Origin of the sequence: Photobacterium sp. BZF1, from assembly GCF_014349205.1 — a bacterium.
GTDB lineage: Bacteria > Pseudomonadota > Gammaproteobacteria > Enterobacterales > Vibrionaceae > Photobacterium.
Genome location: NZ_JACSOF010000027.1, coordinates 1 through 53,337, shown reverse-complemented (window position 1 = coordinate 53,337; position 53,337 = coordinate 1). Strand labels below are relative to the sequence as shown.

The following is a 53,337-nucleotide window of genomic DNA, read 5'->3' as shown; positions in this document are numbered from 1 at the left end:
GGATAAAAGAAAGGACCGAACGTTTCCACGTTCAGTCCTCTATGTGCCACCCAAGTATCCGTTCAGGTATAAACGATGACGCTTATCCGAATGGCATTACAGCCAATTGGCTGGGCTTTTGTTGTTCTGTTTGAACGTCCGCGTAACGGATTAACCGATGTGAGTCACGTTGTTCATGTACTTGCGCAGTACTTCAGGGATACGGATACGACCGTCAGCTTCCTGGTTGTTCTCAAGGATAGCAACCATAGTACGGCCAACCGCCAAACCAGAACCGTTCAGGGTATGAACTAGCTCAGGCTTCTTCTCGCCCTTACGGCGGAAGCGAGCTTGCATACGGCGAGCCTGGAAGTCACCACAGTTAGAACAAGAAGAGATCTCACGGTACGTTTCCTGTGCAGGAACCCATACTTCTAGGTCGTAAGTCTTCACAGCGCCGAAGCCCATGTCACCAGTACATAGGATCACTTTGCGGTAAGGTAGCTCAAGCAGCTGTAGTACTTTCTCAGCGTGGCCTGTTAGCTCTTCCAGTGCGTCCATTGAGTCTTCAGGACGGGTGATCTGTACTAGCTCAACCTTGTCGAACTGGTGCATACGGATAAGACCACGGGTGTCACGGCCGTAAGAACCCGCTTCTGAACGGAAACAAGGTGTGTGCGCTGTCATCTTAACAGGCAGGTCTGCTTCTTCAGAAATCGTGTCACGCAGCATGTTAGTAACTGGTACTTCTGCTGTCGGGATCAAAGACAAGGTACGTGGCTCTTCGTCGTTCACTTTCTCAGTCAGTGGCTGAGTGTGGAACAGATCAGCACCGAACTTAGGCAGCTGGCCAGTACCGAATAGGCTGTCAGAGTTCACAAGGTACGGGACGTACATCTCGGTGTAGCCGTGCTCGTCTGTGTGCAGATCCAGCATGAACTGGGCAATTGCACGGTGTAGGCGAGCGAACTGGCCTTTCATCACGATGAAACGTGCGCCAGACAGCTTAACTGCGCTTGCGAAATCAAGACCGTCAGCCAGTTCACCCAGGTCAACGTGGTCTTTCACGTCGAAATCGTAAGACTGAGGCTGACCCCAGCGAGAGATTTCTACGTTCTCGTTTTCGTCTTTACCAGCAGGAACAGAATCGTCCGGCAGGTTTGGAATAGTTTGTACGATAGCGTCTAGCTCAGTCTGAAGCGCCGCAAGTGCTTTTTTCGCGTCGTCCAGCTCAGAGCCTAGGTTACCAACTTCAGCAAGGATACGCTCAGCTTCTTCGTGATCGCCCTTCGCTTTCGCTTGGCCAATGGACTTCGATCGGGAGTTACGCAATGCCTGAAGCTCTTCAGTTTTGATCTGAAGTGACTTACGTTTTTCTTCTAGGGAACGTAGTAGCTCTACATCAAGAGTGTAACCACGGCGCGCTAATTTTTCGGCTGTTGCGTCCAGCTCAGTTCGAAGTAATTTAGAATCTAGCATGCTAATCCTGTGCTCATAATGTTCTAAAGTGCACACTATTTAGCCAAATTGGTGGCTAAATAATTTATAATTCAGAAGGCGTTAGGCAACCTAACGCTGATCCCTCAACAATACCCAAAAAGCCCTATTATTGATAGCGCTTTGACGCGCTTTTTGCATCTAAAGAAGCAAGATAATCTAACTTTTCGGATATTTTAGTCTCTAAGCCCCGATTTGTCGGCTGATAGTAGCGAGTGCCCGCTAACTCAGGCGGGAAATAGCTCTCACCTGCCGCATAGGCGCCCGGCTCGTCATGGGCATAGCGATACTCCTGGCCGTAACCCATTTCCTTCATCAGTTTGGTCGGTGCATTGCGCAAGTGATGCGGAACTTCATAATCAGGATAGTTAGCCGCGTCCAACTTGGCCTGTTTAAATGCCGTGTAAACCGCGTTACTTTTCGGCGCACAGGCCAAATAGACAATCGCTTGTGCAATTGCCCGCTCACCTTCATAAGCGCCGACCCGGGTAAAACAATCCCAAGCAGACACTGCCACCTGCATCGCCCGTGGATCAGCATTACCAATATCTTCCGAGGCAATCGCCAACAAGCGGCGGGCAACGTAAAGCGGATCACAGCCGGCCTGAAGCATACGGGCATACCAATATAGGCCGCCGTCCGGACTCGAGCCACGGATTGACTTGTGAACCGCTGAAATCATGTCGTACCACAAATCACCTTTGTTATCGAAACGGGCAATCTTTTCGCCGGCGACTTCAGCCAGCAGTGCCAGGGTAATTTGCTTGTTGCCCTGCTTGTCCTCATCTGCCATGTCGATCAGCTGTTCAAGATAGTTCAGCGACATACGGGCATCACCGCCAACTAGCTCGGCCAAGCGCTCTTTGACCTCATCGACAAACACTAGGTTACCCTCAGTAACACCGCGCTCTTTGTCGTTAAGGGCCTGCTCAATGACTTCAAGGACTTCTTCAGTTTCAAGTGATTTGAGCTTGTAGACCCGGGCGCGCGACAACAATGCGTTGTTGAGTTCAAAAGAAGGGTTTTCTGTCGTTGCGCCAATGAAGGTCACGGTGCCGTCTTCGATATGGGGCAAGAAGGCATCCTGCTGGCTCTTGTTGAAGCGATGGACCTCATCGACAAACAAGATAGTGCGACGGCCGGCCATTTTGTTATCACGGGCCTTGTCGATTGCCGCTCGGATATCTTTCACCCCCGAGGTCACCGCAGACACTCGTTCAACTTCAGCATTGGCATAATGGGCTGCTACCTCGGCCAATGTCGTTTTTCCGGTGCCCGGTGGTCCCCATAGGATCATCGAATGTAGATGCCCCGCTTCAAGGGCGCGCCTCAGCGGTTTGCCTTCCGCCAGAATGTGTTTCTGGCCGATGTATTCCTGCACGGTACGTGGACGCATTCGGGCCGCCAGCGGACGGAAATCCGAAGAAAAGTCCAGGCTGAAATTACTCAAAATTACCGCTCCTCTCTACCAACCTAAACCACTGCCGATTCAGTTGGCCTAAAAACAAAATTAGGTGGTACAAGCGTACCACCTAAATCAATCAGTTCACTGCTGGCAGGCTAGATACACTGCCAACTAATTTGGTGCGCAGGCTTAGTTGCGCTGATCATCCAGCTCTACGCCTTGTGGCGGCGTGAAGGTGAACAAGCTGGCCACAGGCGTTGCCTTGTTGAATTTGGACAGCTTGAAGTTGCTGCGCTGGCCGTCTTGTTCGACTACAGAAAAGCTACGAACCTCACCTGACTTAGCGACAGTTACAATAAACTTACCCATTGAAGAGGCACCGCTTTTCGGTGTCAGGGTAAAGGTATCTGCGGTCTGCGATACATTGTAGTTGGCCCAATCAGCCGCACTGTTGCGGGTCAGCAGAACAAACGGGGTTTGATCTGTGGCATCGTTGAGCCACATTGCCGTTACCTGCTCGATGAACGGGCTGTAGTACCACAGGGTCTTGCCATCAGAGATCAAGATATTCTCATCCGGTGTTTCCGTATTCCAGCGGAACAAGTTAGGTCGTTTGATGGATACATCACCGGTACCTTCTACCAGCAGGCTCCCCTCTGGGCTTACGACGGTTTGGGTAAAGTCGGCACTGAACGCATTTACTTTACCTAAACGGGTGCTCAGTTCCTGCTGCGGGTTAGCCAGGGCCTGACCTGCCATTAGCAACGGACCGGCAACCAACATACTCAAAAGCACTTTTTTAATCATTCTGTTAAACCCTTTTTAAATGCCTGCCCTTAGATCGTAGCAGGCATGGTCATTACTGTTGTCTTGTGTTCTATCACGGTTAATCGCGAGGTGCAGGCGGTGGTGCCAATACTTCACGGTTACCATTGTGGCCCGGTGCACTAACAATACCGTGTGCCTCAAGTTGTTCAACAATACGCGCGGCACGGTTATAACCAATCTTGAAGCGGCGCTGGACGCCAGATACCGAACCACGGCGCGACTCAGCAACAAACGCTGCCACTTCGTCAAACAACTGATCCAAATCGTCATCGCCACCTGTCGGGGTCTCACCCGGCAGTAGGCCTTCAGCTCCCTGGTCCGCCTCAAGGATGCCCTCGATGTACTGTGGTTTGCCACGGGCTTTCCAGTCGTTCACCACGTTATGGACATCTTCATCCGAGGCAAAGGCACCGTGAACACGTACTGGGTGGTTGCTACCTGCTGGCAAGTAAAGCATGTCACCCATACCAAGTAGGGATTCTGCACCGCCTTGGTCTAGGATGGTGCGTGAGTCCGTTTTGGTTGAGACGGTAAACGCCATACGGCTCGGGATATTGGCCTTGATAAGGCCTGTGATCACATCCACCGACGGTCGCTGGGTTGCCAGCACCAAGTGAATCCCCGCTGCACGCGCTTTCTGTGCCAATCGGGCAATCAGCTCTTCAACCTTCTTACCAACCACCATCATCAAATCGGCGAATTCATCGACGATCACCACAATGCTTGGCATTTTCTCCAGCAGCGGTGGGTACTCGTCCATGCTGTCACCAGGCTTCCATAACGGATCATGGATTGGATGACCGGCCGCTGCGGCTTCTTCCAGTTTGGCGTTGAAGCCAGCCAGGTTACGTACCCCACATGCTGCCATGAGTTTATAGCGACGCTCCATCTCACCGACACACCAGCGCAAGGCATTGCTGGCATCTTTCATATCGGTAACCACTTCGGTCAACAAGTGCGGGATGCCTTCGTAAATCGACAACTCCAGCATTTTCGGGTCAATCATGATGAAGCGGCAATCTTCCGGCTTGCACTTGTACAGCAAGCTCAAAATCATCACGTTCACACCCACCGACTTACCGGAACCTGTCGTACCGGCAACCAGCAAGTGTGGCATCTTGCTCAAATCGGCAACCACTGCCTCACCGGCAATGTCGTAACCCAACACAATAGGCAAGGCGCTCTTTTTCTGCTGGAAGTTATCACTCGCCACTACCTCTGACATATAAACCGTTTCACGGTTCACATTCGGCAGCTCAAGGCCGATATACGGCTTGCCCGGGATCACTTCGACCACACGTACCGCCGACGCTGACAAGGCACGGGCCAAGTCTTTGGCAAGACCAGAAATACGGCTCACTTTCACACCAGGAGCAAGATCTAGCTCATAGCGGGTGATCACCGGGCCTGGGTAGACCCCAACCACCTTGGCTTTGATTTTGTAGTCAGCCAGTTTGGCTTCCACCAGCATCGCCGTTTGCTTCAGCTCTTCCTCTGTGGTCGGCTGGACGTTTTGCTTCGGCGGTGCCAGCAAATCAATCGTCGGCATCGGCGAGGTCGGCTTAGGCAAGTCCGCTTCGCGCTTCATCAAGAATGGGTTGTCCAAGCCCGCCGCTTGTGCCTGGGCCTTCTGGGCATCACGGATTTTCTTGAGGAAGGCTTCTTCATCACTCAAGCCTTCTTCATTATTATCCTCTGCCGGTGCGATTTCACGCTCAGCCCGCTCTAGCTCAGACATACCATCCTGAACACCGATTTCAATATCTTGTGCCGTTGGTGCGGCTTCAGTCTGAACCTCAGCATCAGCGCTTTGCTCTTGGTACACAGGCTCCTGGTAGGCCGCTTGTTGAGAAACAGGCTCTGTGTGCAACGGCTCTGATTCAACCACAGGTTCGAAGGTACCAGTTTGGGCAACATGAGACTCTGTTGTAGCAGGCTCGAAATGAACCTGTGATGAATGTGCTTCGGTTGACTCCGGAACAAAATCATCATTGTTAAATGACATGCCTGAAGACAGTTCCGCCTCTGGAGCAACTTGTGGTTCTGGTACAGCTTGTAGTTCAGATACCACTTGCGGGTTCATTGCTGCTGTTTCTGCTATGGCAGACACAATTGGCTCTGCAGTAGCAACTCCTGCCGCCGCAGCAATCCCCCCAACATTATCAATAGAAGTGTTGTCGATTGCTGGGTCAGCATCAGAAGTTTGGCTCTGCCCCTCATCGACATACACCGTGAAGTTCTCATCGATATCTAGTTGCCTTTCTAACTCAGCAATCGTCATGCCTTTGGCTTGCTGGGTAGATTGAACATCAACAACCTCTTCGACAATAGCCTCGTCACTCTGCGGCTGGACGCCCGCTTGAGGGGATCCCGTCGCAACTGGCTCAACCGGTGTGACTGTTTGCGCAGGCGTATCAATAACAGGCTGGCTCACAGATTGCTCTATTATCACAGCAGCAGGCTCCGCGCTTGCTTCGGCTTGTGCAGCAACAACAGTCGGTGCCGTCACAGCAGTAGCAGTTGCTATCGTTGGTGTCTGGGCTTGGGCTTGGCGATGACGCTCAGGCATCACTATCTTCGGTTCGCTAGAGTCCATCAGTGGATCAGCTTGGAGCCCTACACCATTGAGTAATGGGTCGGGTTGACCCGATTGACCAAAACTTGGTTCCTGACGGGCAAAGCGGCTTCTATCATCAGCAGGCTCTGAAGATGCCTGGCTATTTGAAGCCAACAGCACATCATCGGCATCGGGTTCAGATTCGGTTTGTTGCATCGCCAACTGACGGCCAAACTCGGTCTGGTGCTCATCTGGGATATCGGCTGCAAAAGGCGTTAATGTCTCTGATTTGTCAGAGCGAACCTTGTTGAGCAGCCAAGCAAGAGAGCCAAGCACCGTTTCACCAATGATATCGACAATGGTGAGCCAGGAAATCCCAGTAAACAGGGTAAAGCCCATCGCCCAGGCGAACATTAGAACCAGCGTGGCACCCAGCAAGTTAAACAGCGGCAATGCCATATTCGACACCACATCACCTATCACACCGCCGGAGGAGAAATACCAAATATCATCAAAGTTGAGATCGGCAAGCCCGCAACTGGCGACAAAAATGATGAGCAAACCGAGCAGGCGGGTGCCATAAATCATATAGTCCAGTTTGAGCGGTTGCTGGCGGCGGCGGAAAAGCACCCATGCAGCAAGAATAATGACGGCAGGTAACGGATAGGCCAGCGAGCCAAACGCAAAGAATAAGGTATCGGCCACCAAAGCGCCGAATGCCCCTGCTTTATTTTGTACCGGCCCTTCCCACGCGGTCTGGGACCATGAAGGATCAGCTGGGTCGAAACTCAACAGCGCAACCATGATGAAAATCGCCGACAAAATGCCGATGATTAGAAAACTCTCCAGTAAGCGCTGTCCCCCGGAAAGGCGCATTTTAGGCTGCTTCTTGCCCTTTACTTTCCTCAAAAAAACACTCCGATGTAACAAATTGCTCTAACGTCCCCCCCTTCTGCCCTGTAAGAGCTATGTTGGGGGAGATACGCTGAATCTTTTTAACTATCAGAACAAGGACATCCCTGCTCGTTGTTATTATTATGCCAATGGCTAATGGCGTGTCAGGCGCCAGTAAAACTAATGCCTATCTTATACTAAATAGCGTCATATTTTGCCATTTAGATAAGGTGGATATCGGACGGGGTGGTAATAATTTGTCAGGATGTGCTGAAAATCCCAGCACCTTGGGTTAGTAATAGCTAACTTCGCCAATCTGTTGATCGCTTGACGCTTTCGCTACCTTTACGCCAGTAAACAAAACAAGGCGCCAGAAACAAAACAAGCGGCTGACTGGCCGCTTGTTTGAACTACCCAAAGAGTTTGGATGTATCTTATTTCAGTTGTGAAGCTTAACGCGTTTTGATCACAAGGTTGTTAGTCTGCTTCACTTCTTCCATTACCACATAGGTACGGGTGTCGTTAACACCAGGAAGACGCAGCAAGGTTTCACCCAACAACTTACGGTATGCAGACATATCTGATACACGGGTTTTCAGCAAGTAGTCGAAGTCACCAGATACCAAGTGGCATTCTTGGATGTCTTCAAGTTCTTGCACTGACTTGTTGAACTGCTCAAACACATCAGGCGCACCACGGTTTAGCGTGATTTCCACGAAAACCAATAGGGAGGCATCAAGATACTGAGGGTTTAGCAACGCGGTGTAGCCACTGATGTAGCCCTGACGCTCTAGGCGTCGTACACGCTCAAGACATGGTGTTGGAGACAAGCCTACACGCTTGGATAACTCTACATTTGAAATGCGACCGTCTTTTTGAAGTTCATTCAAAATGTTACGGTCAATACGATCCAATTCCTTGGATGGTTTTTTCTTGGTATCTACCATTTTTTATTCCACCTTCTTACTTCCTTGCAAAAAAATATACTACATCTTTCTATTTTTTAGAATCAAATACTCTGTTAGTCAAACTATACTGCCATTAGATCTGCATTTACATCCTTGTCAATAGCCAATCATACTGGATGCCAAGGGAGGAGCAGCATGATTATTGGAGTCCCCAAAGAAATCAAAAATCACGAATACCGTGTTGGTCTGGTAACCAGCAGTGTCCGTGAGCTCACATCACTCGGTCATCAAGTCCTGGTCGAAACCCAAGCCGGTGTCGGGATCGGGCTGTCAGACTCAGACTATGAGAACGCTGGCGCTACAATTATTTCTAACGCTAAAGAAGTTTTTACCAGATCAGAGATGATTGTCAAAGTAAAAGAGCCTCAAGCAGTAGAAAGAGCCATGCTGAATGAAGGGCAAATTTTATTCACTTATCTCCATCTTGCACCAGATTTTCCGCAAACAAAAGACCTGATTGACAGCAAAGCTGTCTGTATTGCTTACGAAACCGTCACCGACTCAGCAGGCAGATTACCGCTTTTAGCCCCGATGTCAGAAGTTGCGGGCAGAATGTCTATCCAAGCAGGAGCCCAAACGCTAGAGAATTCTAACGGCGGACGGGGCCTATTACTCAGTGGTGTCCCCGGTGTCGAACCGGCCAATGTACTCATATTGGGTGGCGGTGTCGTCGGCTCCAATGCCGCTAGGATGGCAGTGGGCATGCGGGCCAATGTCACTTTGCTTGACCGTAACGTCGATACCTTGAGGGCGCTGGATTGCGAGTTTAGAGGGGCAGTGAATTTGGTGTACTCGACCTCTGAGATCATAGACCAGCTGGTGCCTGAAGCCGATATCATCATTGGTGCGGTGCTGATCCCCGGGGCCGCTGCGCCCAAGCTAATTACCGCCCAGCACGTCAAGCAGATGAAACCCGGTTCGGCATTGGTTGATGTCGCTATTGACCAAGGCGGATGCTTTGAAACTTCGCACCCGACAACCCATACGGAACCCACCTATATAGTCGACAATGTGGTCCATTATTGCGTTGCTAATATGCCGGGCGCGGTGGCGAGAACATCGGCCTTTGCTCTCAATAATGCCACCCTGCCCTATGTCATTAAGCTGGCAAATCTCGGTTATAAAAAAGCCCTTTTGGACGATTCCGGATTCCTTGCAGGGCTGAATGTGATACATGGTAAAGTGACATGTAAAGAGGTCGCCGATAGTTTTGACTTGCACTATACCGATCCAACAGTCGCGATTAGCATGTACTAGCACATCATTTATATATAACTTTTAGCTATCACTTATAGCAAATACATCTAAATAAATTATCATCGCTGCCGGGAATCCACCTCGGCAGCGTGACTTTACAGGGAAAAGGCTGCGCTACAATCCTCCTCTTTCCATAGCGCCTCAATTTACCTACAATCACTCTTCACAAGATCAAAAATCTCATTCAGCCTGGAGAAGTAATGAGTAACGTAAGACATTGTAAACTGCTCATCCTTGGTTCTGGTCCTGCTGGTTATACGGCAGCCGTTTATGCTGCACGTGCCAACCTAAACCCGGTAATGATTACGGGTATGCAGCAAGGTGGTCAGCTCACTACCACCACAGAAGTAGAAAACTGGCCAGGTGACGCTGAAGGCCTAACCGGTCCTGCACTTATGGATCGCATGAAAGAGCACGCTGAGCGATTCGAGACCGAAATCATTTTTGATCACATCAATGAAACTGATTTTAGCCAGCGCCCTTTCCGCCTAAAAGGCGACAGCGGTGAATACACCTGTGATGCTTTGATCATCTCGACCGGTGCATCGGCCAAATACCTTGGCCTAGAGTCAGAAGAAAACTTCAAGGGCCGCGGCGTTTCTGCTTGTGCGACCTGTGACGGTTTCTTCTACCGCAACCAGAAAGTGGCAGTTGTCGGTGGTGGTAATACTGCCGTTGAAGAAGCGCTTTACCTATCTAACATCGCTTCAGAAGTTCACCTGATCCACCGTCGTGATACCTTCCGTTCAGAGAAGATCCTGATCAAACGATTGATGGACAAAGTCGAGAACGGCAATATTATCCTGCACACCGATCGCGTGCTCGATGAAGTGCTGGGCGACGAAATGGGCGTAACTGCCGTGCGCATCAAAGATACCCAATCTGATGCAACCGAAACGCTTGATGTGATGGGTGCTTTCATCGCAATCGGCCACCAGCCAAATACTGGCATTTTTGAAGGCCAACTTGAGATGAACAACGGTTACATCAAGGTACAGTCTGGTACTGAAGGTAACGCCACCCAAACCAGCGTAGAAGGTATCTTCGCTGCAGGTGATGTCATGGACCACACTTATCGTCAGGCTATTACCTCTGCCGGTACTGGCTGCATGGCAGCACTTGATGCCGAGCGTTTCCTCGACGCGCTAGAACAACAAAAATAATACTTATGGCCACCTTTCAAGGTGGCCTTTTTAGCCTTCACCTTTAAGCCGGCTGCCCTAGCGGCTCAAGAATTTAATATGGATAAACAATTACAACGCGATTTAACCAAATGGTTGAAATCACAGAGTAAGCTGGCTAAACGCTGGCTCATGCTCAGTGTCGGCCTGGGGTTCTTGTCGGGGTTGCTACTCGTTGGCCAAGCTGCTTTGCTTGCCCATATCCTGCACCAACTCATTATTGAACACACCGATAAATATCAGCTGGTTTCCAGCTTCGTCGGCCTGTTTGTCGTCGTCGGCCTGCGAGCCGCCTGTAGCTGGGGCCGGGAAATATTCGGTTACCGCTGCGGCGAACAAATACGGCTGCATATCAGACAACTGATCCTGCAACGTTTGCAACAGTTAGGTCCGGCCTATATCAAAGGCAAGCCTGCGGGTGTCTGGGCGAGCCTGGTACTGGAGCAGGTAGAAGAGATGCAAGACTTCTTCTCCCGCTATATCCCACAAATGTCGATTGCGGTGCTGGTTCCCCTGGTGATCCTGTTTGCCGTCTTCCCGCTAAACTGGGCCGCTGGACTAATTTTCCTGATCACCGCACCGCTGGTTCCTATGTTCATGGCACTGGTCGGCCTCGGTGCTGCTGATGCCAACCGCCGTAACTTCAAAGCACTCCAGCGCCTTTCAGGTCATTTTTATGACCGTTTACAAGGTTTGTCGACCCTGCGTTTGTTCAACCGTGCTGAAGCCGAAGCAGAAAACCTCCACGCGGCTTCCCATGTGCTGCGCAAGCGTACTATGGAAGTGTTGAGGATGGCCTTCCTGTCATCGGCAGTACTGGAGTTCTTTTCGGCTATCTCAGTGGCAATCGTTGCGGTTTACTTTGGTTTCTCGTTCATTGGCGAGCTGAACTTCGGCCACTACGGCGTACCAATCAGCCTATTTACCGGCCTGTTCATTTTGGTACTGGCACCTGAGTTCTACCAGCCTCTGCGTGACCTGGGGACTTTCTACCATGCCAAAGCCCAAGCGATCGGGGCAGCCGAGTCTATTGTTGAGTTCCTCGACAGCGAAGCCGATGGCATGAGCCAAGGCCAAACCAATCTAGACTCCCCTGAGACTATCTCTATCAGTGCCGAGCAGTTGGAAGTACTGAGCCCACAAGGCCAAGCCTTGGCAGGCCCGCTTAATTTCGATATTAATGCCCATGAGCAAGTAGCCTTAGTCGGCCCAAGTGGTGCCGGTAAAACCAGCCTGCTCAATGCCCTACTAGGCTTCTTGCCTTACCGCGGCAGCTTGAAAATCAACGGCGTCGAGCTTAGCGAGCTTGACCACAGCCAGTGGCGACAGGCAATCAGCTGGGTCGGACAAAACCCACTACTGCTGCACGGTACTGTCCGAGACAACATCACATTGGGCAACCCGCTAGCGACTGACGAGCACATCATGCAAGTTTCGCAGCAAGCCTATGCCGATGAATTTATCTCGCGCCTGGAGAAAGGTTACCAGCACCAGGTGGGAGACCGTTCCGGTGGCCTTTCTGTCGGCCAGGCACAGCGTATCGCCGTTGCCCGTGCCATGCTGCAAAGCGGTGCCTTCTGGATTCTCGATGAACCGACTGCCAGCCTCGATGCCAACTCCGAGCATTTGGTACTAGATAGCCTGAAAAATGCCGTCAGTGGCCAAACGGCCCTTATGGTCAGCCACCGCCTAGACCAACTGGCCGCTATGGACCGTGTTTTGGTGATGGATAACGGCAAATTGGTCCAGAACGGTCCGTTTGAACAGATCCGCCAGCAAGGCCTACTTGCTGAGATGCTAGCCCATACCGACAAGAGGGATCTCGATGCGTGATTTAATCCCTTACCTCAAGCTATACCGTAAACACTGGTTTGGCCTAACACTGGGTATGCTACTGGGGCTTGGCACCCTATTAGCTGCCATGAGCCTGTTAACCCTATCAGGCTGGTTTATTGCCGCTTCGGCAGTGGCAGGCCTGACTATCGCCCGTGAGACCTTCAACTACATGTTGCCAGGTGCTGGCGTACGAGGTTTCTCGATAGCCCGCACGGCTGGGCGCTGGGGTGAGCGAGTGGTCAGCCACAACGCGACTTTCAAGTTGCTGGCAGATCTACGCTTGTTCTTCTTCCGCAAACTGACACCGTTGATCCCGGGCCGCCAGACCAACTTGCGCGATGCTGACCTGCTCAACCGTTTGGTGGCTGATGTCGATGCAATGGACCATGTCTATTTGCGTTTGGTTAGCCCATTGCTCATTGGCGTAATCGGCTTGCTGGCAATCACCGGCTTCCTGGCCTGGTTCGACCCAACCATCGGCCTGACTTTAGGTGCTATTTTGCTGGCCCTAATGCTGATCCTACCGGTCATCTTCTACCGTTTGGGTAAAGCCAATGGTGAAACCTTGACCATGGCCAAAGCCAACTACCGGGTGAAGATGCTTGATTGGATCCAGGGCAATGCCGAACTATTGTTGTTCAATGCCGAGGACCGCTACTACCAGGCAGCCCTTGATGAACAGCAATCTCTTCTCAATGCCCAGCGCAAGATGGCAAACCTGACCGGCCTCGCCAATGCTATCTTAATGGCAGCTACCGGCTGGACCCTGGTTTTGATCACCTGGATGGCTGCCGATGGTATTGCTGGCCAAGCACCAGACCCGTTTGTGGCAATGGTCGCCTTCGCGACTATGGCGAGTTTCGAACTGATGATGCCTGTAGCTGGCGCGTTCCAGTACCTAGGCCAAACCCTGACGTCAGCCCGCCGCCTCAATGAGATCATTGAAGCAACGCCGGATACCCCGTTTGATCCCGATGGCCACACCGCCGAGGTTCAAGGGGCGCTGGATATTCAGAACATCAGCTATACCTACTACGGTAGCGATGAGCCGGTATTGAAAGATATCTCTTTGACTATCGGGGCGGGTGAAAAGGTTGCCCTGCTTGGCCGTACCGGTTGTGGTAAATCAACCTTGCTGCAGCTGTTGACCCGTAACTGGGATCCTCAGCAAGGGCAGATCGCCCTAGACGGTGTCTCGCTGCCAAAATGGCAGGAAGCGCCACTGCGCAAAGCCATTACGGTCGTCAGCCAGCGGGTGGATGTCTTCAATGGTTCACTGCGTGAGAACCTGATTCTAGCCAAACCAACAGGCACTGACGAAGAGTTCTGTGAAGTGCTTGAAAAAGTCGGTCTTGAAGCACTGCTGGAAGGCAAAGGCTTGGATACCTGGCTTGGTGAAGGTGGCCGCCAGATTTCTGGGGGTGAACGCCGCCGTATCGGCATTGCCCGTGCCCTGCTGCACGATGCGCCAATCCTGCTGATGGATGAGCCAACTGAGGGCCTAGACCGCCGTACCGAGCAACAGATCATGAGCTTGTTGCTTGAGCACGCCAAAGACAAAACGGTGCTGTTTATCACCCACCGCTTGGTTGGCCTGGAACAGATGGATCATATCTGTTTGATGGACGAGGGCGAAATCATCGAACAAGGCAAGCACCGGGAGCTGCTCGGTCAGAATGGCCGTTACACAGAGCTTTGGCAACGTATCTAGCCCAAACCTAATTTTGTGTATGCCAAAAACCAAAACGAGAGCCCGTTGGCTCTCGTTTTTTATTTGGGCAGCATCAACAGTCGCAGCCTGATGTTAAACCGGCATCGTCCAGTCTTCATTGATACAAGCCGTCAGGATATGGTCTTCCCACTTGCCGTTGATAAGCAGGTAATCCTTAGCCTCACCCTCAATGACAAAGCCGCATTTTTTCAGCACAGCGGCACTCCTGGCGTTGCGGGGCATATAGGCTGCCATAATCCGGTGGAAACTCTGGTCTTCGAACATCCAGCGGTTCGCTGCAGCCAATGCACGGCTCATCAAACCCTGCCCTTGGCAATCCTGATCAAGCGAATAACCCACATGGCAAGCATGGAAGGGATGACGCACGAGGTTGCTGTAATTTACCACCCCACAAATTTCATCACTGCTTTTCTGCTGGATCACAAAGTAGTAGGCCATTTTATGTTTGTGCAACTGCATCAATTGCTCCAAACGCCGATGCCAACCTGTTTCGGTAAAGAAAGCCTCTTCACGCAGCGGTTCCCAAGGCTGGAGGAAGGCCCTGTTACGTTGGTAGTATGCGGTAATGGCCGCGACATCTTTGGTGGTAATAAGCCTAACAACCGCATCACCAATATCGATTGACGTTGCCCGGGTGATAATTGAATGAAACAACAGCACATTATCCTTATGCGACATACAATGTTGAAACGTTAGCACAGCCAACCAGCGATGAATACACCCGGAAGATAAACTTATTTCAGGACAAAGATTTGGCCGCATGTTTGAGCTATCATTGTGATAGCCGCGCCGCGATTGACGCTAACCAACACAGTGATGACTATGTATTACGACCACCTTGATACGGTATTGGGAAAGATATACTTATTAGCAGACGAGCAGGGATTACGACAACTTACTATCGCTAGTGGCGGATTTTCCCCAGACAGCCACTGGGAACATGACCCGGATTTCATGGCCCCGTTTATCGCCCAGCTCGCTGAATACCTCGACGGAAAACGCAAACAGTTCACCATCCCCCTCGCCCCCCACGGTACCGACTTCCAGCAACAAGTGTGGCAAGCCATTAGCGAAATCCCCTACAACAGCCACCGTTCATACCAACAAATCGCCACCCACATCGAGCATTCAACCGCCATCCTTGCCATCGGCATGGCAAAAAACGTCAACCCTATCCCAATCATTATCCCGTGCCACCGGGTCGCAACCGAAGTCGAGGCGCAGCAAAGCTGTCGCTACGGGCAGGATCTGATCTGCCAGCTCAGGGAGCTAGAGCAAGGAAAGTTGAGGTTGTTGAAGTAGAAAAGATCGGTTCTGGGTTCTGGAGGCAGAATTTGCCGAAAGCTTCGATACATCAGGATCTTGCTTCTGTTTTTCGCTTTTTCAAAGATCTCGTATCCTATCCTAATAGCCCCTGTTTCTGCTTTTGCTTCTCCCAGGAACTAGGACCCGCTTTTCCTAGGACCTCAAAAAACAAAGGAGCCCTAAGGCTCCTTTGGCATAATATCCATCACTAAATCGACAGCTTAGTGTTTTCCGATGCCATACTCCCGCAACTTGTTGGCGACGGCGGTGTGCGACACACCAAGCCTTTTCGCTAGCTTGCGGGTTGACGGGTAGCTGCGGTAGAGGCTGTTGAGAATGCCTGACTCATAGCGCTTCATGATTTCATCCAGCGAGCCATCTAAGGTTTCTTCGCTGATCACGGTTGCCGATTCATTTTCCGGCAACTGGATATCATCAACACTGATTTCCGTCCCTTCAAGCTGGGTCATCGCACGGAACAGAACGTTTCGCAGCTGGCGGATATTACCTGGCCATGCATATTGACTCAGGTACTGGGCGACCTCAGGGGAAATAGACGGTTTAGGCTGCTGCAATTCCTGGGCAAACTGGCTCAAAAACAGGTCGGCCAACGGGACAATATCAGCGGTTCTTTCACGCAGTGGCGGTACGGTCAGGGCCAAGACATTGAGTCGGTAGTACAAGTCTTCCCTGAACTGTCCCGTCGCTACCAGCTCAGGCAACTTCTTCTGGGTCGAGCAGATCACCCGGACATCCACCTTCATCTCCTTCTCTTCGCCTACACGACGGAACGTACCGTCCTGCAGGAAGCGAAGCAGTTTGATCTGCAGGTGCTCAGACATTTCGCCCACTTCGTACAGGAAGGCAATACCACCATCAGCTTGTTCGAAGATACCTTTCTTGCCTGGTTCGGTAGCGGTTGCCGCCATACCAAATAATTCGGTTTCAGCCGCGTTATCTGGCATCGACATGCAGTTAACCAACAAGAAAGGGTTATCGCGGCGCAGCGAGCGCTGGTGGCAGGCCCGAGCCAGCATTTCCTTACCTGTACCGGTCTCGCCCTGAATGAGCAATGGGGCATCCAACATCGCCAACTTTTTAGCTTGTGACACCAACTGCTTGAAGCGGGAGGACTGGCCAACTAGGTGCTCAAAGCCATTGTCACCACTGAGTTGGCGCATCGCCAACGGCATCTTGGCTTCCGATAAGGATTTAAGCAGGATAACCGCACTGGCCAAGACTTGCTCTTCAGTCTCGTCGGTGACATAAACCGGCATGATTTCCATCATGTAATCAAGACCGGATAACACCACCAGCTCACTGCGTCGGCTAGCCTTCTCTTTTTCTAACCAGTTGTGAACATTGAAACCGACAAAGGTCTGAATATGTTCACCGACAATTTCTTCACGGCTTTTGCCAAGTAATACTTCAGCTGCGTCATTGGCTAGATCGATCTTGCCTTGCAAGCTAACAGAGAAAAACGGATCAGGTAAGGCTTCCAGCAATGCTTTGAGCTCTTTGTGTTCACGCTCGCTCGGCATGAACTGGATCTTTCTAACATCTGTCACTCCGTCCAATTGGCGGATCTGCGACATCAGCTGGCTGAACTGCTCAAACTCAACTTCTGGGCAGTTTAGGTAAATAATCCCAACCCGGTCAATTTCAATGCCCCGTAAGTCAATCTGCCGGCTCGCAAGGATATCCAGCAGCTCTCGGGTCATGCCAAGTCGGTCTTCGCAAAAGACTTGTAGCCTCATATTTATTATCTTCCAAGGTGTCAGGAATTGTTGACACTAGAAGTTTGCGCCTTCCCTGTAGTTGAGTCAAGTCATTGACGTCCATACCTGAGAGGTTGCGCACTATCAATCCATCGGCAGTGAAATATCGCCGTACTGAATAAAATGAATGAGGTCAAAATCGACCCAAAGACAAAAAATAAGGCCCTCGCAGGGCCTTATTTTTCTGGGTCGTCACCTAGTCTTGACGGTCTTTGTGGGTCAGGCGCGTAAGCAGATCCTTGCGGATTTCGCTCAGCTTAGGTTGCTGCTCCGGCTGCCATGGCAAAGGCCGCATTAGGCTAATTGCTTTAAGCCCCAAGCGCCCCGTCAGCAAACCAACCCCGACACCTTGTGCGACCCGGGTGGACACCCTACCCGCCAAATCCATCGACAGCATGTCCATCCCCCCGTCGGCAATGACTTCAGTAGCGCCCGCCACAGCCATGTTAGCCAATACCAGTTTAACCAACTTGATCCGCGACCAATAGCCTAACTCAACGCCATAGACCTTGGAAATCTGGTCAATCAAGCGGAAATTGCGCCAAGCCACCAGCAGCATATCCGCCAAGGCCAACGGGCTAACCGCGACCATCACAGCAGCTTCGCTGGCATATTTCGCCACCAGTTTACGCGCTAGCTTATCTTGCTGGCCCAGCACCATACGATCATAGAGTTGCATCACTTCACGGTCATTGTGGGTCGCGGCCAGGGAGTTTAGCCATTTATCATAGCCGGCATGCTCCTCCACTGCCTTGCCCTGTTTAGCTAGCTTGGTACAAAATGCCTTGGCTTGACCAATACCATCAGCCTCAAGCAATGCCTGGGCCTGTTCACGCTCACTCTGGCGCTGCTTTAAACGGCGCAGGCTTAGAAGCTCACGGCCCAAAGCAGTAATACCTGCTCCGGCAATACCCGCGACAATCACACTCCAGCCAAGGGCTAGCCAGTCCCCGCCCTGATACGCCGTCACAACATAATCCACCGTTTGCCAACCGACCATCGCAGCACCGGCAACCAGCAACCCTTTAAGCCAACCGGAGCGGCGCTTGGGTTTGCTTCTCAGCGCCCTGTCGAGCTCAGCTTCGACATCGGCTTGGTCGATATCTGTGGTTTCTGGCAAGAACGTCTTCTCCTGCTCGGCAAACTGGAGCTGGGAGGTCAACTCCACCTCGGCGGCTGCCGGCTCAGGCTTGACTGGCTCATCAAAGACAATTTTACTTTTCAACGGCTCACTCATTGCAGTTTGTCCCCTAACAGGTACTCCATCGCCTTATCCATCCGGATATGCGGCAATGGCTCGTCGCTTTGCATTTCAAGCGGACGGAAATTAATAAAATCAAATCCGGACTGCTGCCAAAACGCATCGTTTGGCAATCGGCGAGGGACTTCGCCGGGGAACAAGGTTTTCGCCTCCTCGTCGATTTGATGCCCCCTCAGCGCAGGGACCTGGCGACCGTGGTAATCCACAAAGCCCGGCTCAGTTGCCTGTATCGATGACAGGCTGACACAATCCATCTTGATCCCTTCAAATGACGCTGTCTGCCATGCTTCATTCACCAACTGCTGAAGCAGGCTGACCAGATTAGGATGCTGCTCCGGCGTCACGTGATCGGCTTTGGTCGCCGCGAATAGCACCTTGTCTATCCGTGGAGAGAACAAGCGTTTTAGCATCGAACTGCGGCCGTAACGGAAACTTTGCATTAACTGATCCAGAGCCTGGCGCATATCATTGAAGGACTCCGGCCCAGCATTAAGTGGCTGTAGGCAGTCAACCAAGATGATCTGACGGTCAAACTTGGAGAAATGCTCTTTGTAAAACGCCTTCACCACATGCTGCTGGTAATAGCGGTAGCGGCTCTTTAGCATACCCAAGTTGGTTTCATCACTGGCATCATTCCACTGCTGCTCAGTAATTTTCTCCAGCCAAACCATAGGGAAGAACTGCAATACCGGCGCCCCGGCCAACTCGCCCGGTAAGACAAAGCGCCCAGGCTGCACCCAATGCAAGCCGCCTTCAGCTTTACACTTGTACAAGTACTCGGTAAATCGTGCTGAGATTTGCTCAATCAAGGTTTCATCGGCTGGCGCTAGAGGGTCAAACTCCTCGGCCATAGCCAACCATCCCGTTGCCAACTCGGCACGCTTGCCTTTCAATATCTGGGCTTGCTGGCGTGACCATGTCATGAAATCCAGCTCCAGCAGCGGCAGATCCAACAACCACTCACCAGGGTAGTCGACAATATCGAGGTACAAGGTAGCGGTGTCCTGCAACAGTTTCATCGGCCCCCGCTGGGGCTTATATCGCAGGGCCAAACGGGTCTGGCTGACATCCCGGGTTGGCTCGGGCCAACTTGGAGGGGCCGAAAGCAACGCCCCCATCCCCTCTTCGTAGCCAAATTTCGGCACATGCATATCAATCTGCGGCACCCGTTTGGCGCCCAATAACTGCCCGTCACGAACAGCAGTGAAGAGTGGCAACCTCGGATTGGTGCTCACATGCATAAGTTGATTGACCAGTGATGTAATAAAAGCGGTCTTACCCGCCCGGGACAAGCCCGTCACCGCCAAGCGTACGTGGCGGTCCAAACTCCGGTTCACCAGTTTGTTCAACTCATTGCTAAATCGATTCATAAACTTTCCTGAAAAAATTCACTCACAGCGCGAAACGGCTCATAGCCAAACTATACGCCGGGCGTTATTAACCCTTGATGAACCATTACGTTCACCTATCACCCGATACCAATTCTTTGTGTATATGGAGAGGAAAATGTTCCATGGCGAAAAAAGAAAAAGCAGGCGGCTGCCTGCTTTTGTGCGTACCTGCCCACTAGAGGTTACGGAATTCGCGATCCACCTTGAAGGCCGAGGAAGTCACATAGGACTCCATATCACGCAGTTCCTGTTCCATCTTGTCGAGCTCAACTTCGACATTGTGCAGGATTTGCCCCGCAGGCTTTCCTGCTTGCCAAGGCTTCTGCTTGACATGATGTTCGCGGAAGATGGTCTGTTGCTGACTCCGCTCTTCCGGCATTTTCTCCAAGATGAAACACGCAGCGATATAGGCCACAGTGACAAAAAAACCAACTCCGAGTAAAAACGCTGACACAGTGAGGATCCTCACCAACCAGATTTCCATACCAAAGTATTCGGCAACACCGGCACAAACGCCACCTAACTTACCGTTTTTCGGGTCGCGGTAGAGGGTTTTACTCATGATTTGCGCCTCCATTGCGGCACTTCCGCATCTAGAATTCGTTCTAGGGTCACAATCCGCTCTTGCATCTGCTCTGCGCGAGCCACCAGCGCCTGCAGTTTCTGCTGATCATCACCAGACAGCCCTTCACTAGCATGCTTCTTGCTTCGGTAGTGAAGGATCAACCACAGCGGGGCAACAAAGATCATGAATACGACTAACGGCCAAACAATAAACCCCATAGACATTATTTCTCTCCTTTAATTCGCGCAGATTCAATTCATTAGATTGTCACAATAGCCACAACCATCATAACAACCAATTTCTGTTAAGGTGAATTACTCTTTGTCCTTGAGGTTGGCTTTCATGCGCTCAAGCTCTTTTTCGATTTCATCTTGTGCCTGTAGATCAGCAAATTCATCATGCAGGTTCTTACCACGCCCAATGCTGTAGCTATCGGCTTCTGCTTCCATCTCATCAATACGGCGCTCGTATTGCTCGAATTTCGACAGTGCTTCGTCTACCTTGCCGGTATCCAACTGGCGGCGTACATCACGGCGGGTATCAGCAGCCTTGTGGCGCATTACCAACGCCTGCTGGCGGGCACGGGTTTCCTGAAGCTTACGCTCTAGCTCAGCCACTTCAGCCGCCAGCTTTTCGATGGTTTCTTCCACCAGCTTGTATTCTTCGTGCAAAGTCAGCGCAACATCGTTCAGCTTCTGCTTTTCAATCAAGGCTGCACGGGCAAGATCCTCGCGACCTTTCTGGATAGCCAAACTGGCTTTTTCCTGCCAATCACGGCTTTGTGATTCAATCGCCTGAATACGGCGCTGCAACTCTTTCTTGTCAGCCAAAGCACGCGCTGAAGAAGTACGAACTTCAACCAGTGTATCTTCCATTTCCTGGATGATAAGGCGGATCATTTTCTGAGGATCTTCCGCCTTATCTAGCAATGAATTGACGTTGGCATTAACGATATCGGCAAAACGTGAAAAAATACCCATAATTGTATCTCCTAAGTTGTTCGGGAAGCTCGGGGCTCGGCAAAAACATTTTCAGAGAGCTTTACGGCTTCAAGCTCTTCATGCTTTTACCTAGGGCCCTCTCTTCCAAGGGCCAATAGCCGCTTTCCTTGCTCTTTTCAACTCCCGTGCCAACTTTTTGCCTGTTTAAAATCATGCATTTAGCTTTGCGCCTTTTGTAACCGCCTGCTAAGGTGTAACTAATTACGCCAACTATTAGCGAGATTAACCATGCGTAAAACAGATAATCTGATTGGCGAGTCAGAGGCTTTTCTCACGGTACTGGACCAAACATCCCGCCTCGCCCCACTGGATCGCCCTATCTTGATCATCGGCGAACGGGGAACCGGTAAAGAGCTCATCGCCCAACGTCTGCATTACCTGTCCCGCCGCTGGGACCAACCTCTGATCTCGCTTAACTGTGCCGCCCTGAGCGAGGGCGTGATTGATTCCGAATTGTTCGGCCATGAAGCAGGGTCTTTTACCGGTGCTAAAGGCCGCCACCAAGGGCGCTTCGAGCGGGCCGAAAGCGGCACTTTATTTCTTGATGAACTGGCTACCGCGCCGATGGGCGTTCAGGAAAAATTGCTGAGGGTGATTGAATACGGCGAATACGAACGGGTTGGTGGTAGCAATACCTGCCTGGCCAATGTCCGCCTGATTTGTGCCACCAACGAAAACCTGCCGCAACTCGCTGCTGACGGTAAATTCCGCTCTGATTTACTCGATCGGTTGGCCTTTGACATTATCCACCTTCCCCCTCTTAGAGAGCGCCAAGAAGATATTTTGCCTCTGGCCGAATATTACGCGGTAAAAATGTGCCGTGAGCTCAACTTCAGTTTCTTTGCCGGATTTAGCCAGCACGCTCAGCAACAACTGCAAAACTACCCGTGGCCGGGCAATATCCGCGAGCTTAAAAATGTCGTTGAACGCTCAGTGTTCCGCCATAGCCTCGAAGACGAACCCGTCGACACCATCACCTTCGACCCGTTCAAGCCGCCTTGGGCACAAGACAAAGAGCAAGACAGCAGTGCAGTTAGTCCACAGGAAAGTGACCAACCAAAGACAGCAAGCGATACAGACTGGGCATTCCCCCTCGACTTTCGCCAATGGCAGCAAGATCAGGAGGTTGACATACTGCAACAGGCGCTTGAACAGGCCCAGTTTAATCAACGCAAAGCCGCTGAATTACTCTGCTTGAGCTACCATCAACTGAGGGGGCTTCTAAGAAAATACCAGCTAGTGGGCAGTGAATAAGCCCAATTCATACGCTGATGCCTATCTGTTTGTGTAATACCTAGCAGGGATAGAAGCACATTTTGCGCATTTTCTGGCCATAAAGAACCTAGAAATAACAGGTATTTTAGTGAGGTGGCTTGGTGACAGAGTGGGTTAATGGTAAATTTATAATCTTGTTTCCAAAAAATGTCCTTATCCTATGAGCGCCTATACTCGTCTTTTGCTTGTGTGCGTCAGCCTTGCCGGCCTGATTGGCTGTAGTGATGACCCGCAGCAGGATAGCGATATTCGCAGCCGCGGCTTCGTCTATTGCGGACAAGATAAGCCAACAACCTTTAACCCACAGTTAATCGATGGTGGATTGACGGCTGATACCTTGGCTGCGCAACTTTTCGACCGCCTTTTGCTGCTTGATCCTGTTAGCCACCAACCTCTGCCGTCCCTGGCCAGTGGATGGTCCATCAGTGATGACGGTTTGGCCTACACCTTTACCTTGCGTGAAGGTATCGAGTTTCAAACTACCGATTGGTTTACACCTACGCGCCCGTTCAATGCTCAGGATGTGGTGTTTAGCTTTAAGCGAGTCATTAAGTCTGACCACCCGTTCCATGCGGTGTCTGGTGGTCGCTACCCGTGGTTTGACAGCCAAGGGTTTGCCAACCTAATTGAAGATATCGAGGTCGTTGACCCTCTCACGGTAAAGTTTACCCTGAGCCGGCCTGACAATGCCTTTTTATCCAACCTGGCTACCACTTACGCGGTGATCCACTCGCAGGAATATGCCGAGCAGACCCTGCGTGCCGGTAAGCCAGATCAACTGGATTCTCTCCCAGTCGGTACCGGGCCGTTTTACCTCGATAACTACCAAGCCAATGATTTTGTCCGCCTCAACCGCCATGAAGGCTACTGGCTAGGCGCGGCACCGATGGAGCAAGTGGTGTTTGATATCGCCAGCCGCGGTACCGGAACACTGGCAAAATTGCTAAGCCATGAGTGTGATGTATTGTCAGCGCCGGTTGCCAGTCAGTTGCCTATCATCAGTGCCGACGAAGACTTTAACCTCAATGCCCAAACCGGCATGAACGTGGCTTTCCTGGCATTGGACAACAACCAGCCGGAGCTCAGCGATATTCGGGTACGCAAGGCGATAAACCACGCCATTAACCGTGAAAACCTACTCAATTCGGTTTATTACGGTACTGGCACCAAGGCGCGCAGCATACTGCCACCGATGTCCTGGGCCTATAACCACGGCAGTCAGGCGCTGGACTATGACCCGGTCAAAGCCCGTACTTTGCTCAAGGAAGCAGGCTTTGAAAAGAACCTTAGCTTGACCTTGTGGGTGCCGCTTGAGCCTCGCCCGTATAACCCTAGCCCGAGGAAAACCGCTGAGTTGATCCAGGCCGACCTCAATGCGGTCGGCGTCAAAGTCGACATTATCACCCAGGATACGGTTAACCGATTCAGTGCCATCGACAAGTTCAACAGCGATTTGATTCTGACCGGTTGGGTGGCTGATAATGGCGATCCCGACAACTTCCTGCGCCCGCTGCTATCTTGTGATGCCAAGCAAGCCGGATTGAACGTGGCGAACTGGTGCAACCTTAGCTTCGACAACCTGCTGGAGTTGGCCTCCCGAACCCCGAAATTGAACCAACGACTCAATTACTACCACCTTGCCCAGGATATCTTGGACACTGAGGTACCGATTGTCCCGCTGGCCCATGGCGTCCATTTCCAGGTCCATCACCGCTCCCTTGAGGGGCTACAGATGAGCCCGTTTGGCACCCGCTCCTTCTCGACAGTCTTCCGCCGGAGCGAGATCTAATATGTTTATCTATACCATCCGTAGGCTAAACCTTTTCCTCATTACCCTGCTGATCTTAACCCTGATCGGCTATAGTCTTTTACGCCTCGATAGTACCTCACTATGGAGCACTCAACCGTTTTTCTCTGGTTGGGCTGTTTACCTCGATAACCTGCTGTCTGGTCATTTGGGGCTTAACCAGCAGGGCGAGCCTATTGTCAACGAAGTCATGGCCGTCTTCCCTGCCACCCTTGAACTCAGCTTCTTTGCGTTTGTACTATCACTGTTGATCGGTATCCCTGTCGGTACCCTTGCCGGAGTAAAACGCGGTAAATACATTGATACCGCCATCTCATCGATTACCTTGGTTGGTTACTCGATCCCACTGTTCTGGCTAGCAACGCTGCTTATCCTGCTGTTCTCTCTGAAACTGGGCTGGTTACCCGTCTCTGGCCGCTACAGTCTGCTGTATGAGATTGACCACATCACCGGAGTTGCCCTTATCGATGTAATGCTGTCTGACAAGCCATACCGTGCCGAAGCCCTCATGGACACAATCAGGCACCTCGTGCTGCCGACCGTCGTATTGGCAATGGCACCGACCACCGAGGTAATACGCCTAACCCGCGCATCGGTATCGGATGTCATGGAGCAGAACTTTATCAAGGTGGCACAAACCAAAGGCTTGTCGATGTTTGAAATCATCACCCGGCATGTGCTGAGAAACGCCATTCCGCCTATTATCCCGAAACTGGGTATGCAGTTTTCAACCATGATGACCTTCGCCATGCTGACTGAGTCCATCTTCAACTGGCCGGGGATCGGGCGCTGGTTGCTCGATGCGATCTCAACCCAGGACTATGTCGCTATCCAGGCCGGTGTCATCACCGTCGGTAGCTTTATCCTGATTGCCAACATCCTGTCTGATTTGACCGGCGCTTTTGTCAATCCACTGGTTCGCAAGGAATGGTATGCTATCAAATAACATTTACCAGGAGACCAAGATCCCGACCCAGATCGAGCGAGCTTGGCAAAATTTCAGAAACAACTCCCTGGCTATGTTTGGTCTATGGTGTTTGGTTCTGCTTACCTTAATCACGCTACTTGCCCCTTGGCTGACACCGTATGATGCTTTCACCCAAGTGGGTGAACTGCTGATGCCACCGTCGTGGGATACCGCGGGCAAAGTGGAATATTTCTTCGGTACCGATGACCTTGGCCGCGACATGCTCAGCCGTTTGCTGCTTGGCTCGCGCCTGACCTTCGGCTATGCCGTATTAGTTGCACTCGCCTCGGCGGCGATTGGTATTCTGATAGGTGTATTAGCGGGTATGACCCGAGGGTTGAAATCCAGTTTCCTCAACCATGTGTTGGATACTGTGCTCTCTATCCCTTCATTGCTGCTGGCTATCATTGTCGTTGCCTACATGGGCCCAGGTGAAACCAATATCTTGCTTGCCATTTGGTTAGCGTTGATCCCACGATTTATCCGTGCGGTCTATACTGCCGTGCACAATGAAGTTGAGAAAGATTACATTATGGCCGCCCGCCTTGATGGCGCCAACGACTTCTACTTGCTGTACAACTCGATTTTACCCAATATCCTGACCGTGCTGACCAATGAGTTTACCCGGGCAATTTCTATTGCGATCCTTGATATTGCAGCGCTTGGTTTCCTTGGGCTCGGTGCACAAGCACCCATGCCAGAGTGGGGAGCCATGCTGGGTGACTCTATTGAGCTAATTTACCTAGCACCTTGGACAGTGACTTTACCGGGGCTCGCCATTACGTTTAGCGTATTGGTTGTAAACTTAGTAGGAGAAGGACTCCGCCAGGCCATTAATGCGGGGATTGACTGATGCCACTGTTAGATATACGTAACCTGACCATTGAAATCGATACGCCCCAAGGGATGGTGAAAGCGGTTGACCGCATGAGCCTGACGATTAACGAAGGCGAGATCCGTGGTCTGGTGGGTGAATCCGGTTCAGGTAAAAGCTTGGTCGCCAAAGCCATTGCCGGCGTAACCAAGAGTAACTGGCGTGTAAGTGCCGATCGCCTCCGGTTAGGAGATATTGATCTGCTGACCCTGTCACCGCGTGAACGCCGGCGCGTGGTAGGACGCGAGATCGCGATGATTTTCCAAGAGCCTTCATCCTGTCTTGACCCGTCTGAAAAAGTCGGTGAGCAGTTGGAAGAAGCCATTCCGTCATCATCATTCGATGGTTACTTCTGGCAACGCTTCCATTGGCGCCAGAAACAAGCCATCGCCCTTTTGCACAAAGTCGGTATCAAAGATCACCGCCGTGTGATGCGCAGTTACCCTTACGAGCTAACCGATGGCGAGTGCCAGAAGGTCATGATCGCCATGGCCATTGCCAACCGCCCTCGCCTACTGATCGCCGATGAACCGACCAATGACCTTGATCCAATCACCCAAGCACAGATTTTCCGCTTACTGAGCCGGATGAATCAGCTTGGCAACACCACAATACTGCTAGTCAGCCACGATTTGACGACAGTGACCCAATGGGCAGATAGGATCACTGTCATGTATTGCGGCCAATCTGTTGAATCGGCAAACCGTCAGCAACTTCTGGAGTCCCCCCATCACCCGTATACCGAAGCGCTATTGCGGGCAATGCCGGACTTCAACCTCGATAAGCTTGCCCACAAGAGTAAGCTGGAAACCTTGCCGGGCTCTATTCCGCCGCTACAGCATTTGCCAATTGGCTGCCGTCTCGGGCCACGCTGCCCACACGCCCAGCGAAAGTGCGTTGAAGTACCGAAGCGCAGAAAGATCAAGAATCACAAGTTCAGCTGCCACTTCCCGCTGAACATGGAGAGTAATACCAAATGAGTGCGTTACTTGAAGTCGAGAACCTGAAAAAAGACTACCACTACCGCTCAGGGCTATTCCGCCGCCGGACGATTGAAGCCGTAAAACCGGTTTCATTTAGTTTGGAAGCTGGCGAGACCATTGCTTTCATGGGTGAAAATGGCTCAGGTAAATCAACCTTGGCACGTATGCTTGCTGGCGTGGTAGAACCAACCGAAGGCATTATTCGGGTAAATGGCGAGCCGCTGGCGCACCGAGATTTTCAAACCCGCTGCAAACTGATCAGGATGATCTTCCAAGATCCCAACACATCACTGAACCCTCGGATCCAAATTGGCAAGATCCTTGAAGGGCCGCTAAAGCGAAATACAAACATGACGCCGCAAGCCCGTGAACGCCGGATCATGGAAACCCTCAAGCGAGTCGGTTTGCTGCCTGAGCACGCGTATTTCTACCCGCAGATGCTGGCTACTGGCCAGAAGCAGCGTGTGTCGCTCGCACGGGCACTGATCCTCCAACCCTGTATCATCGTTGCCGACGAAGCGCTGAACGGGCTAGATATGTCTATGCGCTCGCAAATCCTCAACCTACTACTCGAGCTACAGGAAGAGATGGGCCTATCGTACATTTACGTGTCACAGCATATGGGGGTGATTAAACACTTCTCAGATAAGGTCATTGTGATGCAACATGGCGAAATTGTTGAACAAGGCAAAACCGATGAGGTCTTTGGTAGTCCACAACATGCTTTGACCCAAAAGCTTCTCGACAGCCACTTTTCAGCCCCTTCCCATGACAGGAGCAACCGCCTTAGCCGGGCAACGCCAAAAATTGAGTGCTGAACTCACCATTCCCATACTGAAGACGGGCCTAATGGCCCGTTTTTATCATCGCAAAACGCACTTAAACCACAATCACAGCTAGCCCACCAAGCATTACTGCGCCGAGAACTGGCAAGGCAACATATTTGCGCATGCCTGCCTCACCAATGAACCATACCATCCCCATTTTAACCAGGCTGTTTACTGCAGCAGCGATAAAAATCCCCATCGCCGCAAGGACTAACATCTCGCCACCGGCACTTTGCCTGCCTAACGCCAAGGTAATTGCATCGACATCGGTGATCCCCGAGATCGCAGCCAATGCCAGGGTTCCGGTATCACCAAACCACTCCTGAAGGCCATTGGCCAGCAGGATAATCAGCATTAAGATCAGCCCGAACCCTAGGGCGGAGGTCAGGGCCAACGGGTTTTGCTTCATTTCCGGATTTGTCTGGCCCAACTGCTTGTTACGCTGCCATATGAACCATGCTGGAATATAAAACCCTAGCATCATCAGCAGCATAGGTAGCCACAGAGACTCAATCAGTTGCCGGTTGACCACTGAGCAGACAAAGAGGATACGGGGGAACATCGTACCGCAGCTAAGCAGGATGCCGCTTGCCAGCAGCCCATTGAGCTGGGGTTGCTGCTTCGATAGGTGGGAGAATTGCAAAGTCAGGGCTGTTGATGAACTTAAGCCAGCAAATAAGCATGTCAGCAGAATTCCCTTTTGTGCCCCACCGATCTTCATCGCGAAATAGCCAACAAAAGAGATACCAGCAATCAACACCACCATCCACCAAATCTCATAAGGATTTATGGCTCCCCAAGGCCCCATAGGTTCATTGGGCAAGAGTGGCAGCAGGACGACAGAAATCAGCAGCAGGCGCAGCGCGGCATCGAGTTCATATTCCTGTAATCGTTGCAGGGCATTGTGCAACTCTTGCTTATTGTCGAGGATAATAGCGGTGATCACTGCGGCAGAGATTGCCAAGGTGGGCTCGCCGACAATCGCCAACGCGCCGAGGAGGAAGGTAATTAAGGTGCCAACCAAGCCTGTAATACTGAGGTTAGTATGCCACTTTAAGCGCAGCGCATACGCCACAGTCAACACGACCGTCAAAGCCACAAAAGACAAGCCGAGAAAAAGCTCGGAAAAGTGGTCAGCCAACAGGCCGCAAACACCCCCGAGCAAGCCCACCAACGAATACGTTCTGATACCGGCAATACGGCTGCCAGCGGCCTCATTACGCTCAACCCAACCACGCTGGATGCCTATAATAGCCCCGAGCAGCAAGGCGATACCCAGCCGGATATAAGGGGAAGCAAACGCAAGTTCAGCGTCCATTCTAGTGACCTCAAACACCCACACTTTTTAGTTTAGGTCGTGGCGAAAAAGGTAACTGTCTGGTTTGTCACGGTTTTGATATTTCTGCTAACAGCCGTCACTGACCAGTTCAAGGGTATACCCATGACCAGCATCAACCGGGGCAACGTACTTGATATAGCAACCTTGCGATTTGTTCGAGTAATGGCGCGGCATGAAGTAAAGCCCATTGCCAGGCTTGGGGTTGTGCCACATCCATTCATAATCAGCTGGATCTTTGTATGGCACCTCACCAAAGCTTCCTTTAAGCAAGGTTTCCCAAACTCCACTAAATTGGGAAAGCGGATACCCATAGACCGTCTTGATTTGATGTCCATCGACATTGATTTCATCAAGTTTCTCTGCATCGACACCTTGAACCACTGACTTGCCATAAACTTGTGCTGCCGCCGTCTCCATAGATGCTTTCAAGCCATGGAGCACCGCACTGCGGGCGTCATTCTGGAGATTAAAAAAGCGCGGGGCAGCAACAACGGCTAGAATGGCGATCAAGACAACGACGACAACCATTTCAATGAGGGTAAATCCTCTGTAGGGATGCTTTGCAGGCATAATTAAAACGCAACACATTGAATACTTGCACCATTGTGCTCACACTATATTGCAATGTCAAATAAATGACGCATCATCGCCTAACAAATTAGACAAAACACGAACATTCTCATGCTTTTAAGGGATTAACCAGTTTAATCCGGATATAAAAAAACAGGCCCTGATGGGGCCTGCTTCATTTAATCTAAGTAAGTACGCTTAGGCTAGCGTCTTGTTGATTTCAGCCAATACTGCAGCAGGATCAGCGGCTTTAGTGATAGGACGGCCAATCACCAAGTAATCCGAACCAGCCTGCACGGCTTCTACTGGGGTCATCACACGGCGCTGATCACCTGCGGCGCTACCAGCAGGACGAATGCCCGGTGTTACCAGTTTGAACTCACTCCCCAACTCAGTCTTCAGCATGGTTGATTCGTGGGCTGAGCACACAACGCCGTCTAGGCCGCTGTTTTTGGTCAAACGTGCCAGGTTCAATACGTGGTCTTTTGGTTCTGCCGTAATGCCGATGCCCTGCAGATCTGAAGCTTCCATACTCGTTAGTACGGTCACACCGATCAGTAGCGGTCGGTCTTTGCCGAACGGCTCAAGGATTTCACGGGACGCAGTCATCATACGCTCGCCACCGCTGGCATGGACATTAACCATCCATACACCCAGATCAGCAGCTGCTGCTACCGCACGTGAGCAAGTGTTTGGAATGTCGTGGAATTTCAAATCAAGAAATACAGAATGGCCCCGATCATGCAGTTTACGCACAAAGTCAGGGCCAAAAAAAGTAAACATCTCTTTGCCAACTTTCAATCGGCAGCTTCCCGGTTCAATTCGATCGACAAAGGCCAGTGCTTCGTCTTGGCTTGGGTAGTCGAGAGCGACAATTACTTTTGGATCTAACATGGCATCTCCTGCTTAGTTATAAGGTCAAACTAGCCCAGCTTGCTGAGCGCGCTCAGGATTGTACAGCAAAACAGTTTTTTATCGAGCACTAATTAATAATTCAATCCAAATAGCCAAAAAACACACTCAAAATCACCAGCCAATCGATTAACGTAAATAGAAGATTTTTCTAATCGTTTTTTTGATCCTAAAAAGTACCTTAAAATTTTTACTTGGCCCATTTACGCTAAAATGGCTGAGTTTTATTACAAAAAAAGCCCGCTTGAATACCAAGCGGGCTTTTTCGGTGATTTACAACATTTACTAACGCTTATTCGCCGTCCAATCCACGAATTGGCTTGATTGAACCCCAGCCTTTACAGGATGGGCATTGCCAATAAAGGGAGTGGGTGGCAAACCCACATTGGCGGCAACGGTAATGAGGCTTAATTTTAAGCTGCTCTCCCACCAAGCCACGCAGTGTGGTTAAACTGTCTTTTGCCCTGCCGTCCTCAGCTTCGTCCAAATGATAGTCCATCAGCTGGTAAAAGCCTTTCATGGTCGGGTTCTTCTGCAATTGACGAGTCATAAAGGTCTGGGCCATGGTTGGGCCTTCCCGCTTGGCAATCTCGTCAGCGAGCATCAACTCGGCCGTCGAACCTGCCTTTTGCTCGACACAATATCGCAGGTACTTGAGCCAACCCGATTCATTGTCCATTGCCTCATAACACTGCAGCAGAAGCGGCAGTGCTTCGCCGATAAACTCAATATCCTGCTCGGCGACACGCTCCAATTGCTTGGCGGCTGCTTTGAATTCTTCTTCTGCGATCAAGATCTTGGCTAGCATGATACTGGCCCTGACACAGTTTTTCTCCGCCGAGAGAGACTTCTTAAGCAGTTGTTTGGCCTTATCAGGGTTCTGGGCACTCATTTCGAGCATGGCCATTTCACACCAGTAATGGGCTATATCATGCTTGAGCTTACTCTTACCCATCTTGACCAAATGGTTGGCAATATTGATTGCCTTCTCCCATTCACGGGTCTGTTGGTAGATGGTCAGAAGTTGCTGCAAGGCGCCTTTACGGTGGTCTGGCTCATCCAGTAACTGTTCGAAAATCTTCTCTGCGCGGTCAAAAAAACCAGCAGCCATGTAGTCTTGTGCCAACTGCTGCAAAGCAAGGTTACGCTGATCAATAGTCAGGTTGGGGCGGGCAATCAGGTTCTGGTGAATGCGAATCGCACGATCAACTTCACCCCGGCTCCGGAACAGATTTCCCAAAGCCAGGTGTGTATCGATGGTTTCGCTATCAACCTGAAGCAACTCAATAAACACATCCACTGCTTTGTCAGATTGGTCTGACAACAGCAGGTTCAGGCCTGTCACGTACTGACGTGACATGTGATGAGATTGCTCTTGTTGCTTGTTACTAGCGCTCCTGTTACCCATGTACCAGCCATAAGCGGCTGCAATTGGTAATAACAGGAACAACAGTTCTAGCATTAAATGTTATTCCTTAACTGGCTCGGCTCGAAGCTGATCCAATTCTTGTTGCTGCTTTTGTACTTTCTTGCTCAGGCGGTTTTTGGTGAAGCGGGCTTTGAGGTATAGCAGGCCACAAATCAGCCAGCCGATCACAAACCCGGAACCGAAGGCAATACCCAGCAGTGTCGATAGCTGGAGTTCTCCCTGGGCGATCAGAAAGTCAAAGTTAACCAACTGCTGATTTTGGGCACCTAGCGCTAGGGTAACCAAGAAACATGCAGCTAGTAAGAGTACAGTCAGTATCTTCATCGTGAATCCTTCTCACTTGAACGAAATGTAGATTGTAGATGACACATATCTGGTATAAACACAGATCGGCATGGCCTGATTATGCAAGATTTTGCCTCATCAGACCATGATCAATACGCATAAAAAAACGGCATACTTAACAGCATGCCGTTTTTTTGTTCTAAACGTGCTTAACTAGCAATAGACTGGTTAACACGGTCGCGCAATTCCTTACCTGGCTTGAAGTGAGGAACGTACTTGCCGTCCAACTCAACTTTGTCACCTGTTTTCGGGTTTCGACCTACACGTGGAGCGCGGTAATGCAAAGAGAAGCTACCAAAGCCACGGATTTCGATACGGTCACCCTCAGCAAGTGTCGTAGCCATATGCTCAAGGATTTCCTTAATTGCATCTTCTACCTGTTTGGCAGAAAGATGTGTTTGTTGACTACATAGTCTTTCAATTAATTCAGACTTTGTCATAAACACTCCGTTTTTAGTATGTTTCTCAATAGTATAACCGCTTGGGGGGAAAAGTGATCCCCCCGAGCTCAATTATTCGCCTTTAGCCGCTTTGAAAGCGTCAGCCATTGCGTTACCGAAAGAAGCATCTTCTTGCTTGTTCAGGTTAGCCATAGCTTCTTGCTCTTCAGCAACGTCTTTAGCGCGGATTGATAGGTTGATTACGCGGTTCTTACGGTCAACGCCTGTGAATTTAGCTTCAACAGAATCGCCAACAGAAAGAACTAGAGTAGCGTCTTCAACGCGGTCAACTGATGCTTCAGAAGCACGTAGGTAACCTTCAACACCTTCAGCTAGCTCGATAGTTGCGCCTTTAGCGTCAACTGCAGAAACAGTACCAGTAACTAGAGCACCTTTCTTGTTAACTGCAACGAAGCCGTTGAACGGGTCTTCTTCGATCTGCTTGATACCTAGAGAGATACGCTCACGCTCAGCGTCAACTGCTAGAACAACTGCAGAGATCTCGTCGCCTTTCTTGAAGTCACGAACTGCGTCTTCACCTGCAACATTCCAAGAAATGTCAGATAGGTGAACTAGACCGTCGATGCCGCCTTCAAGACCGATGAAGATACCGAAGTCAGTGATAGACTTGATCTTACCAGTTACGCGATCGCCCTTAGCTTGCATTTCAGCGAATGACTGCCATGGGTTAGCTTTACACTGCTTAAGACCTAGGCTGATACGACGACGTTCTTCGTCGATATCAAGAACCATAACTTCAACTTCGTCGCCCACGTTAACAACTTTAGATGGGTGGATGTTCTTGTTAGTCCAATCCATCTCAGAAACGTGTACAAGACCTTCAACGCCTTCTTCGATTTCAACGAAGCAGCCGTAGTCAGTTAGGTTAGTTACGCGGCCAGAAAGCTTAGTACCTTCTGGGTAACGCTTAGCGATAGCTACCCATGGATCTTCGCCTAGCTGCTTAAGACCTAGTGATACGCGAGTACGCTCACGGTCGAACTTAAGAACTTTAACGTTGATCTCGTCGCCAACATTAACGATTTCAGATGGGTGCTTAACGCGCTTCCAAGCCATGTCAGTGATGTGTAGAAGACCATCAACACCACCAAGGTCAACGAACGCACCGTAGTCAGTAAGGTTCTTAACGATACCTTTAACTTCCATGCCTTCCTGTAGAGAAGCAAGAAGTTCATCACGCTCAACGCTGTTTTCAGATTCGATAACTGCGCGACGAGAAACAACTACGTTGTTACGCTTCTGGTCTAGCTTGATTACTTTGAACTCTAGCTCTTTGTTTTCTAGGTGAGCAGTGTCACGAACTGGACGTACGTCTACTAGAGAACCTGGTAGGAACGCACGGATGCCGTTAAGTTCAACTGTGAAGCCGCCTTTAACTTTACCGTTGATGATACCAACAACAGTTTCAGCGTCTTCGTAAGCTTTCTCAAGAACGATCCAAGCTTCGTGGCGCTTAGCTTTCTCGCGAGAAAGTTTAGTCTCACCAAAGCCGTCTTCTACTGCGTCTAGAGCAACGTCAACTTCTGCGCCGATTTCGATTTCGATTTCGCCAGCAGCGTTCTTGAATTCATCAGCAGGGATAGAAGACTCAGACTTAAGGCCTGCGTCAACTAGTACGTAACCGTTTTCGATAGCTACAACAGTACCTTTAACGATTGCACCTGGACGTGTTTCTAGTTCGTTTAGAGACTCTTCAAAAAGTAGAGCAAAAGATTCAGTCATTATTTAATCTTCAATTTGATTAACAACCATGGGTATCCTACCGCATGGGGTTGGTAGTAATGTCAGTTATCATCCGTGACACCAACGCCATCATGCCGAATTATTCGGCAGACAATTTGGTTTCAATATGGGCCAATGCCTGTTCGATGACTTGATCGATAGACATCTCTGTAGAGTCTAGCACCAATGCATCAGCCGCGGGACGTAACGGCGCGACCGCACGGTTGCGATCTCGGTAGTCACGTTCCTGAATTTCTTTCAAAAGGTGGTCAAAGTTAACATCTAACCCTTTCTGTTGCAACTGCTTCATACGACGATTCGCACGCTCTTCAGCACTCGCATCAAGGAAGAACTTAACTTCTGCCTGAGGGAACACAACGGTACCCATGTCACGGCCATCCGCAACCAGACCCGGTGCCTCACTGAAAGCACGCTGGCGACGAAGCAAGGCTTCACGCACACGTGGCAATGCAGCCACCTTAGAGGCTGCCATACCGGTTTCTTCCTTACGAAGTTCACCCGATACGTCTTCCCCTTCAAGAATCACCTTTACCAACTCACCTTCAGCTACAAACTGCACATCCAAGTGAGCAGCCAAAGGCACAAGTGCGTCTTCAGACTCAAGGTCAACACCGTGGTGCAATGCAGCAAGGGCAAGCACTCGGTAGATGGCACCAGAGTCCAATAGCTTCCAGCCCAGTTTTTCTGCCAACAGCATACATAGCGTGCCCTTGCCAGCACCGCTTGGTCCATCGACAGTGATCACTGGCGCATGAGTAGACATAGGTAATCTCCAAACTTGTTTAATCTAAGCAGTAATACCCATCGACACGCCTGCAGGGACATACCGATACTTATTACCGCTCTCAAACGGGGGCATATTATACGAGAAAAAAGTTGTGATACCAATCAGTAATCCGGATTATGGCCGAATACTGACACGGAAAAAACAAAACCCGCCTGCTGGCGGGTTTCTTGTAGCTACTGATGAACCTGACAATTAGTTACTCAGAACCGCCAGTTTCTCGAAGTAGTCCGGGAAGGTCTTGGATGTACACTTCGGGTCGTTAATCGTTACTGGCGTATCGCTCAATGCCACCAGCGAAAAGCACATCGCCATACGGTGGTCATCATAGGTATCGATAGCTGCATGGGTCAGCTGTGCCGGCGGGGTGATCGTGATGTAATCTTCACCTTCATCGACCTCGGCCCCTACTTTGCGCAGTTCTGTTGCCATAGCAGCCAAGCGGTCGGTTTCTTTCACGCGCCAGTTGTAAACGTTGCGGATAGACGTCGTGCCTTCGGCAAACAGCGCTGCCGTCGCAATCGTCATCGCTGCATCAGGGATATGGTTAAAATCAAGATCAACCGCTTTTAGCTCACCACGACGGGCAATCACATAATCATCGCCCCACTCGATTTCAGCGCCCATGGCAGCCAACGCATCAGCAAATTGAACATCACCCTGGATACTCTTTTTGCCAATACCGGTCACTTTCACTTCGCCGCCTTTGATAGCCGCTGCCGCAAGGAAGTAAGACGCAGATGAGGCATCCCCTTCTACCAAGAAGTCACCCGGTGCTAGGTAAGACTGGTTACCTTTTACCACGAATTCTTGGTAGTCACGGTTCTCCACCTCGACACCAAACTGGGCCATGATGTGCAGGGTGATATCAATGTAAGGCTTCGATACCAGATCACCTTTAATGCGGATGACTGTATCTGCCGAGGCCAGCGGCGCCGACATCAAAAAGGCTGTTAGGAACTGGCTCGAGATAGAACCATCGATTTCTACTTCGCCACCCTTAAGGCCGGTGCCTTTGATCTTTAACGGTGGGTAGTTGTCATTCTCAAGGTAGGTAATTTCAGCACCAGCAGTACGCAGAGCATCGACCAAGTGGCCGATTGGGCGCTCTTTCATGCGGGGCTCACCGGTTAGGACGAATTCACCTTCTCCCAAACACAGTGCCGCTGCCAGCGGGCGCATAGCAGTACCGGCATTTCCCAAAAATAGCTCCATCGCGTCGGTTGGCTTGAACGCGCCACCTAGGCCAGTTACTTCGCAAACGGTTTTGTCGTCTGACAACTGATAGCTCACTCCCAGCTTGGTCAGGGCTGTTAGCATATGACGGATATCATCACTATCAAGAAGATTAGTCAGTCGGGTCTTGCCACTTGCTAACGCCGCCAATAGCAGGGCTCGGTTCGAGACGCTTTTGGAACCTGGCAGATTCACAGTGCCATTAATCTTACTGATCGGCTGTAACGTTAAACTTTCCATCTGTTCTTTCATTAATCCTGTTTGGTCGCAGTCCTTGCAGAGTAACGAATAATGCCTCAGTTCGCTAGTACTGAATTGTGGTTTAAAAGTTTCCCATTTACTATGGAATATATGCTTACCAAGGATGGAGTCTATATGACAGTAAACTTCAAGTTATTCACTCGAACCCTAGTCGCCCTCGCGTCGGTGGTGTTCCTAACCGCCTGTACCGGCATGCCGCAATCGGTCAAGCCTGTTACCCCTTTCAGTGTCGACAACTACCTCGGCACTTGGTACGAAATTGCCCGCTTGGATCATAGCTTCGAGCGTGGACTTAGTGATGTCAGCGCCGTATATAGCCTTAATGATGACGGCTCTATAAAGGTTACCAACCGGGGTTTTGATACCAAAGATCAAGAATGGCAGCAGGCCGATGGCCGGGCCGTATTTGTCGATGACGAAAACAAAGGCCACCTCAAGGTCTCTTTCTTCGGCCCTTTCTACAGCAGTTACGTGGTGTTCTTCCTCGAACCCGACTATTCCGTTGCCCTTGTCAGCGGTTTTAACACCGACTACCTATGGTTGTTAGCCAGAGACCCCGAGCTAGACAAAGCACAAATTTCCCGTTACGTCACGATTGCCCAAAAGGCAGGGTTTGAAACCGACAAGCTGATCTACCCCGAGCAGTCACGCTATCAATGAGCAGATAAAAAAGCCCACTGCCCCATCCTCAAGTGTGCAAACACATTTCAGGAGGAGACACACAAAAAAAGCCGCTGTCATCAGCGGCTTTTTTTACAGTGCTAAGGCTCAGCGACTATCATCAGCCATGCTGCTGCTCGAACTGCTTCATGAAGTCGACGAGGGTCTGTACACCTTCGATTGGCATTGCGTTGTAGATTGAAGCGCGCATACCACCAACGGCACGGTGCCCCTTGAGGGCCTTCAAGCCGGCTGCATCCGCTTGCTCGAGGAACAAAGCATCCAGCTCCGGATTCTTGAGCTGGAACGGCACATTCATCAGTGAGCGGTTGTCCGGGTGGACCTCATTACGGTAGAAATCCGACTGGTCAATGTAGTCATACAGCACATTCGCTTTGGCAACATTGTGCTGTTCCATCGCTTCCACACCGCCCAACTCTTTGAGCCACTTGAATACCTCACCGGCCAGGTACCAGGCAAACGTCGGCGGGGTGTTGAACATTGACTCTTTATCCACCTGGACACTGTAATCCAGAATGCTTGGCAAGATAGATTTCGCCTTGCCCAAAAGGTCATCGCGCACGATAACAATCGTCAAACCCGCAGGGCCTATGTTCTTCTGGGCACCGGCATAAATCACACCGTATTTTGACACATCAATCGGACGGGACAGGATTGTCGATGACAAGTCAGCCACAATCGGTTTGTCCGTTACGGGCAGGTCGCGGATCTCTAGTCCATCGATGGTTTCATTCGGGCAGAAATGAACAAAAGCGGCATCATCAGACAGCGGCCACTCGGCAGCGGGCAAGATTGCTTTCTTGCCATCGCGCTCGCATGTGATATCGACCACGTTCGGCTGGCAGTATTTCGAGGCTTCAGCGGCCGCGCTGTGAGCCCAATAGCCACCATCCATGTAATCAGCTGTATCGGCATCCCCCAGTAGGTTCATCGGTACGGCTGCGAACTGGGCACGGGCACCGCCATGGCAGAACAATACATGGTAATTATCGGGGATGGAAAGCAGGTCGCGCAGGTCTTGCTCGGACTGTTGGGCCACCGCAATGAACTCCTTGCCACGGTGGCTGATTTCCATCACCGAGGTACCAAGATCGTTCCAATTAACGAGTTCTTGTTGGGCCTTTTTCAATACGTCTGCCGGGATCATCGCTGGGCCGGCGCAAAAGTTATAAACGTTGTCCATGGTGTAAGACGAGCTCCTGCTGGAAAAACATAAAGTTGTGGCCACAAAGCTGTGACCAATTTCTGTTTTTACACCTTTATGACGGTGCTGAAAAGGGGCAAACAAAAAATAGTCGCGGGAAAGGCTGGGCACGGAACTGCGGGTATAAAAAAACGCAGCCTGTCGGCTGCGTTTTTATCAGAGTAACTAACTAGCTAGTTATTCCTGCTCAGAAGAGTCGTCTGCTTCGCTATCGGCAGCTGGCGTTTCGCCCTCTGCAGGCGCTTCACCTTCGACCAGTTCCGCATCTTCGATAAGCTCGTCTTCTTCCGGCTCATCGATACGCTGCAGACCAACAACCTGCTCGTCTTCAGCGGTACGGATCAAGGTCACACCCTGGGTGTTACGACCAACACGGCTCACTTCTGCCACACGGGTACGTACTAGCGTACCGCCGTTGGTGATCATCATGAACTCGTCGCCCTCTTCGACCTGAACAGCACCGACAACGCTACCGTTACGATCAGAGACCTTGATAGAAACCACACCCTGGGTCGCACGGCTCTTCGCTGGGTATTCTTCCAGCTCAGTACGCTTGCCGTAACCATTTTCGGTTACTGTCAGTACGTCACCGTCGTTGTGCGGCACGATCAAAGAAACAACCTTGTCGCTCTCGGCCAGCTTGATACCGCGAACACCTGCCGCAGTACGGCCCATGCCACGCACCTGCTCTTCAGAGAAGCGAACAACCTTGCCTGCTTTCGAGAACAGCATGATGTCGTCGCTGCCTTCAGTGATATCCACACCGATCAACGAGTCACCGTCACGTAGGTTAACCGCAATGATACCTGCGCTACGAGGACGGCTGAAGTCAGTCAGCGGCGTCTTCTTAACAGTACCGTCAGCAGTCGCCATGAAGATAAACTTGTCGGCTGCATATTCCTTCACTGGTAGGATAGCAGTGATACGCTCACCTTCTTCCAGCGGCAGGATATTAACAATCGGCTTACCACGGGCGGTACGGCTTGCCAGCGGTAGCTGGTAAACTTTCAGCCAGTACATACGGCCACGGCTTGAGAAACATAGAATCGTATCGTGGGTATTGGCCACCAGCAGACGCTCGATGAAGTCTTCATCCTTCATACGCGTTGCCGCTTTACCTTTACCACCACGACGCTGTGCTTCGTAGTCGCTTAGAACCTGGTACTTAACGTAACCTTCGTGAGAAAGGGTTACGACCACATCTTCCTGGTTGATCAGATCTTCCAGATCGATATCGTGGCTTGCTGCAGTAATTTCAGTGCGGCGAACATCGTTGAACTGCTCTTTAACCAGTTCAAGTTCTTCGCGGATCACTTCCATCAAACGCTCAGAGCTTGCAAGGATGTGCATTAGCTCAGCGATTTCTTCAAGCAGCGTTTTGTATTCGCCAAGGATCTTCTCGTGCTCTAGACCAGTCAGTTTGTGTAGACGTAGGTCCAGGATCGCTTGTGCTTGCTGTTCAGTCAGGTAGTACTGACCGTCACGGATACCGTATTGCTCTTCCAGCCATTCTGGACGAGCGGCATCGGTGCCTGCACGCTCAAGCATTGCAGCAACGTTGCCAAGATCCCAACCGCGTGCAACCAAACCAGCTTTCGCTTCAGCCGGGGTCGGCGCGTTTTTGATCAGCTCGATGATTTCATCGATATTGGCCAGTGCCAGCGCCAAACCTTCAAGGATATGGGCACGTTCACGGGCTTTGCGTAGCTCATAGATAGTACGGCGAGTCACCACTTCACGGCGGTGGTTCACGAAGCACTTCAACATTTCTTTCAGGTTGAAAGTCTTCGGCTGGCCGTTGTCCAAAGCCACCATGTTGATACCGAATGTGGTCTGAAGCTGAGTCTGTGCGTAAAGGTTGTTCAGCACTACCTCGCCCACAGCGTCACGCTTACATTCGATAACAATGCGCATACCGTCTTTATCAGATTCGTCGCGCAGGGCACTGATCCCTTCTACCTTCTTGTCTTTCACCAGCTCGGCGATCTTTTCGATCAGGCGGGCTTTGTTGACCTGGTAAGGGATCTCAGTAACAACAATGGTCTCTTTGCCATTCTTGTCAGCTTCAATTTCCGCTTTCGAGCGCAGGTAGATCTTGCCGCGGCCAGTCTTGTAGGCATCGACGATACCTTTACGGCCACTGATCATAGCTGCAGTCGGGAAGTCCGGGCCCGGGATGTATTCCATTAGCTGATCAATGGTGATGTCTTCATCATTGATATAAGCCAGGCAACCATCGATCACTTCACCTAGGTTGTGAGGTGGGATGTTGGTTGCCATACCAACGGCGATACCCGATGAACCGTTTACCAACAGGTTCGGGATCTTGGTTGGCAGTACCGCAGGGATCTGCTCGGTACCATCATAGTTAGGAACGTAATCTACCGTCTCTTTGTCCAGATCAGCCAAAAGCTCATGGGCGATCTTGGCCATACGTACTTCGGTATAACGCATTGCCGCGGCGGAGTCGCCGTCAATCGAACCGAAGTTACCCTGACCATCTACCAGCATGTAGCGAAGAGAGAAAGGTTGCGCCATACGTACGATGGTGTCGTAAACCGCGCTATCACCGTGCGGGTGATATTTACCGATTACGTCACCTACCACACGGGCAGATTTTTTATATGCTTTATTCCAGTCATTGCCCAGTACGTTCATCGCGAACAAAACGCGACGGTGTACCGGCTTAAGGCCATCACGCACATCAGGAAGAGCACGACCCACGATAACTGACATCGCGTAGTCGAGATACGAGCCTTTCAGCTCCTCTTCAATGTTTACGGGCGTGATCTCTTTTGCAAGATCGCTCATGGAGCCAATATCCCTCAGGTAATTTCTGTCGTATACGTATACCAAACGGCATAGTTAGCGCTAAAACGGGCTGAGGGCCAATCTAAGGCGTTATCTATAACGTCTGGTACCATACGTGCAAGGTGCGAAAATATAGCATATTTCAGCCCAGATAGGCACACCTTTCACCATTATGTTGTGAGTAATTTAGCGGATTGGGAAAAAATCGAAAGTACTTATCTCAGTATTCCCCTACTGACAGCCTGTTTTTTGCTCAAAGCTTGTTTTTTATTACTTTTCTCATTTTTGAACCGAACACGATCAAATTGCAACCAATTGTAAATTGTTGAGCAAGATCGTAATTGCACCACCTCTGTAAAAATCTGACTAAAAGCTGAACAAAAAACTGATCATTATCAATTTTGCTTCTACCGAATTAGGTACAATTAACCCGCAAGAACAAAATCTAAGATTTCAAAAATCACTACTTAAACAGTTAAGCGAGGTCAATTATGTTAGGCAGAGTAATCACCACTTTAGGCGTATGCATCATCGGCGGCAAATATCTTCTTATGCTCATCATCGCAGGTATTGCAATGACCACAGGCGGTGCACAGGCTGATTTAATGCAGCTAGCCATGATAGAACCAGCTGAGTAAATCCTATGCAAACACGGAACGTTTACCAGGCTTAGAAGCAAAATGCGCAGACATCGCAAGCAGCTCCTAAGCCTGAATTGTTTTTAAGGACAGGATTTCTCTTTTTACTTCCCCTTCTCTGTTCTTTGCTTGTTCCGGCAACACCGAATACGCCTGCCGTTTCTATATACTCCCGAGCGGCAGCGGTGCTCCTACCACAACCGATTTACCTTTGTCTTTTTCAACAACATCCGCATAACAAGCCAATAAATTGCCGCTAATACCTGCACCTTCTTCATGCTTGGGGTTATAATGCCGCCATCACAAAGGAATATGGCAAAGATTCATGACTAAGCAGTTGAATGTAGACCCAGCAGAAATCAGCAAATTTGAAGAAATGGCGTCCCGTTGGTGGGACTTGGAAGGTGAATTCAAGCCGCTTCACCAAATCAATCCCCTACGTCTCAACTATGTGATTGATCGTGCAGAAGGCCTATTTGGCAAGAAAGTGTTGGATGTCGGTTGTGGCGGCGGCATCCTGGCCGAGAGCATGGCGGTAGAAGGTGCAGAAGTCACCGGCCTAGATATGGGTAAAGAGCCGTTGACAGTTGCCCGCCTGCACGCGCTAGAAACGGGCACCAAACTTGAGTACGTCCAGCGAACCGCTGAAGAGCATGCCGAGCTGCACCCTGAGACCTATGATGTCGTGACCTGCATGGAAATGTTGGAACACGTACCTGACCCTGCCTCGGTGATTGCTTCCTGTGCCAAGATGGTTAAACCTGGCGGCCATGTTTTCTTCTCGACCCTGAACCGTAACTTCAAATCCTACCTGTTCGCCATCGTCGGCGCCGAGCAAGTGATGAAGCTGGTTCCCAAGGGTACTCATGACCATGAGAAGTTCATTCGCCCGTCCGAGTTGCTGGGTATGATTGATGCCACCCCGCTGCAAGACCGACATATTACCGGCCTACACTACAACCCGTTAACTGACCGTTACTGGCTGGGCAAAAATGTGGATGTGAACTACATCGTCCATACCACTAAGCAATAAAATGCAAAACGCCTCAATGTTCACCCTATCGGTTTTGAACGCCGCCGGTATCTAAAAGAAAGGCCCCAGTGGAGAGACAGGGGCCTTTTTCGTCGTAGCACATCACAAACACAAGAAATCGGGCTACACGCCCACATCAGCGACCAGCTCTGTGCAATCATGGCTGGCTGCCAAATCTATCAATAAATTGTTCGAGTCTAGGAACCGGACGTGCTCAGCCAGTAATGGGGGCTCGCTACCCCTTAGCAGCTGGAATACTGAATTACCGGTACAGTGGGTAATTTGCTCGTCTTCACTGGCCCCGACAATGCAGGCCGCTAGGTAAATCCCCTCGGGCCGGTAGCGCTCGATCACCACAAATTCATCACTGAATCCACGGCGGCCAGCCTCGACCATATCGAAAATCAAATCACTGGCGGTCTCTTTGACAAAACCCCTATTCACCATTGGGAAGCCTACTTGCACGTCTTCACGCTCCATGGCGCGGCATAGCAGTATAGCAAGATCCATTTTATCCATGCTGATACCCTTATTAGTGGTTGGCAGGTTCATTGGCTTAGTGCGGGCCGCGTTGCGTTTCTCTTGGATCATGACTCACCCCGTAGCTCGGCATAGTGGCGCAGTACGTTGTAAGTACCCTTGTCTAGGTAACCATTATCAACGGCCCATTGCTGGGTATCCTGATCAACGATACAAGTCAGGTTGTACATCGCCAGTATCTTGTCATGCTTACTGAGCAACTGGTAATCATCATAATCCTCACCGGCCAGGGTAACCTCGCCGGCCTCTTTGCCCTCAAGTACACCCAACAGGTTAGCGAATTGCAGGTAGCTTCTGTAGAGCTGGTGGATGGTATAACCGCCTTGCTTGGTGGCATGGTTGGTCAGTTTGAATACCGTTGGACAGACGCATTTGTAATCGCCTTGCGGGCACTCCTGAACGGCTGCGTATAACAGGCCTTTCATAAAGTCATTTTCATAGCTAATGATCTTATCTAGCTTGGCATGGGTGGGCTTGGTTAAGTGTTGATCCCAAAGGTGCGCTTGCTCGGCAAAGGCGGAATTAACCACGGTACCCACCCACAAGAGAGTGAGCCCAAACAGGGTATTAACCAACATCTGACGCTTTGATTGTTTTTGCATATGCCATGCAACCTGCTGAAAAAGAGCCGGTCCCAAGCAGTAGCAACAGAACCGGCCAAAACATTCTAAGGACTCCCCAGACGACTGGGGGATGCCGGCCAACGTGGTAACCCGTGTCTTCGAGGCTGACCGGCACATATACATTAGCGTGAGTATGCAACGAGAAATAGATTAAAGTTACTGTTCTAAATGGCAATTTTGATAAGTTTTGTATCGTGTCAAATATAGAAAAATATACCCGAGTAACTTGAAGTTACTCGGGTATACTCATTAAAGTCCCCTGTTTTGATACAAGGATATGTAGAGATGGCAATGAAGATAAAAGCAGTACTGTTTGATTTGGATGGCACGCTTCTCGATACCGCCCCTGACATGGCCGATGCCGCCAACCGGGTGCTGGCCGACTACGACCAACCGCCACTGACCCAGCAGCAAATTCAGGCCAATACCAGCATGGGTGCCAAGGGACTACTGACCGCAGGTTTTGGTACCATCCCCGATCACCTCGATATTATGGCTCTCAGGGAGGAATTCCTGCGTTATTACGAAGATAATATCTGCGTAAACACATCATTTTATCAGGGGGTCACCGCTTTATTGGCACAACTGGAAGCAAAGGGGATCCAGTGGGGGATCATGACCAACAAGCCCGGTTTTCTGACCGATATGCTGTTGCCCTTCTTCCCCGAACTACAGCGTGCCCAAACTATCGTGTGTGGAGATACCCTTGCCGTTGCCAAACCCCATCCCGAACCGCTGCTGCATGCCAGCCAGCAAATGGGCGTCAACCATCAGGATTGCATTTATGTCGGTGATATCGAGAAAGACATGATCGCAGCCAAAGCCGCCAATATGGCAGGGTATGTCGCTGGTTGGGGATACATAGGTGATGACCACACCCCTTCTGACTGGCACGCACAGGGTGTGCTATCCCATCCTAGTGAAATTTTGGCGGTTGTCGGCAGTGAATAACCCTAGCGACGTGCCACTAACTAACCAAGAAATAACCAAAAAATATGATGTTTGTTAGTAAGTCCAATGCCTGTAAAAAATCAAGGATTTTTTTTTTGCAGGCGCTTTTTTTTGTCACAATTATTTTTGATTTTTTCTATGATATTGTCATACCTGCGCAAATCAGTTAGTGGGCACTAACTTAATATTATGAATCCCCATGTTATCCACAGCCGGTTAAAAATTACCACCTTGCATTACCCCCCTCTCACCACTATCTTGTAACACCATAAGCTCAACACCCCAATATGTAGTGTTTTAATAGGCAATCAGAAATCTAACAAAGATCACAATCTTTGCTAACCTTATTGCTAAAAGTTACAAAAAACACTGCTATGGATGGAAATCTGGGAAAACTACCAAAAATGAATCAACAGCTCACTGTTACCAAGCGTGATGGACGCAAAGAAAGTATCGATCTAGACAAAATCCACCGAGTAATCACTTGGGCCGCTGAAGGCCTTGAGAATGTATCGGTGTCTCAGGTCGAGCTAAAATCTCACATTCAGTTCTATGAAGGGATCAAAACTGAAGACATTCACGAGACCATCATTAAAGCAGCAGCTGATCTGATCTCTGAAGAAACGCCTGACTACCAATACTTGGCTGCACGTCTTGCTATCTTCCACCTGCGCAAAAAAGCCTATGGCCAATTCGAGCCGCCTAAGCTGTATGACCATGTTACGAACCTTGTTGAAAAAGGTAAGTACGACAAGCATTTGCTAGAAGACTACAGCAAAGAAGAATTTGATCTGATGGATAACTACATCGATCACTGGCGCGATATGAACTTCTCTTATGCTGCAGTTAAGCAGTTGGAAGGTAAATACCTCGTCCAGAACCGTGTAAGCGGTGAAATCTTTGAGAGTGCCCAGTTCCTATACATGATGATCGCCGCTTGCCTATTCGGCAAATACCCACGCGACACCCGTATGGACTACATCAAGCGTTTCTACGATGCGGTATCCCAGTTTAAAGTTTCACTACCGACACCAATTATGTCTGGTGTCCGTACCCCAACCCGTCAGTTCAGCTCATGCGTACTGATCGAGTGTGACGACAGCCTGGATTCAATCAACGCAACATCAAGCGCTATTGTACGTTACGTTTCTCAGCGTGCCGGTATCGGTATCAACGCTGGCCGTATCCGTGCCCTTGGCTCAGAAATCCGTGGCGGTGAAGCCTTCCACACCGGTTGTATCCCATTCTACAAGTACTTCCAGACAGCGGTTAAATGCTGCTCTCAAGGTGGTGTACGCGGCGGCGCAGCGACGTTGTTCTACCCAATGTGGCACGGCGAAGTAGAATCACTGCTGGTACTGAAAAACAACCGTGGTGTTGAAGAAAACCGTGTCCGCCATATGGATTACGGCGTACAGATCAACAAACTGATGTACACCCGCCTGATCAAAGGCGAGAACATCAGCCTGTTCTCCCCGTCTGACGTTCCAGGCCTATACGACGCCTTCTTCGCAGACCAAGCGGAATTCGAGCGCCTGTACGTGAAATACGAGCAGGACAGCAGCATCAAGCGCAAGAGCATCAAAGCTATCGAACTGTTCTCGCTGCTAATGCAAGAACGTGCGTCAACTGGCCGAATCTACGTGCAGAATGTCGACCACTGTAATACCCATAGCCCGTTCGACCCAAGCGTTGCGCCAATCCGCCAGTCTAACCTATGTCTGGAGATTGCACTGCCAACCAAACCACTGAACAACGTTGAAGACGAAAACGGTGAGATTGCACTGTGTACGCTGTCGGCGTTCAACCTTGGCGCAATCGAATCACTGGACGACCTTGAAGAGCTGGCTGATCTGACTGTTCGTGCCCTAGATGCTCTGCTTGACTACCAGGATTACCCACTGCCTGCGGCTTACCGTTCGACAATGAACCGTCGTACCCTTGGTGTGGGCGTGATTAACTTTGCTTACTACCTTGCGAAGAACGGTGTTCGCTACTCTGACGGCAGCGCAAACAACCTGACCCATGAAGCTTTCGAAGCGATCCAGTACTACCTATTGAAGGCCTCTTTGGGCCTAGCAAAAGAGCAAGGTGCGTGTCCGGCATTCAACGAAACAACGTATGCCCAAGGCATTCTGCCTATCGATACCTACAAGAAAGATATCGATAAAGTATGTACTGCAGAACTTCGTTACGACTGGGAAGCGCTACGTGAGGAAATCAAGACCCACGGCCTGCGTAACTCAACCCTGTCTGCATTGATGCCATCTGAGACATCATCGCAGATCTCGAACGCAACCAACGGGATCGAACCACCACGAGGCTTCGTATCTGTAAAAGCATCGAAAGACGGTATCTTGAAGCAGGTAGTGCCTGAGTACAGCAAGTACAAGGATAACTACGAGCTACTTTGGAACATCGGTAGTAACGATGGTTACCTACAGCTAGTTGGCATCATGCAGAAATTCATCGATCAGGCGATTTCGGCGAACACCAACTACGACCCTAGCCAGCAGCCAGGCGGAAAAGTGCCGATGAAACTGTTGCTAAAAGACCTGCTAACAGCGTATAAACTCGGCGTGAAAACCCTGTACTACCACAACACCCGTGACGGCGCTTCTGATAGCCAGGGCGATGTAGGCGCAGACGACTGCACAAGCTGCAAGATTTAATGATTTGAAACAGTGGGAGCTTCGGCTCCCATTGATGTTGAGGATAAGATGGCATATAGCACTTTCTGTCAAACCAATAACGACCAACTTAAAGAGCCAATGTTCTTTGGCCAGCCTGTCAACGTTGCGCGTTACGACCAACAAAAATTTGAGATTTTCGAAAAGCTGATTGAAAAACAGCTTTCTTTCTTCTGGCGACCAGAAGAAGTGGATGTGTCTGGCGACCGTATTGATTACAACAACCTGCCAGATCACGAGCGCCACATTTTCATCAGTAACCTGAAGTACCAGACCCTGCTGGATTCAATCCAGGGCCGTAGCCCTAACGTAGCGCTGCTACCGATTGTATCTATCCCAGAGCTGGAAACCTGGATTGAGACGTGGTCATTCTCCGAGACGATCCACTCGCGCTCATACACCCACATTATCCGTAATATCGTTAACGATCCGGCAATTGTGTTCGACGATATCGTCGGTAACGAATACATCATCAAACGTGCTGGCGATATTTCCAAGTACTACGATGACCTGATCGCGGCAACCAACGATTACCACCGCCTAGGCGAAGGTACGCACACCATCAATGGCGAGAGCATCACGGTAAACCTTCGCAACATCAAGAAGAAGCTTTACCTTTGCATGATGTCTGTAAATGCACTGGAAGCTATCCGCTTCTATGTCAGCTTCGCCTGTTCGTTCGCCTTTGCCGAGCGTGAGTTGATGGAAGGTAACGCCAAAATCATCAAGCTGATCGCCCGTGACGAAGCACTTCACCTAACCGGTACCCAACATATCCTCAATCTGCTGCGTACCGGCCAGGACGATCCTGAAATGGCAGAAATTGCAGAAGAGTGTAAAGAAGAGTGCTTTGCTATCTTCCGTGATGCCGCCGAGCAGGAAAAAGAGTGGGCAGAGTACCTGTTCAAAGATGGCTCAATGATCGGCCTTAACAAAGACATCCTGTGCCAGTATGTTGAGTACATTACCAACCTACGTATGGCTGCTGTCGGCCTAGAACATGCCTACCCGGGTGCAACTCAGAACCCGATCCCTTGGATCAACTCATGGCTATCATCTGACAACGTTCAGGTTGCACCTCAGGAAGCTGAGATCAGCTCCTACCTGGTTGGCCAGATCGACAATGATGTCAGCGCCGATGACCTAGGTGACTTCGAACTATGAGTCGAGTCGCCATTCGCGTCAATGGTATGGAGGTTCACGGCAATAGCCGTGAGCCTTTGCTCGACCAACTGGAAAAAGCGGGCTTTCAACCCGAATACCAGTGTCGCAACGGAATGTGCGGCGCCTGCCGCTGTACGCTAAAATCCGGTGCGGTTGACCAGCAAGACTCGATGGCTTTCATTGCCCCGAATGAAGTGCTCGCCTGTTGTTCCGTCCCCAAAAGCAATATCGATGTCGAGTTTGAATACCAACTGCAGCAACAAGAACTAAAAGCCAGCCTGTGACTTCGTTGTAGGCGGCCTCTCCCCAGCCTGATTTAGCTGCCCCCCCGCTTTTCCTATCAATCTCCGCACTGCTCTCTAGCCACAGCAGGACAAGCCGAGCATTACACGCTGTTAGCCTTTATCCTACCCAGCCTTATCGGTGATAAGTCATTCCGGAATAGCAAACTTACATTACACGTAACCAGATCTGTTTCACCCTGCTCAACGGCATTGAGAATGACTAGCATTACATAAAAATAACATTATTTTTCATGATGTTATTTGCCATTTGAACGAGCCTAAGTGCACCTATGCACCTACTTTCACTTTTGCTGAACTGCCTATTCATAAAGTCCAAATAGATTTGCCCTGCTTTTTGGGCAACCATTCCCCGCAGTTAAAGTTCAAGCAGTTAGATTTCAGGCAGATAGCTTTCAAACAGATCAACCAGCTTGGCTGTTCACCCTCGCTTCGGAAAGATCCTTTATGCAATTACGAAAAAGCAATTCAAATACTAACTCACTACCAATCCGACCATCCCAGGTTCGCACCGCCCTGAACCGGGATAAACAAGGCTTTGTCTCCTTGGTAGGAGCCGGGCCGGGCGACCCGGAACTGTTGACACTCAAAGCCTTGAAAGCCATCCAGTCAGCCGATGTCATATTGCACGATCACCTCGTTACCAAAGCGATCATCCAAAACGCCAAGCCGGGAACCAACATTATTGAAGTTGGAAAAAGTTACAACAACCCATCAGCAACCCAGGAAGGCATCAACACCATGCTGATATCCATGGCGCAAAGGGGACTGCGGATTTGCCGCCTCAAAGGCGGGGACCCATTTGTTTTTGGTCGTGGCAGCGAGGAAGCTATCGCCCTTGAACAGCAGCACATCCCCTTCGAAGTTGTACCTGGCCTCACTGCAGCCTTGGGATGTTGCGCCTACAGCGGAATTCCCCTCACCCACAGAGGTGTTTCACGGGGATTCACTGCCGTAACCGCCCGTGGCAACAATGAACAGTACCAGATCAACTGGGAAAGCTTGGTCAAACTCAATCATACGCTGGTGTTTTACATGGGACTGCACTGCGCGGCATGGATCGCTTCAAGCCTAATGCTACACGGCATGTCCAAAGACACCCCAATCGCAATTATCAGCCACGGCACCCAGCCACAGCATCACCAACTGAGCACGACCCTCATCGAGCTGGAAAATTGCCTGTTGAAAAACAAGCCCTCAGCCCCCTCGCTGATCGTTGTCGGTGAGACAGTCGACTTAGCCAATCAGATCAAATGGCACTCCAACCACCAGCAAACCGAACACCTATTTGAACATTCACTTGAAGGAGCTATCTGATGGCTAAATACCTCACGCTTGATGAACTCGATGAGGCGCTGACGCATCTACGCTCAGAGTATCGCGTCCTGGCCCCGGCTTACGAGCATTTTGGCGGCCGGTTCGCCCATACCGACAACCTGGTCTATCAGGATATCGAGCAGGCTGCAGATATTGTCTGGCAGGAGAAATCCCACTTCTCACCAAACGAAGTCGTGCTGCCGGTTACCCAGACTCTGTTTCATTTCCACGGTGATGAAATCATCCAGCCAAGCGACAACATCAAGCCTATCTTGTTGTTTGCCCGCTCTTGCGATATCCACGCCTTCGAAAGGCTCGATCACATGTACCTGAAGAACGGCAAGAACCGCGACTGGTACTACGATCGCTTGCGCAAGAAAGTCAAACTAGTCCTGCTCGAGTGCGAGAGCAGTTTCGAAAACTGTTTCTGCGTCTCAATGGGCACCAACAAGACCGACAACTATGCTGCCGCTGTGCGTTTCGACGACAACGGCATGGCTATCACAATCAAAGATCCTAGCTTGCAGTCTTACTTTGATCTGCTCGGTGTAGACCAAGATTTCGAGCCGAGTTTTGTCACCAGCAACCCGGTCAAGGTTCGCACCCCTGACCAAGTCTGCGATGATCCAGACAAAATCAGGCAAATCCTGACTGGCAACCCGGTTTGGCAAGAATATGACAAACGCTGTATCGGCTGTGGCCGCTGCACGACCTCCTGCCCTACTTGTACCTGCTACAGTGTGTTCGACATCAGTTACAACACCGAAGCCCGTATCGGTGAACGCCGTCGCCAACAGGCAAGCTGTATGACGGGTAACTTCACCGACATGGCTGGCGGCCATAGCTTCCGTGAAAAAACCGGCGAGCGCCTGCGCTACCGTGCCTTGCACAAGGTCAATGATTACAAAGCCCGCCAAGGCACTGATCATATGTGTGTAGGGTGTGGCCGCTGTGACGACCGCTGCCCGCACTACATTTCATTTTCAAACATCATCAACAAAATGAGTGACGTGGTAGAAAGCGCCATGAACTCAGCTGCGCTGGAGCAACAACATGACTGAACAAGCCACTGCCCATCATTGCCAATGCCAGAACAAAGACCACGACGAGGCGGCAAACAAGCTGTTGCCAAAAGCCTATGACATCCTGGCGATTGAAAAGCACACCGAGCTTGAATGGACGTTCCGTGTAGCGAAAGATTTCGCTACCCATTACGGTCAGTTTGTCGAAGTGTCGTTACCACTGGCCGGCGAAGCACCGATTTCCGTCTCCGATTTCGGGGATGACTACATCGACCTGCTGATCCGTAAGGTAGGTAAAGTTACCGATAAGCTGTTTACCCTCCACCCCGGTGACAAGGTATGGATGCGTGGTGTTCACGGCAACGGCTATCCGATGGAAGAGTATCAGCAAAAGCAGCTGATTGTCGTTGCCGGAGGAACCGGTGTTGCTCCGGTCAAAGGCCTGTTATCGCATTTCTGCCATCACCCTGAGTCCATCAAGCAGCTTGATATGATCCTTGGGTTCAAGAACCGTGATGCAGTGCTTTTCCAGCAAGATCTCAACCTGTGGCGCCAGCAGCAGAACCTGATTGTCACTCTCGATGAGGGCGAAGCCGATGAGCAATTCTGTGTCGGCCGTGTGACAGACTACATTGACCAACTCGATTTCTCGGCTCCCGAAGCCATTCAGGCCATCGTGGTTGGCCCACCTGTCATGATCAAATTCGTGGTACTGGCATTGCTTGAGCGCGGCCTTAGCAAAGAGCAAATCTGGGTCGACTATGAACGACGCATGGCCTGTGCGGTCGGTAAATGCGGTCACTGCCGGATCGGCGACAAGTACGTTTGCCTCGACGGCCCGGTATTTCGCTTTGACCAAGCCCAACACATGATTGACTAAGGAGTGACCATGAGTCTCGATATCGACATTATTAAAGCTCGCGCCAATGGTGACTACCGCCTATCCAAGGAGCGTGGCGAATGCATGATCAGTGTCCGTATCCCGGGTGGGATCATGCCCGCTTACCTGCTTTCTACCGCCCAGCACATCGCGGAGACGTTCGGTAACGGTGTCATCCACCTGACAACCAGGCAGAAGCTGGCAATGCCGGGGATAAAATACCAAGATATCCC

46 protein-coding genes and 1 pseudogene are annotated in these 53,337 nt (G+C 50.6%); 22 read left to right on the top strand and 25 right to left on the bottom strand.

The features are described 5' to 3' along the window. Positions 1-150 precede the first annotated feature (150 nt). The 5 genes from serS to lrp form a co-directional block, all read right to left on the bottom strand. Positions 151-1,458 (bottom strand): serine--tRNA ligase, encoded by a 1,308-nt coding sequence (gene serS, locus BIZ37_RS08165; protein WP_187461095.1) that lies wholly within the window; start codon positions 1,456-1,458, stop codon positions 151-153. A 127-nt stretch (positions 1,459-1,585) separates the two neighbouring features. Then, positions 1,586-2,926, bottom strand: coding sequence for a replication-associated recombination protein A (locus tag BIZ37_RS08160; protein WP_187461094.1), 1,341 nt, complete (start codon positions 2,924-2,926; stop codon positions 1,586-1,588). Positions 2,927-3,070: 144 nt separating this feature from the next. Further along, positions 3,071-3,688 (bottom strand): outer membrane lipoprotein chaperone LolA, encoded by a 618-nt coding sequence (lolA, locus tag BIZ37_RS08155; protein ID WP_187461093.1) that lies wholly within the window; start codon positions 3,686-3,688, stop codon positions 3,071-3,073. Between the two features lie 79 nt (positions 3,689-3,767). Beyond that, positions 3,768-7,142 carry a DNA translocase FtsK 4TM domain-containing protein gene (locus BIZ37_RS08150; protein ID WP_187461096.1) on the bottom strand — a complete coding sequence of 1,125 codons (3,375 nt, stop codon included), beginning with the start codon at positions 7,140-7,142 and terminating at the stop codon, positions 3,768-3,770. Between the two features lie 470 nt (positions 7,143-7,612). Then, positions 7,613-8,107, bottom strand: coding sequence for a leucine-responsive transcriptional regulator Lrp (gene lrp / locus BIZ37_RS08145; RefSeq protein WP_036832575.1), 495 nt, complete (start codon positions 8,105-8,107; stop codon positions 7,613-7,615). A 156-nt stretch (positions 8,108-8,263) separates the two neighbouring features. Between lrp and ald the strand changes: the two genes are divergently transcribed. From ald to cydC, 4 genes are all read left to right on the top strand, one after another. Continuing rightward, complete coding sequence (ald, locus tag BIZ37_RS08140; RefSeq protein ID WP_187461092.1) at positions 8,264-9,385, top strand: alanine dehydrogenase; 1,122 nt, start codon at positions 8,264-8,266, stop codon at positions 9,383-9,385. A 200-nt stretch (positions 9,386-9,585) separates the two neighbouring features. After that, positions 9,586-10,548: a thioredoxin-disulfide reductase gene (trxB, locus tag BIZ37_RS08135; RefSeq protein WP_187461091.1), complete on the top strand. Its 963-nt coding sequence runs from the start codon at positions 9,586-9,588 to the stop codon at positions 10,546-10,548. A gap of 78 nt (positions 10,549-10,626) precedes the next feature. Continuing rightward, positions 10,627-12,399 carry a cysteine/glutathione ABC transporter permease/ATP-binding protein CydD gene (cydD, locus tag BIZ37_RS08130; protein ID WP_187461090.1) on the top strand — a complete coding sequence of 591 codons (1,773 nt, stop codon included), beginning with the start codon at positions 10,627-10,629 and terminating at the stop codon, positions 12,397-12,399. After that, on the top strand, positions 12,392-14,113 hold the full coding sequence (cydC, locus tag BIZ37_RS08125; RefSeq protein WP_187461089.1) for a cysteine/glutathione ABC transporter ATP-binding protein/permease CydC: 1,722 nt from the start codon (positions 12,392-12,394) through the stop codon (positions 14,111-14,113). Before cydD ends, cydC begins: the two co-directional genes overlap by 8 nt. 93 nt (positions 14,114-14,206) lie before the next feature. Here cydC and rimJ read toward each other — a convergent pair whose 3' ends face one another. Beyond that, positions 14,207-14,788, bottom strand: a complete 582-nt coding sequence (rimJ, locus tag BIZ37_RS08120; RefSeq protein WP_187461088.1) for a ribosomal protein S5-alanine N-acetyltransferase — start codon at positions 14,786-14,788, stop codon at positions 14,207-14,209. A 168-nt stretch (positions 14,789-14,956) separates the two neighbouring features. Here rimJ and BIZ37_RS08115 point away from each other — a divergent pair, with 168 nt between their 5' ends. Then, positions 14,957-15,436, top strand: coding sequence for a methylated-DNA--[protein]-cysteine S-methyltransferase (locus tag BIZ37_RS08115; protein ID WP_187461087.1), 480 nt, complete (start codon positions 14,957-14,959; stop codon positions 15,434-15,436). A gap of 224 nt (positions 15,437-15,660) precedes the next feature. On the opposite strand, the gene tyrR is transcribed toward BIZ37_RS08115, so the two are convergent. From tyrR to pspA, 6 genes are all read right to left on the bottom strand, one after another. Next, on the bottom strand, positions 15,661-17,196 hold the full coding sequence (gene tyrR, locus BIZ37_RS08110) for a transcriptional regulator TyrR (RefSeq protein ID WP_187461086.1): 1,536 nt from the start codon (positions 17,194-17,196) through the stop codon (positions 15,661-15,663). 217 nt (positions 17,197-17,413) lie between these two features. Next, on the bottom strand, positions 17,414-18,454 hold the full coding sequence (locus BIZ37_RS08105) for a YcjF family protein (protein ID WP_187461085.1): 1,041 nt from the start codon (positions 18,452-18,454) through the stop codon (positions 17,414-17,416). Then, entirely contained in the window at positions 18,451-19,848 is a 1,398-nt protein-coding gene (locus tag BIZ37_RS08100; protein ID WP_187461084.1) for a YcjX family protein, read from the bottom strand. The genes BIZ37_RS08105 and BIZ37_RS08100 overlap by 4 nt, the downstream gene beginning before the upstream one ends. 196 nt (positions 19,849-20,044) lie before the next feature. Next, positions 20,045-20,431: an envelope stress response membrane protein PspC gene (pspC, locus tag BIZ37_RS08095; RefSeq protein ID WP_107301380.1), complete on the bottom strand. Its 387-nt coding sequence runs from the start codon at positions 20,429-20,431 to the stop codon at positions 20,045-20,047. Continuing rightward, positions 20,428-20,658, bottom strand: coding sequence for an envelope stress response membrane protein PspB (gene pspB / locus BIZ37_RS08090; RefSeq protein WP_107301381.1), 231 nt, complete (start codon positions 20,656-20,658; stop codon positions 20,428-20,430). Before pspB ends, pspC begins: the two co-directional genes overlap by 4 nt. Positions 20,659-20,748: 90 nt before the next feature. Continuing rightward, on the bottom strand, positions 20,749-21,414 hold the full coding sequence (pspA, locus tag BIZ37_RS08085) for a phage shock protein PspA (protein WP_107301382.1): 666 nt from the start codon (positions 21,412-21,414) through the stop codon (positions 20,749-20,751). Between the two features lie 249 nt (positions 21,415-21,663). Here pspA and pspF point away from each other — a divergent pair, with 249 nt between their 5' ends. From pspF to BIZ37_RS08055, 6 genes are all read left to right on the top strand, one after another. After that, positions 21,664-22,689: a phage shock protein operon transcriptional activator gene (gene pspF, locus BIZ37_RS08080; RefSeq protein ID WP_187461083.1), complete on the top strand. Its 1,026-nt coding sequence runs from the start codon at positions 21,664-21,666 to the stop codon at positions 22,687-22,689. Between the two features lie 181 nt (positions 22,690-22,870). Beyond that, on the top strand, positions 22,871-24,499 hold the full coding sequence (gene sapA / locus BIZ37_RS08075) for an ABC transporter substrate-binding protein SapA (protein WP_187461082.1): 1,629 nt from the start codon (positions 22,871-22,873) through the stop codon (positions 24,497-24,499). 1 nt (position 24,500) lies between these two features. Beyond that, positions 24,501-25,463, top strand: a complete 963-nt coding sequence (locus tag BIZ37_RS08070) for an ABC transporter permease subunit (RefSeq protein WP_107299218.1) — start codon at positions 24,501-24,503, stop codon at positions 25,461-25,463. Beyond that, a complete protein-coding gene (sapC, locus tag BIZ37_RS08065; RefSeq protein ID WP_107299217.1) occupies positions 25,450-26,337 on the top strand; it encodes a putrescine export ABC transporter permease SapC in 888 nt (295 codons plus the stop codon). Before BIZ37_RS08070 ends, sapC begins: the two co-directional genes overlap by 14 nt. Next, positions 26,337-27,338, top strand: a complete 1,002-nt coding sequence (locus BIZ37_RS08060) for an oligopeptide/dipeptide ABC transporter ATP-binding protein (RefSeq protein ID WP_107299216.1) — start codon at positions 26,337-26,339, stop codon at positions 27,336-27,338. The genes sapC and BIZ37_RS08060 overlap by 1 nt, the downstream gene beginning before the upstream one ends. After that, positions 27,335-28,159: an ATP-binding cassette domain-containing protein gene (locus tag BIZ37_RS08055; RefSeq protein ID WP_187461081.1), complete on the top strand. Its 825-nt coding sequence runs from the start codon at positions 27,335-27,337 to the stop codon at positions 28,157-28,159. The genes BIZ37_RS08060 and BIZ37_RS08055 overlap by 4 nt, the downstream gene beginning before the upstream one ends. A 61-nt stretch (positions 28,160-28,220) precedes the next feature. Here BIZ37_RS08055 and BIZ37_RS08050 read toward each other — a convergent pair whose 3' ends face one another. The 9 genes from BIZ37_RS08050 to aroA form a co-directional block, all read right to left on the bottom strand. Further along, positions 28,221-29,486, bottom strand: a complete 1,266-nt coding sequence (locus BIZ37_RS08050; RefSeq protein ID WP_187461080.1) for an MgtC/SapB family protein — start codon at positions 29,484-29,486, stop codon at positions 28,221-28,223. An 87-nt stretch (positions 29,487-29,573) separates the two neighbouring features. Further along, positions 29,574-30,077, bottom strand: a complete 504-nt coding sequence (locus tag BIZ37_RS30600) for a prepilin-type N-terminal cleavage/methylation domain-containing protein (RefSeq protein WP_187461079.1) — start codon at positions 30,075-30,077, stop codon at positions 29,574-29,576. Positions 30,078-30,275: 198 nt separating this feature from the next. Continuing rightward, a complete protein-coding gene (pyrF, locus tag BIZ37_RS08040) occupies positions 30,276-30,971 on the bottom strand; it encodes an orotidine-5'-phosphate decarboxylase (protein WP_107299213.1) in 696 nt (231 codons plus the stop codon). 310 nt (positions 30,972-31,281) lie between these two features. Then, positions 31,282-32,451: a lipopolysaccharide assembly protein LapB gene (gene lapB, locus BIZ37_RS08035; RefSeq protein ID WP_107299212.1), complete on the bottom strand. Its 1,170-nt coding sequence runs from the start codon at positions 32,449-32,451 to the stop codon at positions 31,282-31,284. 6 nt (positions 32,452-32,457) lie between these two features. Beyond that, positions 32,458-32,742 (bottom strand): LapA family protein, encoded by a 285-nt coding sequence (locus tag BIZ37_RS08030; protein WP_107299211.1) that lies wholly within the window; start codon positions 32,740-32,742, stop codon positions 32,458-32,460. A 170-nt stretch (positions 32,743-32,912) separates the two neighbouring features. Continuing rightward, positions 32,913-33,203 carry an integration host factor subunit beta gene (gene ihfB / locus BIZ37_RS08025; RefSeq protein ID WP_039468048.1) on the bottom strand — a complete coding sequence of 97 codons (291 nt, stop codon included), beginning with the start codon at positions 33,201-33,203 and terminating at the stop codon, positions 32,913-32,915. A 72-nt stretch (positions 33,204-33,275) separates the two neighbouring features. Continuing rightward, positions 33,276-34,946 carry a 30S ribosomal protein S1 gene (gene rpsA / locus BIZ37_RS08020; protein WP_107299210.1) on the bottom strand — a complete coding sequence of 557 codons (1,671 nt, stop codon included), beginning with the start codon at positions 34,944-34,946 and terminating at the stop codon, positions 33,276-33,278. Positions 34,947-35,046: 100 nt separating this feature from the next. Next, complete coding sequence (gene cmk / locus BIZ37_RS08015) at positions 35,047-35,730, bottom strand: (d)CMP kinase (protein WP_107299209.1); 684 nt, start codon at positions 35,728-35,730, stop codon at positions 35,047-35,049. Between the two features lie 216 nt (positions 35,731-35,946). After that, a complete protein-coding gene (gene aroA, locus BIZ37_RS08010) occupies positions 35,947-37,227 on the bottom strand; it encodes a 3-phosphoshikimate 1-carboxyvinyltransferase (RefSeq protein ID WP_187461078.1) in 1,281 nt (426 codons plus the stop codon). 135 nt (positions 37,228-37,362) lie between these two features. On the opposite strand from aroA, the gene BIZ37_RS08005 reads away from it, so the two are divergent. Beyond that, positions 37,363-37,908, top strand: a complete 546-nt coding sequence (locus BIZ37_RS08005; RefSeq protein WP_187461077.1) for a lipocalin family protein — start codon at positions 37,363-37,365, stop codon at positions 37,906-37,908. Between the two features lie 121 nt (positions 37,909-38,029). Here the strand turns inward: BIZ37_RS08005 and serC are convergent, their stop codons facing one another. After that, positions 38,030-39,112, bottom strand: coding sequence for a 3-phosphoserine/phosphohydroxythreonine transaminase (serC, locus tag BIZ37_RS08000; RefSeq protein WP_187461076.1), 1,083 nt, complete (start codon positions 39,110-39,112; stop codon positions 38,030-38,032). Positions 39,113-39,310: 198 nt separating this feature from the next. Beyond that, positions 39,311-41,944: a DNA topoisomerase (ATP-hydrolyzing) subunit A gene (gene gyrA, locus BIZ37_RS07995; protein ID WP_187461075.1), complete on the bottom strand. Its 2,634-nt coding sequence runs from the start codon at positions 41,942-41,944 to the stop codon at positions 39,311-39,313. A 491-nt stretch (positions 41,945-42,435) separates the two neighbouring features. On the opposite strand from gyrA, the gene BIZ37_RS07990 reads away from it, so the two are divergent. Together BIZ37_RS07990 and ubiG are read left to right on the top strand one after the other, a co-directional pair. Then, positions 42,436-42,582, top strand: a complete 147-nt coding sequence (locus BIZ37_RS07990) for a hypothetical protein (protein ID WP_170114916.1) — start codon at positions 42,436-42,438, stop codon at positions 42,580-42,582. Between the two features lie 325 nt (positions 42,583-42,907). Next, complete coding sequence (gene ubiG / locus BIZ37_RS07985) at positions 42,908-43,615, top strand: bifunctional 2-polyprenyl-6-hydroxyphenol methylase/3-demethylubiquinol 3-O-methyltransferase UbiG (RefSeq protein ID WP_187461074.1); 708 nt, start codon at positions 42,908-42,910, stop codon at positions 43,613-43,615. Positions 43,616-43,738: 123 nt separating this feature from the next. Here ubiG and BIZ37_RS07980 read toward each other — a convergent pair whose 3' ends face one another. Continuing rightward, positions 43,739-44,206 (bottom strand): hypothetical protein, encoded by a 468-nt coding sequence (locus BIZ37_RS07980; protein WP_187461073.1) that lies wholly within the window; start codon positions 44,204-44,206, stop codon positions 43,739-43,741. Beyond that, positions 44,203-44,757 carry a hypothetical protein gene (locus tag BIZ37_RS07975; protein ID WP_187461072.1) on the bottom strand — a complete coding sequence of 185 codons (555 nt, stop codon included), beginning with the start codon at positions 44,755-44,757 and terminating at the stop codon, positions 44,203-44,205. Before BIZ37_RS07975 ends, BIZ37_RS07980 begins: the two co-directional genes overlap by 4 nt. Before the next feature lie 306 nt (positions 44,758-45,063). On the opposite strand from BIZ37_RS07975, the gene gph reads away from it, so the two are divergent. The 8 genes and pseudogenes from gph to BIZ37_RS07935 all read left to right on the top strand — a co-directional run. Beyond that, positions 45,064-45,729 (top strand): phosphoglycolate phosphatase, encoded by a 666-nt coding sequence (gene gph / locus BIZ37_RS07970; protein ID WP_187461071.1) that lies wholly within the window; start codon positions 45,064-45,066, stop codon positions 45,727-45,729. A 404-nt stretch (positions 45,730-46,133) separates the two neighbouring features. Next, positions 46,134-48,401 (top strand): class 1a ribonucleoside-diphosphate reductase subunit alpha, encoded by a 2,268-nt coding sequence (gene nrdA / locus BIZ37_RS07965; protein WP_187461070.1) that lies wholly within the window; start codon positions 46,134-46,136, stop codon positions 48,399-48,401. A 48-nt stretch (positions 48,402-48,449) separates the two neighbouring features. Further along, entirely contained in the window at positions 48,450-49,583 is a 1,134-nt protein-coding gene (gene nrdB, locus BIZ37_RS07960; RefSeq protein WP_187461069.1) for a class Ia ribonucleoside-diphosphate reductase subunit beta, read from the top strand. Further along, positions 49,580-49,867, top strand: a complete 288-nt coding sequence (gene yfaE, locus BIZ37_RS07955) for a class I ribonucleotide reductase maintenance protein YfaE (protein ID WP_187461068.1) — start codon at positions 49,580-49,582, stop codon at positions 49,865-49,867. Before nrdB ends, yfaE begins: the two co-directional genes overlap by 4 nt. 465 nt (positions 49,868-50,332) lie before the next feature. Beyond that, complete coding sequence (cobA, locus tag BIZ37_RS07950; protein WP_187461067.1) at positions 50,333-51,202, top strand: uroporphyrinogen-III C-methyltransferase; 870 nt, start codon at positions 50,333-50,335, stop codon at positions 51,200-51,202. Then, positions 51,202-52,263: an anaerobic sulfite reductase subunit AsrA gene (asrA, locus tag BIZ37_RS07945; protein WP_187461066.1), complete on the top strand. Its 1,062-nt coding sequence runs from the start codon at positions 51,202-51,204 to the stop codon at positions 52,261-52,263. Before cobA ends, asrA begins: the two co-directional genes overlap by 1 nt. Continuing rightward, positions 52,256-53,104, top strand: coding sequence for an anaerobic sulfite reductase subunit AsrB (asrB, locus tag BIZ37_RS07940; protein ID WP_187461065.1), 849 nt, complete (start codon positions 52,256-52,258; stop codon positions 53,102-53,104). The genes asrA and asrB overlap by 8 nt, the downstream gene beginning before the upstream one ends. A gap of 9 nt (positions 53,105-53,113) precedes the next feature. Next, positions 53,114-53,337 (top strand): annotated as a pseudogene (locus tag BIZ37_RS07935) (sulfite reductase subunit C); the annotation flags it as partial.

What these genes read in the sequence shown, in the direction of transcription:
- serS (WP_187461095.1), bottom strand. Translation starts at nt 1,458, where the DNA reads ATGCTAGATTCTAAATTACTTCGAACTGAGCTGGACGCAACAGCCGAA.
- lolA (WP_187461093.1), bottom strand. Translation starts at nt 3,688, where the DNA reads ATGATTAAAAAAGTGCTTTTGAGTATGTTGGTTGCCGGTCCGTTGCTA.
- BIZ37_RS08150 (WP_187461096.1), bottom strand. Translation starts at nt 7,142, where the DNA reads ATGCGCCTTTCCGGGGGACAGCGCTTACTGGAGAGTTTTCTAATCATC.
- lrp (WP_036832575.1), bottom strand. Translation starts at nt 8,107, where the DNA reads ATGGTAGATACCAAGAAAAAACCATCCAAGGAATTGGATCGTATTGAC.
- ald (WP_187461092.1), top strand. Translation starts at nt 8,264, where the DNA reads ATGATTATTGGAGTCCCCAAAGAAATCAAAAATCACGAATACCGTGTT.
- trxB (WP_187461091.1), top strand. Translation starts at nt 9,586, where the DNA reads ATGAGTAACGTAAGACATTGTAAACTGCTCATCCTTGGTTCTGGTCCT.
- cydD (WP_187461090.1), top strand. Translation starts at nt 10,627, where the DNA reads ATGGATAAACAATTACAACGCGATTTAACCAAATGGTTGAAATCACAG.
- cydC (WP_187461089.1), top strand. Translation starts at nt 12,392, where the DNA reads ATGCGTGATTTAATCCCTTACCTCAAGCTATACCGTAAACACTGGTTT.
- BIZ37_RS08115 (WP_187461087.1), top strand. Translation starts at nt 14,957, where the DNA reads ATGTATTACGACCACCTTGATACGGTATTGGGAAAGATATACTTATTA.
- tyrR (WP_187461086.1), bottom strand. Translation starts at nt 17,196, where the DNA reads ATGAGGCTACAAGTCTTTTGCGAAGACCGACTTGGCATGACCCGAGAG.
- BIZ37_RS08105 (WP_187461085.1), bottom strand. Translation starts at nt 18,454, where the DNA reads ATGAGTGAGCCGTTGAAAAGTAAAATTGTCTTTGATGAGCCAGTCAAG.
- BIZ37_RS08100 (WP_187461084.1), bottom strand. Translation starts at nt 19,848, where the DNA reads ATGAATCGATTTAGCAATGAGTTGAACAAACTGGTGAACCGGAGTTTG.
- pspC (WP_107301380.1), bottom strand. Translation starts at nt 20,431, where the DNA reads ATGAGTAAAACCCTCTACCGCGACCCGAAAAACGGTAAGTTAGGTGGC.
- pspB (WP_107301381.1), bottom strand. Translation starts at nt 20,658, where the DNA reads ATGTCTATGGGGTTTATTGTTTGGCCGTTAGTCGTATTCATGATCTTT.
- pspA (WP_107301382.1), bottom strand. Translation starts at nt 21,414, where the DNA reads ATGGGTATTTTTTCACGTTTTGCCGATATCGTTAATGCCAACGTCAAT.
- pspF (WP_187461083.1), top strand. Translation starts at nt 21,664, where the DNA reads ATGCGTAAAACAGATAATCTGATTGGCGAGTCAGAGGCTTTTCTCACG.
- sapA (WP_187461082.1), top strand. Translation starts at nt 22,871, where the DNA reads ATGAGCGCCTATACTCGTCTTTTGCTTGTGTGCGTCAGCCTTGCCGGC.
- BIZ37_RS08070 (WP_107299218.1), top strand. Translation starts at nt 24,501, where the DNA reads ATGTTTATCTATACCATCCGTAGGCTAAACCTTTTCCTCATTACCCTG.
- sapC (WP_107299217.1), top strand. Translation starts at nt 25,450, where the DNA reads ATGCTATCAAATAACATTTACCAGGAGACCAAGATCCCGACCCAGATC.
- BIZ37_RS08060 (WP_107299216.1), top strand. Translation starts at nt 26,337, where the DNA reads ATGCCACTGTTAGATATACGTAACCTGACCATTGAAATCGATACGCCC.
- BIZ37_RS08055 (WP_187461081.1), top strand. Translation starts at nt 27,335, where the DNA reads ATGAGTGCGTTACTTGAAGTCGAGAACCTGAAAAAAGACTACCACTAC.
- BIZ37_RS08050 (WP_187461080.1), bottom strand. Translation starts at nt 29,486, where the DNA reads ATGGACGCTGAACTTGCGTTTGCTTCCCCTTATATCCGGCTGGGTATC.
- BIZ37_RS30600 (WP_187461079.1), bottom strand. Translation starts at nt 30,077, where the DNA reads ATGCCTGCAAAGCATCCCTACAGAGGATTTACCCTCATTGAAATGGTT.
- pyrF (WP_107299213.1), bottom strand. Translation starts at nt 30,971, where the DNA reads ATGTTAGATCCAAAAGTAATTGTCGCTCTCGACTACCCAAGCCAAGAC.
- lapB (WP_107299212.1), bottom strand. Translation starts at nt 32,451, where the DNA reads ATGCTAGAACTGTTGTTCCTGTTATTACCAATTGCAGCCGCTTATGGC.
- BIZ37_RS08030 (WP_107299211.1), bottom strand. Translation starts at nt 32,742, where the DNA reads ATGAAGATACTGACTGTACTCTTACTAGCTGCATGTTTCTTGGTTACC.
- ihfB (WP_039468048.1), bottom strand. Translation starts at nt 33,203, where the DNA reads ATGACAAAGTCTGAATTAATTGAAAGACTATGTAGTCAACAAACACAT.
- rpsA (WP_107299210.1), bottom strand. Translation starts at nt 34,946, where the DNA reads ATGACTGAATCTTTTGCTCTACTTTTTGAAGAGTCTCTAAACGAACTA.
- cmk (WP_107299209.1), bottom strand. Translation starts at nt 35,730, where the DNA reads ATGTCTACTCATGCGCCAGTGATCACTGTCGATGGACCAAGCGGTGCT.
- aroA (WP_187461078.1), bottom strand. Translation starts at nt 37,227, where the DNA reads ATGGAAAGTTTAACGTTACAGCCGATCAGTAAGATTAATGGCACTGTG.
- BIZ37_RS08005 (WP_187461077.1), top strand. Translation starts at nt 37,363, where the DNA reads ATGACAGTAAACTTCAAGTTATTCACTCGAACCCTAGTCGCCCTCGCG.
- serC (WP_187461076.1), bottom strand. Translation starts at nt 39,112, where the DNA reads ATGGACAACGTTTATAACTTTTGCGCCGGCCCAGCGATGATCCCGGCA.
- gyrA (WP_187461075.1), bottom strand. Translation starts at nt 41,944, where the DNA reads ATGAGCGATCTTGCAAAAGAGATCACGCCCGTAAACATTGAAGAGGAG.
- BIZ37_RS07990 (WP_170114916.1), top strand. Translation starts at nt 42,436, where the DNA reads ATGTTAGGCAGAGTAATCACCACTTTAGGCGTATGCATCATCGGCGGC.
- ubiG (WP_187461074.1), top strand. Translation starts at nt 42,908, where the DNA reads ATGACTAAGCAGTTGAATGTAGACCCAGCAGAAATCAGCAAATTTGAA.
- BIZ37_RS07980 (WP_187461073.1), bottom strand. Translation starts at nt 44,206, where the DNA reads ATGATCCAAGAGAAACGCAACGCGGCCCGCACTAAGCCAATGAACCTG.
- BIZ37_RS07975 (WP_187461072.1), bottom strand. Translation starts at nt 44,757, where the DNA reads ATGCAAAAACAATCAAAGCGTCAGATGTTGGTTAATACCCTGTTTGGG.
- gph (WP_187461071.1), top strand. Translation starts at nt 45,064, where the DNA reads ATGGCAATGAAGATAAAAGCAGTACTGTTTGATTTGGATGGCACGCTT.
- nrdA (WP_187461070.1), top strand. Translation starts at nt 46,134, where the DNA reads ATGAATCAACAGCTCACTGTTACCAAGCGTGATGGACGCAAAGAAAGT.
- nrdB (WP_187461069.1), top strand. Translation starts at nt 48,450, where the DNA reads ATGGCATATAGCACTTTCTGTCAAACCAATAACGACCAACTTAAAGAG.
- yfaE (WP_187461068.1), top strand. Translation starts at nt 49,580, where the DNA reads ATGAGTCGAGTCGCCATTCGCGTCAATGGTATGGAGGTTCACGGCAAT.
- cobA (WP_187461067.1), top strand. Translation starts at nt 50,333, where the DNA reads ATGCAATTACGAAAAAGCAATTCAAATACTAACTCACTACCAATCCGA.
- asrA (WP_187461066.1), top strand. Translation starts at nt 51,202, where the DNA reads ATGGCTAAATACCTCACGCTTGATGAACTCGATGAGGCGCTGACGCAT.
- asrB (WP_187461065.1), top strand. Translation starts at nt 52,256, where the DNA reads ATGACTGAACAAGCCACTGCCCATCATTGCCAATGCCAGAACAAAGAC.